Consider the following 57,671-nt stretch of genomic DNA (forward strand, 5'->3'; position numbering starts at 1 on the left):
TTGAATGGAGCGTCCCATCATCGTAAAATCGAACCGGACTCCGTCCAAATTCAATGGCAGTACCGGATCGATGACGAGATCTCCGCCTTCTTGACGTATTCCGAGGCAATTTGAAATGAGCTGATTCATGTAAATCCCCGGGCCACTGGAGTAAATTCTCCATCCGCCTTTGACTGGAACAGTTCCTTGCCGCAGCTCGTCGAACCGGCGGTGGGCATCATAGCGGGAGTTGAACTTACCGTCTGAGCTGCTGAAGTAAGCATTGCTTTGTCTCAGTTCGGCATTCGGCACGACATCCCGGAGCCCGATCGGATTAATCATCTGCAGTCCATTCCACGCCTCGTCCACCTTGCCAAGCTTGGCCATCGCCTCGACATAACGAATGTGGGCGTGAACATATTGCAAGCCGACTTCTCGGCCGAAGTTGGCCGCCTGCTCTGCACGCTTAAAATGGATGCTGACGCCGCCTTCATATTGGGCAGGCCGATTCATTAAGCGGACGCCGTCCGGACAGAACAATTCTCTCTTAATCAATTGATAATGGGCTTCTGCCTGTTCTTCGGTCAGCAACTCGCTAATCATGCTGCGCGTCATGGGAAGCAGCCGGTATTGAATGCCTGTTTTCTTATCCGATGGATGCAGCATCAGTTCCGCCTTGCCCGGTTCTTCCATATAGACGAACCCAGGAATGACGCCGGTCGGCAGCATGTAGCGGTTGAAATCCTCCCTTATACCTGATGCCAATTCCTGAAGTTCGGTCGCAGCAGCTTCGTCGTAATCCCCCAGAACTGCGGATAAATTATGAAACACTTGATAGGTCAGCGCCACAGTCCAGCTGCTTGCCATATATCGTTTGAGCTGCGTATTGGCAGGCTGCAGCGTATCGTCCCAGTCTCCATCCCCATACGATGACAAATACGTATCATGCAGAAAATGACGTTTCATATATTCAATTTCCTTTTTGGCGTGTTCCCACAAGGTTGCGGTGGTATCCGTAAATTCGAAGCCGTCTCGCTTCGTATACGGAACCGCTTCTTCCAGAATGCCGTAGTCCCTGGTTACGTGCAAATAATCGCTCAACACTTTCAGCGGCCATACGATAATGTCGCCATGGCTTTCTTCTTGTTGAATCCGATAATATTGATCGAACATGAACCATTGCGGCCAATTTCCGTCGTCCTCATATTGATGAGCGTATACCATCTTAAGAATATCACGCACTTGATCATATTTTTGCGTCGCCATGAAGTATTCTGTCGGTCCCTGACAGACATCGCGCGTCCCCCATGCAGCGCCTCCGTATTGTTCGAGACCATGTGGTACGGAGTAATGAACCAGCATATTGTGGGTATACCACCAAGCAAGTGTATTTACCTTGTCAAGCTCAGACTGCTTCGCCCCTTCACGATGGGACAAGCGGAAGCTGTTCATTATGGTCTCATAATAAGCGCGGTAACGTGGAATCTCGGATGCTGCGTCCAAGTCCCGGATCGGCAACTCTTCCCCCTGAAGCAATCCTTGCACCGTGAGCTTCCATTCACTGCTCTCACTCAATTGGAGCACCACAAGCGATGCCGCCCCCGGGTGGACATAATCGGCCAACGCAGCTTCGTCCTTCACCGTCACATCCGCTCCAATTACATTCATACGATAGCAGAGATGAGGCAGCGTAGAGGCGCTGTCTGATACAGTGTCCGCATGGAACGACAAGAAGGTTCCATCTTGTCGCATGTGATACGGCGCCTCATATTCATTGTTGTTCATCGTGATTTGGTTGGTAACGATGAACCGGTACGACCGGCCGCTGTCAGAACGGACATGAAGTTGCAATTCCGGCGTATCCAAAGCCGTAAAGTTCGTAATGATGATCGTATCATCGGTTGTCTTGTAGAACCAACGGGCGTAATTAAAGCCCATCTCGAACATGGACGGCATCGTCAACAGGCGGTATGTGCCGTTCATGTCGACATAGATGCGCTGTCCCGATGTTTTTATCACATTGAGCGCATTGCGGGCATTGGACAGCATTTTGTTGAACGAGGTGTTCCCTAGTACCAGTTGGGAGTTAAATATCCCGTACATATAGGAAGTAGATGTGAGAACTTGTTCGTTCAAGCGAGCATTGTGGCCCGTCATGACGATATGACCGTGCGGGCGTTCAACCCGCAGCTCTTTTTCCTTCAGCACGACATGCTCATGCGTTTCCGTGAAGAAAGAGAGCAATTCCTCTCCATCCCATTCTTCTTGATGGCGGTTCGGAAAATATCGCCCGATGTCTTTATTCGTCATCAATTCAGTATGCAATGGCGCTCCAATATGCGCGGCAAGGCTGGCCCTGTCGATATGCCGCCCCATCGCTGCCGGTTGCGCATCCGCTTGCTTCCATGCATGCAGCACTTCCGCTTCGAACTCCAACGATGTAACCGCGGCCTGATGATCCGGCTTGAACAAGCCATAAAATACGAACCGCGCCGAACCATTCAGGCGAATTCGCTCCGACTGCAGTGCAGTGTACGCGAATTCGTATTGGTACACTTCATTGCTCAGTACATCTCGAGTCAATGCTTCCGGTTCATTCGTGTCCTTATACGACAAGCCGAAAAATTGATATCCATCCGTGGAGTATGCGACCGCCTTGGTCAAAGCACCCTGCTGCAAATAAGGAAATGTCCCCTGCTGCGGTTGATTCTGCCGCGAGCAGACGACATAGCCCTTCTGTTCGTCTTCGAACACGGCATGATCGATATATTGGGATAGATATGCTTCATTGCTGCGGACAGCCCCCTTATCCGCCAGACCAAGATCTTGTCCGTAAATCAAATCTACTTCCACGTCATACCCGTTGAGGACAACATCCCAAAACCATATGTCATTCGGAGTCAATGTAAAGGTCACTTTATACTGAAGCTCCTCCACTTCGCCTTCCCACATCACTTTAGAATCTGAGTACCGTAACTGGCTGTCTGATCGCAGGCCCAGCAAAGGCACGACTTGAATTCCGCCGTCCCGGTGCAGACGCAAGTATAAGTTGTTCATTGAGCCGTCAATCGGGTTGGACACCACTTGGTTAATCATCGTAGTGCCATGGGTAATATCCCGGATATCACCGCTGTCCAGAAACGTGAATCTCAAATCACCCGTTTGAATCGGGACAAGATGATTCGGCGTCGTTGTCATGATTTCCACTCGCTTTCTTTACTTCATCAATGTAAATCGAAGCTCCTGTACATCCCGGCTGTTCGGACCAACATAGACGGCAAACTCAGAAAGGCTAATCTCGCCATATGAGAAGGACGTGTAGCTCAGACCGAACCCGAACGGCAGCAGCGGTTCATTCGGTATGTCCAAATATTGCGATACATAACGCACTTGGGCGTCAGGCCTCCCTGCGGACGACCGGTGTTGAAATAATTGTAATAAACCGGCACCTGGCCGACAGCATAAGGAAATGACCTCTTCTGCCCCTGTCAGGCCTAAGATGGAGCCTGTATTGTGCACCATGTTCTCCGTAATGCCCATGGATGCCATGGGACCGGTAATTCGGCCTTCGCTCTTTGCTCCTTCAAAAAACGGAGTTGCCAGCTGCAGCAGTTGAGCGATTTTCTCTTCCAGAGACATCTGCTTCATCAGTGAAATCAATTGCTGTTCTGTCAATTGAATAACCTCCATGTCATGGCCTGCTTCCATGCGACATTGATTTCAGATATGAATCAATAATAGTTCTATCATGCTTACAATCGTATTCGAAACGTTTCTATTACTATAAATCGAATTATAATGTTCTTCCATATTAGAGTCAACAGCAGTTAATCGGGTGCTTTATTCATACTCGAAACGTTTTTATTATAGAAAATATCTGCTTGAATACGATTACATGATGGTATATAATGTGTATCGAAACGTTTTTAAAACAATAATAACACCAAAATTTTCTTTTTTTTATTTTATTCGAAACGTTTCACATAGGATTGCTATTTCAATCCTGCTGTTATGTTTAAGCATGATAAGGGGTAAAGATTTTGAAAATACGGAGGTGTGGTGTTTTCTGTCGGTTGGATTTACACGCACTGCGCATGAAAAGGGTTGAGAAAAACCCACCATATTCAGAAGGAAGCCTTGGGAGGAGTAGTTAAGATGCGGAAAACATTAGCAACCGTATTGGCCACCACTTTAATCGTTATGGGAATTCTGACAGGCTGTTCATCATCTTCATCATCTAATGAAGCAACAAGCAGCGGCAAGAACGGACAAGAAGAAAAGGTTGAGATCAGTGTATGGGCCATGGGCAATCAAATGAAAGAGTTCGCTCAACAATTCGAGAAAGAGAACCCGAATATTAAGGTCAACGTGCAGACCATCCCTTGGGGCGCCGCTCATGACAAGCTCCTGACAGCCGTCGCTTCGAAGAAAGGTCCCGATGTTGTCCAGATGGGAACGACTTGGATTCCGGAATTCGCGACTGCCAAAGCCTTAATGGACTTAACTCCTTATCTTGATAAATACCCTGAGTTCGGCCCTGACAACTTCTATCCCGGCTCAGTGGAGACGGCGACATTCGAGGGAGCGTACGTAGGCGTTCCTTGGTATATCGATACCCGCTTCCTATATTACCGAACGGATCTGCTGAAAGAAGTCGGTTACGACCACGCCCCCGCTACATGGGAAGAGCTGCAGGATGCCGCACTTAAGCTGAAGCAGCGCGGGGATAACAAATACGGCATCCTTCTAGACCCGAAGGAATCATCACTCGGCTTTATGTTTGCGCGTCAAAACGGTTCCAAGCTGATTGACGATGCCGGCAAACCATTGTTCAACGAGCCTCAATTCGTCGAAACCGTTGATTACTTAAATAGCTTCTTCAAAAACGGCTCCGCGCCGTTAGATCTTGGCATCGACATGATTCAAACCTTTAAGGGAGAAGGCGTTACCCCTATGTTCATCAGCGGTCCTTGGATGGTGAAGATGGTCCAAGATCAAGCTCCTGAATTAGAAGGCAAATGGGCTACAGCGGTGCTGCCTAAGAAAGAGAACAATATCTCCACATTGGGCGGCTCGAACTTGTCGGTGTTCCAGTATACGAAACAGCCCGAAGCTGCCATGAAGTTCGTCGCATGGATGAGCCAGCCGGAAACCCAGCTCAAATGGATGGAGGTTGCATCGGAAATGCCTGCCGCGAAGAAAGCGTGGGAGACCGAGAAGCTGCAAAGCGACCCCAGCTACAAAGTCATTGGCGAGCAATTAAAATCGGCTAGACCGCTGCCGCTCATTAAGCAGTGGGAAGAGATTGCTCAGAATTACATGGGCAGCTTTGAAAAGGTTATCCGAGCCGGAGACGATGTGAAGCAAGAGATGGATACCTTCAATCAGAAGGCCGATCAAATTTTAAACAAATAATAGGGTCCAGCGCGCTAACTGGCCTGAAGCCAGTTAGCCGATATCCGTCCACTTGCGATGGGCGCAAGAGTAAAGGAAGTGATGAATCGGTATGAAAAGTTTCTTTAACAACAAGGCACCTTACTTCTTTATAACTCCAACGTTGATTCTGCTTGCCCTGTTCTCCCTGCTGCCCATCGCGGTAGCGTTGGTTATCAGCTTCACCAACATGGACTTGGCAGGTCTGGCAGACTATTCGAACATTAAGTTCGTCGGATTCGAGAACTATGTAAGCGTCATTTCAGATCCCGTCTTTATGCAGTCGATTTATAACACCTTATTTTATGTCATTATCGGCGTACCGCTTGTCATCGTATTCTCACTCGGTATCGCTCTATTGATTAATATTGGCACACACCGTATATTTAAGGCGTTCCGGGTCGTATATTACTTGCCATCCATCACCAACGTTGTCGCGGTTGCGGTGGTCTGGAGTTATCTGTACAATCCGAGCTTCGGTCTGTTCAATTACGTGCTTGAACTGCTCAATCTCCCTGCCATCCCTTGGCTGACTGAGCCGACTATAGCCAAGATCTCGCTTATTATGCTGGCTCTATGGAGAGCGATCGGCCTGAATATGATCATATTCATCGCTGCGCTGCAAGGCATTCCGAAGAGCTATTATGAAGCTGCACAGCTTGACGGCGCTAATACATGGCAGCAGATTACGAGCATAACGATTCCGATGCTGCGATTCGCCATCTTCTTCGTATCGATTACGACCATGATCGGCTGGCTGCAGTTTTTTGAAGAGCCGTTCGTGATGACACAGGGCGGGCCGCTTGACGGCACCACTTCGGTGGCTCTGTTCATTTACCGCAACGGCTTCCAATTGAGCAACTTTGGATATGCAGCGGCAGGATCCTTTGTCCTGTTTATCGCGATCATCGCGATCACGCTGTTCCAGTTCTCGCTGCAGCGCAAAGAATCGGATCTAACGTAAGCAGGAGGTGTACCGATGAATTCAACTACCGCATCGTCCGCTAAGGCGGGCAGCAATGTGACGCACAAGTGGTTCCAATGGATTGCAGGTACGCTGTTGACCATTGGCGGCATTATCTTTATGGTGCCGTTTATATGGATGGCTCTGTCTTCATTCAAGCTGGAGAAAGAGGTTCTGCAAATTCCGCCGACACTATGGCCGAACGAGTTTACATTAGACAACTTCAAGTACTTGTTTAACAACATGAACTTCGGCGTATATTTGAAGAACACGCTTATTATCGTGTTGTGCTCTTTCTGCGGCTTGTTCCTGAACGCGATGGCCGGATACGGCTTTGCCAAATACCGCTTTAAAGGCAGGGACCCGCTGTTCATACTCGTATTGGCCACGATGATGATTCCCGGTCAGGTGACGATGATTCCTGTCTATCTCATTCTGAACTCAATGGATTTAACGAATACGATGCTTGGGATTGTGCTTCCGGGGCTTGCCGGCGCATTCAGCATCTTCTTGTTCCGCCAATTCATGTCGACGATTCCGAGCGAGCTGCTTGAAGCGACCCGTATAGACGGCGCAAGCGAATTGCGCATCTTCCTGCAGATCGTGCTTCCGATCTCGAAGTCGATTATCGCCGTGCAAGCGATTTTGGCGTTTATCGGGGGCTGGAACAGCTTCCTATGGCCGCTCATCATCGCGAATGACGAGAGCCTCTACACGCTGTCCGTCGGCCTCTCCTTGTTGAAAGGGCAACACGGGGGAAACTACGCGCTTCAAATGGCTGGCGCTACCTTTATGGTGGTGCCGGTCATGGCAATTTTTATTTACTTCCAGAAGCATATTATTGATAATTTTACGATATCGGGGATTAAATGATGAGTCTGTAGTTCTAAACGATTAGTAGTCCACAACAGGGAAGTAGCCTAATGTCAGGTGCTTCCCTGTTCTCATTTTTGGGCATAGGGTCAACCCATCTCCGCATATTCCTAATGGAAACGAGAGCTGCTGAGTCTGAAGCCAACAGCATCGAACGGGCATCCGCATCCCAAAGGAGGGAGAACATTGTTTAAACGCATCAATCGGCTGGTTATTGATCTGCCCGCGCCGAAGCATGGCGATCCCAATGCCGCTGCCGCGGTGCAGGAGCTGCTAGGCGGTCGGTTCGGGGAAATGTCCACGTTGAACAACTACATGTTCCAGTCGTTTAATTTTCGGCAAAAAAAAAAGCTGAAGCCGTTCTATGATATCGTCGCCAGCATTACCGCCGAAGAATTCGGTCACGTGGAGCTTGTCACGAACACGATTAATCTGGTGCTCGAGGGAACGACCCGTCCAAGCGCTCCGGATACGACACCGCTTGCTCCGGGCAAAAATGCGCGCAACACGTATCACTTTATCGCCACGGCGCAGACCGCCGTCGTCGGTGACTCCATGGGCAGGCCGTGGGCCGGAGACTATGTCTTTAACAGCGGCAACCTTGTATTAGATTTGCTGCACAACTTCTTCTTGGAATGCGGTGCGCGCACTCACAAAATGCGTGTCTACGAAATGACGGATCACCCGACCGCGCGGGAAATGATAGGCTACCTTCTTGTGCGCGGGGGCGCACATATTCTTGCTTATGCCAAGGCGCTGGAAATCGCGACTGGAGTAGACATGACGAAGCTGATCCCGATTCCGGATCTGGACAACCGCGCATTTGACACAACACGCAAATTCGAAGATATGGGGCTGGGTCGCAAGCTGTATACTTGGAGCGACAACGATTACCGCGATATCGGGCTGATTTGGCGCGGACAGCACCCGATCGACGGCGGACCGCTTGAAGTCATAGAAGGCACACCTGCCGGTGCGCCGATTCCCGATTTCGACGACTTGCCTGAGGAATTCGCGCCGGGCATCTCACAGGAAGACTTTATGGCGATTGTGCGCCGGCTGCAGAAGTCAGCCGGTATGTAGAACACCGTTACCGTTATTCCTCGTACAATTTCGCGATGTTGTTCACCCTGACGATGTTGTTCACCTTGTTGCCGTATAGCCACATAGCCGCTCATCGCGCCCGTGATTACGGGCGTTTTTTGTATATATCTCAATGCCAATGTAAATCTCCCGCTCGCACCGCAGCAATTCCGGCACGTGAATGCGCTATGCCGGTGTGACATGTGTGCGTGTTTTCGGCCATCCGGCCTTATTTCTTACAATTTACCCCTTCCATTTCACCTTTTTTTAATGAGTTCGTTTGATCTTATTTTAAGAGAATGGCCTCCTCTTCACCATGGCGGATCTTTTCATGCGTTGGTGTTTTTTTAAGGTGAAATCAATTAAAAATCTTGTTTATTCATTGTGAGATTTATCACCTCAAGCCTATTTACATACCCTATATGTTGTAGTATATTTACATATGCACAACAACATATAGAATATTGATAGGTTCTAACGTTCAACACCCCCTCGTGGATTGAACCGGAGCTTAATAGGGAAGACGATGCAATTCTGTCGCGGTCCCGCCACTGTAAAAAGTGCCGAAGGGTGCCTTTTTGGCCCTTGGCTACTGCCCAGATGTCAGCCCAAGCTATACGATACATACGGCATGCTGCCGTTCCTAATCCTATTCCGGTAAAGGGACGGTTTTTTCATGAACGCGGAACAAAAACAATATAGACTGATGGATGTTCGAGGAGGAAGAACACGGATGAATACGACCCCAACTCATACGGTTCAGACCGTTTTGAAACCCAACAATCGCTCGCTAGCTTTCGATCCGGAGCGAATTATGCGCTACGGCGAGCGAATTATGAGCCCTTATCCCCATCTGAACCGTGAACGCTGGCATCGCGGAGTGCTCTCCAAGCTGCGCCACAGCACGGTTCAAGCTGCCGAGATTACGCAAACATGCATCATGACGGCTCTGGAAATGGTCACGAAGGAAGAAGCCGAATGGAAGTTCGTTGCGGCGCGTTCATTGATGACGAAGCTGTATAAAGAAGCCGCTTTGCTCCGCAATTACAAGGCCTATCCAGACAAGCCTTACGGAGATTTCTACAAGCTCGTCAAGCAATTGGCGGACATCGGCATTTACCGTCAGGAACTGCTCGAAGCATACACGGCAGAACAAATACGCGATCTCGGCCAGGCCATCACGCCTTCCTGCGACGAGTTGTTCGATTATATCGGCCTCTTAACCTTGGCAGAACGCTACTTGGCGACGGATTTCGAAGGCCGCACGATGGAGCTCCCGCAGGAGCGCTATATGATTATCGCCATGTACCTGATGCATCAGGAGCCAACGGAACGCCGCATGGAATTGACGAAGGAAGCGTATTGGGCAATGAGCAACCTGTACATGACGGCGGCGACACCGACGATGGCGAACGCGGGTAAGAAGGTTGCCGGGCAATTGTCGAGCTGCTTCATTGATACGGTGGATGACTCGCTCGAGGGCATCTTCGACTCCAATACAGACGTAGCCCGCTTAAGCAAGATGGGCGGCGGCATCGGCGTCTATCTCGGTAAAGTTCGGGCGCGAGGATCTGATATACGCGGTCACAAAAATACGAGCTCAGGCGTCATTCCGTGGATCCGCCAGTTGAACAATACAGCTGTAAGCGTAGACCAGCTCGGCACGCGCAAAGGCGCGATTGCGGTCTACTTGGACGTGTACCATAAAGACATTCTGTCCTTCCTTGATTTGAAGCTGAACAACGGCGACGAACGCATGCGCGCACACGATATTTTCCACGGCATCAGCCTACCCGACCTGTTCATGGAAGCGGTGGAGCAGCGCGAGGATTGGCATCTGTTCTGCCCGCATGAGGTGAAGAAGACGATGGGCTGGAAGGATAAGAACGGACGCTCCTTAGGCTTGGAAGACTTCTACGACGAAGCGCCAGGCCAAGGCTCCTTCCGAGAGAAGTATGCGGAGGCGGTGGCGAACCCGAATCTGTCCCGCATTACGCTGCCGGCCATCGACATTATGAAGCGAGTCTTGAAATCCCAGCTTGAGACGGGCACGCCGTACATGTTCTACAAGGATTCGGCGAACCGCGCCAACCCGAACAAGGGACACGGCACTATTTTCTGTTCGAATCTCTGTACAGAAATTATGCAGAACATGTCACCGACAGTCATCGAGCAGGAAGAGCTCGTCACGAACGACGGACAGACACGCATCATCATTAGCAAAATTCCAGGCGACTTCGTCGTCTGCAACTTGAACTCGATTCACTTGGCGCGCGCTGTTCGCGCAGACGTGCTCGATCGGCTCGTTCCGATTCAAGTACGCATGCTCGATAACGTAATTGACATCAACAATATCGAAGTGCTGCAAGCACAGTACACGAACCGCCGCTACCGCGCCATCGGACTAGGCACGTTCGGTCTGCATCACCTGCTAGCGTTGGAAGGCATCGCGTGGGAAAGCGAAGACGCCGTGAAATACAACGATTATTTATATGAACGCATTAGTTATTTAGCAATCCAAGCAAGCATGCAGCTCGCACAAGAAAAAGGCGCTTATCCGCTCTTTGCAGGATCGGAGTGGGAGAACGGACGTTACTTCACAGACCGTGAATATACGACAGGCACCCGCCCAGGTCCAAAAGTGACGACCGAACAATGGCGTGAGTTGGCCGAGCAGGTCAAAACGAATGGCATGCGCAACGCTTGGCTGATGGCTGTCGCACCGAACGGTTCGACGTCTATTATCGCAGGCTCTACAGCCAGCATCGATCCGGTATACGAGCTCTTGAGCTATGAAGAGAAGACGACCTATAAGATCGCGAATCCGGCACCAGACCTCTCGGAGAAGACAATCTGGTACTATAAGACGGCATTCCGTCTCGATCAACACTGGTCGATCGATATGGCCTCTGCACGCCAGCGCCACATTGACCAAGGACAGAGCTTCAACCTGTATGTGCGCCCAGACATTAAGGCGGTCGACTTCCTCGCACTGCATCTGCACGCTTGGAAAGCAGGCCTGAAGTCCACCTATTACGTGCGCAGCCAAGCCTTGACCGTGGAAGAGTGCGAATCCTGCAGCTCGTAAGCTACGTGTGCGCATCATGGATCGGTACAGCATCCACCTTAAGAGGTTATTAATTAAGTTCCCTTTTAAACACGAGCTTTAACAGAAAAGGAGAGTCATGATGACACTACTCGATCGCGAGCTCAGCCGTCAGCTCATTTTCAATACGGAAGCACCGAACAAATCGACGCGCATTATTATGGGAGAATGCTCCGGCGTGTTGAACTGGGACGACATTCGCATGCCGCATATGTATAAATTGTATAAAGTGCTTTTGCTCAACCACTGGATCGCGGATGAAATTCCGATGTCCAAGGATGCGCAGCAATACCCGCTGCTCGAGCCTGAAGAGCGGAATGCGTTCAAGATTAATATCTCGCTCCTGGCGGTGCTCGATTCCATGCAGACGATGTTCGTCGGAGATGTGAAGAAATACTTCACCGATTCCTCCCTGGAGGCCATCGCAGCCATCATTGCGCAGCAGGAGGTCGTTCATAACCAATCTTATTCTTACGTGCTCTCTTCCTTGGTATCTGACCAGGAACAGAAGGAGATCTTCGAATATTGGAAGCATGACCGCGTGCTGCTTGAGCGCAACCGGTTCATCGCCGACATATATCAAACATTCCGCGACGACCCGACGCCTCAGACGTTCTTCAAAGCGCTCGTCGCAGACTTGATTCTGGAAGGAATCTTCTTCTACAGCACATTCGCCTTCTTCTATAACCTGGCGCGCGATCAGAAGATGATGGCGACAAGCCAAATGATCTCCTACATTCAGCGGGACGAGAACCAGCACTGCTACTTCTTCGGCGAAGTGTTCAAGCAACTGCTGCGTGACTTCCCAGAGCTGAACACGGAAGCGAACACGAAGTTCGTCTACGAGACGATCGACCGGGCCGTGCAGTTGGAGACGAACTGGGCGCACTACACGCTGCAAAATGTGCGCGGCATCGACTTGCGCGAGCTGAGCGATTACATCAAGCACATCGCCAATCGCCGCTTGAGCCTCATAGGCATGGACAAAGCGTACGACGGCGTGGACGTGAACTGCATGCCGTGGATTAAACCATTCTCCGACGAGGCGCTGAATGCGACGAAGACCGACTTCTTCGAGGCGAAGTCCCGCAATTACGGCAAGGTCGGCGACGATAACGGATTCGATGAGCTATAATACAAATAGATAGAGCACGAGCAACCAAGCTGTCCCTCACATCAATGTGGCCGGGACAGCTTTTTTATTAGAGGCTGTTCAAAAAGCCCCCTTTTGAACATGCGCATTATCTTTCTAATTGGCCTTTTTATATGCGCCGCTGCATCTCTTTACATAACTTTTATATACATTTAACAAAGCGTGCATTGTTCCCCGTGCTCGGCACCAACGTGTTCGACGAACCAGGCAAGCCGCTGCTGCAGCCGTATGTCATCAAGCAAATCGAAGGTAAAAGATTCGCCTTTCTCGGCCTCATTACCGAAGATACGCCTATCGTCACCCATCCAGACAATGTGAAGGGGCTCACCTTTACCAATCCGGTGGAGGTTGCGAAGGAGTGGGTGCCGAAGCTGCAGAAGCAAGCGGATCATGTCATTATCGTCTCCTATTCCGGGTTGACGGAAGACCGTGACATCGCGAAGCAAGTGCAGGGCGTCGACTTGATTATCGGGGGCATTCCCATACACGCATTGCAGAGCCGGAGCTCGTGAACGGCACCTATATTGTGCAGGACTGGGAGTATAGCAAATCGCTTGGCCGGGTCGACTTGTTCTACCATGACGGCGCGCTTGTCCACTTCTCAGGCGGATTGCTCGAATATGACGAGAAGACTGCACCGGATGCAGGCATCGCCAAGATGGTCGATGATTTGAAGAAAGAAACCGATGGACTCTTGAATGAAAAAATCGCGACGGCAGCGGTTGCGCTTGAAGGGGACCGCACCAAAATCCGTGCGGAAGAAACGAATCTGGGCAATCTGATCACGGATGCAATGCTGGAGCGGACACGCAGCATGCCGGGCTTCGAAGCAGATGTGGCGCTGACGAATTCCCCGGCGTCACTCTCTATGAACTTGTCGAGCAGTTCATCAAGTCGAAGAAAGAACTGACGGCAAAGGTCGAGCAACGCATTCGTCAATGAACGCCCCTAACCATTATATAGCTAACTTCCTCAACCCACCCCTCCTGTGCTTACGACAGGACACGCATGGCCTCAATTTCCTCCCGGCCAACGTGTCTTGTTTTCGTTTTAAGGAAATTCGTATCCCAATTACCACAAATAGCAAAGAAATTCGCTATTCGGCTGCACTCCAGTTTTCCTATAATAATATTGATAGGTAATCATTGGAAAACAATGCTGCAAGGAGGAGTATATTATGGCACAACAAAAGTCCGAATGGGAAGCTGATCTCGTCATCATCGGCGGAGGCATGGGGGGCTGCGCCGCGGCATTGGCCGCCTGTCGATTGGGAAAGACGGTGCTGCTCACGGAAGAGACCGCCCGCATCGGCGGACAATTGACAAGCCAGCTCGTTCCACCAGACGAACATCCGTGGATTGAGCAGTTCGGCTGCACGGAGACGTATCGGCAGTTCCGCAATGCTATACGCCGCTACTATCGCGAGCATCTGCCGCTCACCGCGAAGGCGCGCTCGAATCGGCACTTGAACCCCGGGAACGGCAACGTGAGCCGCCTGTGTCACGATCCGCGCATTGCGCTGCACGTGCTGGAATCGATGCTGTTCCCTTATGTGCATAGCGGCCGGCTCACCATCCACACCAGCTGCCGCGCGGTTGGCGCCGAGGTCGAAGGCGACCGCATTCGTGCCGTCACCGTACAGGATGCGGAAGGGAACGCATATACTTGCACGGCGCCCTATTTTCTCGATGCGACCGAATGCGGCGATTTGCTCGCCTTATCCGGTACGGAATATGTCACTGGAGCGGAATCGCAGCGTGACACGGGCGAACCGCATGCCGTTCCGGGGGCCGCTGAGCCGCAAAATATGCAGGGCATCACTTATTGTTTCGCCGTCGATTACGAAGAAGGCGAAAACCATACGATTGCGAAGCCGGATCGCTACGATTTCTGGCGCCAATACAAGCCATCCTTTTGGCCAGATCGCCTGCTGAGCTGGACCGGTGTCAAGCCGTCTACCCTAGAGCCGGTGAAATACTCTCTCTTTCGCGAACAAGGGTCGTTCCCGCTGTTTCATTACCGGCAAATCACCGATCCTTCGCTGTATGATCAGGCTGCCGACTCCATTCCCCAAGCCGTGACGGTCGTCAATTGGCCGCAGAACGATTACTGGCTCGGCTCCATTATCGATGTTAGCGAAGCTGAAAAAGAACAGCATCTGAACGATGCGAAGCAGCTCAGCCTGTCGCTGCTGTACTGGATGCAGACTGAGGCGCCGCGGCATGACGGAGGCTGCGGTTATCCGGGCCTGCGACTCCGCAAGGATGTCGCGGGGACAGCGGACGGGATGGCGATGTACCCCTACGTCCGGGAATCGAGACGGATTCAAGCCGAATTCACCGTCTTGGAGCAGCACATCTCAACCGATTTCCGCCCAGGACAGCCGGCGGAAACGTTCCCGGATTCGGTCGGCATCGGCTGCTACCGCATCGATCTTCACCCTTCGACAGGCGGGAATAATTACATAGATATTTCCTCCCTGCCGTTTCAGATTCCACTTGGGAGCCTCTTGCCCGTCCGCATGGACAATCTCATACCGGCCTGCAAAAATATCGGCACCACGCACATCACTAACGGCTGCTACCGCTTGCATCCAGCCGAATGGAACATTGGCGAATCGACCGGCGTTCTTGCGGCATATGCCTTGAACAAGGGCATTGCGCCACGCGCGGTGCGAAGCCAGCAGCAGCATCTCGAAGCGTACCAGCGCCTTCTGCAGCAGTTAGGTATCGAATTGCAGTGGCCGTCCATCCGTCCCGTCTAAGCAGCCTGCTTTTGTCTCCCCGCTTGCGTCGTTGGTGTTAAGCGGGGGGCCTTCCTTTCGTATTTCCGCAAAAATAAAACGGGGATACCCCGCCTGTTTAGGATATCCCCGTCGCTTTATTTGTTCAGTTCCGCATCCATCTGCTCCAACAAAACGATACTCTGCTCTTCCAACGCTTTGACCGACTGTAAAATCGTGATGGCACGCCCGGCCTGCTCCGGTTCGTTCGGTTCTCCCCCAGCAGGGAACGGAAACATCTGCTGCAGCTCCTGCAGCTGCTCGGCCATGCTCGCATATAGCCCAGCCGCTTCCTTGCCTAGGTTGCGGAAGCGATCATCTGCTGCGGCATCGCCGCCCTGCCACATGTCATTCAACTCATTCAGGAACTGTGCCGCGTAATGTCGGGCGTTCTGAACGACGGCGATGTTATATGAATTGCCGTTCGGTTCGACCGTTCCACCGCGGAAGGCTTCCACCCAGATATCATAAGCGGCCAAGCCATGTACGCTATACTGAGGCTGCTCTTCCCTGCCATGATAGTGATCCAGAATCAATTGCAGCGCACCCTTTAGTTGGCCGCGTTCATCCGTTGCATATGGCTCATCAATAGCCAGCACGAATAAATCCTCGAGAATCCCCCGCCCCAAATGATCATAAGGAATATGTTCCTCTTTGCCGCACTCCACAGCCGTAAGCTTTCGCGCTCCATCATCATAGCCATAAATGAGGCCGAACTCAGGTACGAGTAAATCCCACGACAGCACGGGCAGCCCCCGATCAATGGAATCGTGAATCAGATTGAGCGCTTCGGGAAGCGCCTCGTGCAGCTTACGCTTCGCTTTCGCCTCCGGCGTGAGCATGGACGCATCCACCAGATTGGTGTTCGGCCCAAGCTTCAAGGGCATAGCGTCGACGATACGGGCTCTGAACCCGAGATTGCGCAAGCCTTTTGATAAAACATCCCTGAAATCGTAAATAGTCGGGCCGGCAATGTTGACGTCGCCTGGGCAAATGTTGATGCGGAACGCATATCCGCTCAATCCCATAATCCTCGTCAGCGACTCCTCCTTGTCCGTATAGGACAGCAGGCCGTGCAAGGCCGAAGCGGCGGACGTCCATGTGAATGTTTCGGCTAGCGTGCCGGAATTAGGCAGCAGCTTTGTTTTCATGCACCCCATATCCTTCCTGTTCATGACATAGTGGTCAACAGACACGCGGATTTTTTCTTGAACGACTTTTTTTCGGGAACGAGATAAGATTTGATATACATTGGCAGTTGACAGGCGGAACAGCTTGGCAATTTCCTGAGGAGACAAATGATCGAAGAAATGAGACTCGAATATTTGCCGTTCCTTCCGGTTCAAGCACCGCAGCATGCCGCCAATCGTCTCAAGCAGTTCCTTGCGCACGATCCTCTCTTCGGGGGTGGCTTCCTGCGCGTTCCCTTCTACTCCCGAACGGGCAAGCCGGAGCATAATATAATCGAGATTGTGCCACTGTTCCTCTTCCAACTCCGCTTCCACATCCCGCATCAAGCCGGTGAACGTCCTCTCTTGGGCGATTGGCTTGCTCCTCAGCTTCGTGTACGCCTGATTGCGCACAATCCGATGGATCCAAGGCAGAAACCGTGCGGCATCCACCAGCGAACCGAGATGCAGAAAAGCCCGGATGAGCGCATCCTGCACAATATCCTCGGCCAGAAATGGTTCCTGCGTGATAGATCGGGCGTAGCCGTATACTTTGGCCCGATGCCTGCGCACCAATTCGCCATACGCTTCCCGATCGCCCTGCTTCGCGCGCTGCACCAGCATGCTGTCGTCCAGCTCATCCAGCTCAGGAGACCACTCATCCCCTACATCTTGTTTCCACTCCGTAACCGCCACGTCGTTCATTCAAACACCTCGTTATATTGATGACCTACTGCATTGACTCCAGAAAGGAATGATCTCTGACATTTTAACAAAAAAGGATTTGAAATGCCCTCCATCGTCCATTCGACACGATACATGTTGGCGAACCTGCCTGGTAGACGTAGACGACATTCTAGGACGATATTCTCTATACTACTTTACCTTTAGCTCCATTCTCCCTTTCAGTCAGAGGACTTACTCTACACTGAGTCTCCTCACCAATCCTTACGCTCCGCTTCTGAACCGATGGAAGAGTGTGACTAAGCTCAAAGGGATGAAGCAACTGCTTCAGGCACGTGCGGTGCCAATATCATTTCCCACCTGAACCACTGGGAGAGTGGAGCTAAACGCGATTGTATGGGATTTGTCAGCTTCAGGAAGAGTTGCAGCACGCGTCGGAGATGGAGCCGTGATTGGCATTTCTATCGACATGTGGCACAAGAGCGACAAATGCGAGAAACAGATAAAAGAGACTGCAACCGCCCAATGGATACCTGGCGGTGCAATCTCTGTTAATGGAACGCATTCTTTTGTTTTAGCGCTTGGCATACCACTCGTTAGCGGCCTTCACCATCTCCTCGCCGCCCTGAGCGCGCCATTCGGTGAGAAACTGATCGTAATTGTCGAGCGGCTCCGTCCCGCTGATGAAGTTGATGAATGTGTCCTCCTGATACTTGTTCAGCCGCTGCAGGTTTTTCGAGATGTCTGGAATCGGCGGAGCCGCGCTCATCGGATCGATGACGAGCAATCCTTCGGCGTTCTTTTGGAATGTGGTGAAATAGCTTTCCACGACTGGATTTTTCTTCAGGCGCGCCTGCCAGTAAATCGGATAGCTCTTCTCATCCACTCCCGTCAGGAACGAGCTCGCGTTGCTGCGCTCATCGGCGAACTTCGGCATAATCGGCGTATAGACGCCGTCCTCGAGCTTGTGATGTGCGCCTTCCTCACCGATGGCGATGCCCTTGAAGATGTCTTTGTCAAACTTCATGTCGAGCCATTTGACGACTTCTTCCTTATGATTCGCGAACTTCGGCACTGCGATGAAGTAGTTAATCGTATTTCCAGCAGAGCCTACTCGTGCCACGCCCGCCTTATCCTTCAATACAGGTACGATCCCCAGCTTTGCATCCGGGAAGTTCTTCGCCAAGGCGTTCACGAGGTTCGGCGCTACCCACCAGCCCGGACTGTACATGGCCGCCTTGCCGCTGGCTACCTTTTCAATCGATTTATCTGCCGTGTTAATGCCCCACTCCGAGTCGATGAGCCCCTCTTTATACAGCGTGCTCATGAAGGCAAGGTATTCCCTCATCTCTGGCGCTTCGACGGAATGAATGATCTTGCCGTCCCGTTCCAGCCATGCCGTCGTTAAGCCAAAGACGCTTGCGATGTCCGGATGCACAGGTACTTTACCGCCCGTCAACGGGATTACATTCTTTTTCTCCTTAAAAGCTCTCAGTACGGTGACGAATTCGTCGAGATTCGTCGGCGCCTTCATGTTCATTTCATCGAGCCAATCCTGGCGCACGACAAGCGCGTACGATGCCGTGCCGCTGCCGCCTCCCGTTTCAGGGATGGCATACGTTTTTCCTTCATAGCGCGCGCCTTCCCAAGACTCGGAGCCGATGACCTGCTTCATGTTTGCCCCGTACTGTTCAATTAAGTCATCGAGCGGCTCGAGTGCCCCAGACGACACAAGCTGATAATATTGCGCCGGAGCAAGCTTCAACACATCGTACGGCTCCTTGTTCGCCATAAGCAGGTTCAACTTCTCATCGGCATTCTCCGCCGGCAGCATTTCATACTTAACCGTATAATCGGTCTTCTCCTTCAAATACTGCGCCACCGCGTCTCCGTTCGGCTCGAACCGTTCGAACGGCATCAGTTGCCGCAGTTGCTTCCCGTCCCCTTCTCCACCGTCTGCGCCTGCGCCTGACTTGGAGCCGTTGCAGCCGATAAGCGACAGCACCGCGATCACCGCCACGATTGATAACCAGATCTGATTACGCCGCATGAACATTCCTCCGCTCTTTTCTTTTGTTCTCCTGTCGCAATCCTTCACACCGTTAACCTTTAATGGAACCAATTAACACCCCTTTCACGAAATACTTCTGCAGAAACGGGTAAACGAGCAAGATTGGCAAGGTCGCCACGAGAATCGAAGCGGCTTGAATCGCCTGCGGTGTCGTGTTCATGACGGCATCGATGTTCGGCACATGCCCTCCGTCCTGATAGGTGATGTTGGAGTGAATAAGCAGCTCCTTCAAATACAGTTGAAGCGGTTTCAATTCAGGCGAGTTGATGTAAATCATGGAGGCGAAATAATCATTCCAGAAGCCGACCGCATAGAAGAGCGCAATCGTCGCAAACACAGGCAGTGATAACGGCACGGTAATGCGAAGCAGAATCGTCAGGTTGGATGCGCCGTCCATTTTGGCTGACTCCTCCAGCTCATCGGGAAGCGACTCGAAATAGTTTTTGATGATTAACATATTGAACACGCTAATCATACTCGGCAAAAAGAGCACCCATAGCGTATCGATTAGTTCAAGCCGGTGCATGAGCAAATAAGCGGGAATGAGTCCACCGCTGAACAGCATCGTGAACACGTACATCAAAATGAAGAACTTGCGCCCGCGCAAGCGCGGCTTGGACAAGGGATAGGCGGCAATAGCCGTCATAATTAATCCGATAGCGGTGCCCGCCGCCGTTATCGTAACGGATACCATGAAGGCGTTCATGAATTTGGCATCACTCAATACATACAGATAAGTGCCGAACTGAATGTCGACCGGAAACAAGGACACGCGTCCCGACAACACCGCCTCTTCGCTGCTAAGCGATTTGGCGAGCAAATTGAGGAACGGAAACAGCGTCGTCCATGACACGAGGGCAAAAAAGATATAGTTCAGCGCGTGGAAGACACGCTCTCCGGCCGATATGCGGATCGTTGACGGCTTCGTTGTCGTCTTCTTTAGTTCCGTTGTCATGCCGTGCCTCCTTTCTTCAATAGTGGCGCCTCGCTATTTGTCTGTCCTTCCCTCTGTTGCTCGGGCGCGTTGATTCATCCACGCTGCGCACTCGACTACGCTGACATGCCGGGCGCGTCACGCTCTCTACCAGACGCCGCGATTGAGCGTGCGCCGGCTAATATAATTGCCGCTCATGATGAGGATGAAGCCGACCACCGATTCGAACAAGCCCACAGCAGCCGAGAAGCTGTAATTCTGTTCCCCGAGACCGGTGCGGTACACGTAAGTTCCGATGACGTCCGATACGTTATAGACGACCGGGTTATACATGACGAGTATTTGCTCCGTACCGGCTTCCAGCATGTGGCCAAGCCGCAGGATGAACATGAGCAGAATAACGGGAACGAGCCCCGGCAGCGTAATGTGCCAAATCTGTCTGAACTTGTTCGCGCCGTCCATCTTCGCCGCCTCGTACAGCTGCGGATCGATGGAGCTCAAGGCTGCCAAATAGACGATTGTGCCCCAGCCCGCCTCCTTCCAACCGGCCGTACCGACGAGCAGCCAGCGAAAGACGCTGTTATCGAGAAAGAATTTAATCGGCTCTCCACCGAACCATTCAATGATCCGGTTGACGAGACCTCCATTAATGGACAGCAGATCTATGAACAAGCCGCTGACGATGACCCAAGACAGAAAGTGGGGCATGTAAATAATCGTCTGCACCGGGCGTTTGAACCACATTTTCGTCAGCTCGTTCATCAGAATGGCCAGCAGGATCGGGAGCGGAAATAGAAGCACGATTTTCAGCACCGAAATGATGAGCGTATTCCAAAATACCTGCGCGAACTTCGGAGATTGGAACAGCCGCGCAAAATGCTCCAATCCGACCCACGGGCTGTCCGCAATGCCGCTGAAGATGTTGAAATCCTGGAAGGCAATGACGACGCCATACATTGGGGTGTACTTGAACAAGAGAAGAAAGGCGACGCCCGGTATGAGCGCGATGTATAAGTCCCAGTCCTTGCGCACGTCGCTCCACAGCTTGCGCCAGTAATGACGCGTCGGTGAGCGCGGAGCATTGTCCATCTCTTTCGTATCCATCTCCCCCATCCTTTCTTTGACTCCGCATGCCTCAATCTTGCATTCACCCTCGAAGAGCATATGCTTCGAGTTCTTGCAACCTTCTCAGTGCTGAAAGCGTTCTTTTTGAACTCGCATTTATAGCGTACGGGAAGGCAGCCTTCAGGAATACGGGAGAGTCATGACTTCTTCTGGTAAATTGATAGCAATGCGGCAATTGCTGTGCTGCCCCCACGCCTTCATCATCCTCGCTTCCATTCACTAGGCGTGACTCCCCAATATTTACGGAACACCTTCGTAAAATAGCTGACGTCACGGAAGCCCGCTGCGTGGGCGGCATCATACACCCGATCCCCTTGGAAAAGCACATCCTTGGCGCGCTCCATACGGCGCTCCAGCAAGTAGGCGGAGAACGGACGGTCCATCTCTTGCTTGAACAGCCTGCTCAAGTATGAAGCGTTCATGAAGAGCCGATCCGCCACTGCCTGCAGCGTTAGCTCGGTATGAAGCTCCCGCTCAATCAGTTCCTTCACTTCTGCGACGAGCCGATTGCCGCTGCGCCGCCTGACCATGCTCGCCTGCATGCCGATTCGCCGCACCGCACTCCGCATCCAGTCACCCCATTCCTGCTTCGTGCGCAGTTCCGCGGCGTGGTGGAACCACTTCGCATCCTCCTGCATGACCTCGTGCATCGACCATCCCTGCTTGCGTATCCAAGTGACGATCCAGGATTGCAGGAACATCATCTGCTCCTTGAGTGTCTCTGCCTGCTCCACCGCGCACACAGCGCTGATCCAAGCCTCTGCAATATCGGACGCAAGCGGCTCGTCGCCCGTACTCCACGCGATATCAAGCTCGCGCTCCCACGGCTCGCTCTGGAGGACTGCGGCTGCATTATCGGGCGGCCGAATAAGTCCGTCTTCCCGAAACGGAATGACGATATCCCCCCCATGCACGAGCCGCTGGCTCAGGGCGAACAGCGCTTCCTTATACAAACGGGGTACTTCCGCAAGCCGGCCGTGCGCAGAGCAGATGCCTGCGCTTGCCGTCAGCTTGAGCGACGTCTTGATGTGCTCCAGCATTTTGCCGGCTATCGCATGAATGCCGAGCATCGCGTCGCCGTCCACTGCAACGCTATCGCCGCCGGCGTGCCGGAACAGAATGCCAATCGGCTTATCGACGTCACGGCACAGCAGAGCGGATCCGGCCCCCATTGCCCTGAGCGTCTCTTCGGCCACTTGGCCAACGGCGAATTGCAAGAGCGCTGCATCTTCGCCGAAGGCTTGCATCCGCTCGGGCGGAAATGGATCGGGCTCGATGACCATGACGGCATAGCGCTCCTCCTGCACAAGGTCGATACCAAGCTCTGCCAACCGCTGGCGGAAGGCGGCCGCGGAGAGGCTCGCTTCCATGCCCAAGCGCAGCGTGCGCTGCTGCAACACAGGCAGATGATCATGCCACTGCTGCCGCAGCGAGGCGTAATCGTGCTTGCGCTGAATCTCTTGGCGGCGCTCCGCGACCGCCTCCGAGACGGCCTGCACAATCGCCTCCTGTCCCGCCGGCTTCAGCAAATATTGCTTGACGCCCAAGGCTAGCGCCTCCTGCGCGTAAGGAAAATGATCGTGTCCGCTCAAGATGACCGTCTTCACCTCGGCGTTCCATTCCATCGCTTGACGTGCCAGAGTTAGGCCGTCTCCATCCGGCAGTTGGATGTCCACGAGCAAAATATCCGGCCGCTTCACCTGGAGCCAACGTCTTCCTTCCTCCACGGTCGCGGCCGACGTGACTCCCGTTATTCCCGCTTGCTCCCACGGCATCATGTCCGTTAAGCTGTGGCGAAGGCGGGGTTCATCCTCCACGATTAATAAATTCATTCCACTGTTTCCTCCTTTGAACCTTATTAAGCAGAATTCATCTCGATTGAGTTGGCCATCTGCCTGTCTTCTTATTAATGGAATCGATTGCGATGATTACGACATTTCATGCCATTGCGGCCTTGGGCTCGTACGGCTCGGACAAGGGCAGAATGAGCGTTACGGTTGTGCCCTTCCCCAAGGCGCTATCGATACGGATTTCGGCATGCGGGCCATAATTCAAGCGCATGCGCGCCACGACGTTTCTCAGCCCGTAGCCCGCATCTGCATCGCCTTCTGGCTGCATGCCATGCTGCACGGGCTGCTGCAGCACGGCCGACAGTTGCCGCTGAAGCCGTTCCCGCACCACTTCGCTCATACCTGCGCCCGAATCGGACACGGCGATGATGAGCGCTTGCTGCGGTCCTGCATCCTCAAGCCGCACTGTGATGCGCAGCAGCTCCTCTTGCGCTGACTTCTCCACGCCATGGATGAGCGCGTTCTCGACGATCGGCTGCACGAGCAGCTTGACGATAGGCAGCGGCTCGGCCCGCGGATCGACGTCATATTCGACCCGGAACTGATCCATGAACCGCAGCTGCTGAATACGGACATACGCGTGCAAATGCTCCAGGCTTTCCTTTACAGTGAGCGCATCCTTGCCTTTGCTCAGGCTCAATCGGAAAAAGCGCGACAAATGCAGCACCATTTCCGAAATGTCCTCCGCATCCGAATGCTTCGCCATCCAATAGATGGAGTCTAGCGTGTTGTACAAAAAATGAGGGTGGATTTGCGACTGAAGCAGCTTCAGCTCTGTGTTGGTCAGCCTAAGACTCTGTTCATAGTGGTCTTGAATGAGATGCTGCTGCTGCGAGGCCATGTGGTTGAATAGATGCGTCACCATGCCGAACTCATCTTGCCGGTCCGATACCAGACGCACGTCCAGGTTGCCGCTTGTCATGGCCCGCATGCCGCGAGCGAGCTTCCGCATGGGGGCGGCGATGCTTTTGTAAATGCTAAATGCCATAACTAGAGCGAGCACGACGCTCAAGACGATCATGAAGACCGCATAATGCTCCAATTGATAGGATTGGGCAAATATTTCATCCTTCGGTTGAGCCAACGTCAAGGACCAGCCGTAATAAGGCGATTCGGTGCGAATGAGCACTTGGTTGTGCTTCTCGGCGTAAGAGGCATAGCTGTCGTACGATTCCGGCCGCTGGGCTGTTCCCGTCACCCATTTTCCATCGGCCGTATATAGATGAATCTCCGCCTGCGCAGAAGGCAGAAGAGAGCGGATATATTGCTGTATGCGCGGAGTATTGAGACTAATAATGAGCGCATGCCGTTCCCGGTTCGGATTATAGATGTCCATGGAACGCACCACTGCCAGACTATCCGCGCCGAATACTTGGCCGAACGGCTTGCCTCCGCCAATACGCTCATCGGGCAGCATGTACACAATCCCGGTGCCCATCCCATTCAGCGTCTGCCGCAGCCATATGCGTTCATCCGCGCGAGCGACAGGCAGCACGCCATGCGCCGTCGATATGACCGAGTTCGAATGATCATGATACACGGCAATCTGCGAGAACATCGGATGTATGGACAGGAAATCGGACAGTTGGCGGCGCATGCGAACGAACGCCATCACATCTTTTGCTTCCACAGTGCGTCTGGATTGAGCCAGCGTAGCGTTCATTTCTGGGTCCGTCGACAGCATGGCGGACAGTTCCTCTACGTTCTGCAGCACGAGTTCGATGTTGTCCATCAGGGCATGCATCGCGCTTTCCGTTCGCGCCGTCGTCTCAGACAACAACAGCTGCTGCGAGCGCTCATTCGAGAACCAACCCGTCAGCAGCAGCGGAATGAGAATGAGCACGAAATAGACGGTCAGGCGCCACTGAATGCGCTGGCGGAACCGGTTAAAAAGAGCCTGAAGCATGGCCACTACTCCCCTCTGGTTCGCTGTGGAATGCTGCCGAACCCACCCGGTTCCTGCTGTATTGGAACCACGCATTCGCTTCGCGGGTCATCTCTTCCCCGCCTTCGGCCAACCACTCGGCTGCATACCGTTCGAAATCATCCAGTGGCCGGTTCCCGAGCACAATATCAATTAACATATCGTTTTTCTTCAACAGGAGCGGCGCATACCGAGTCATCGCCGGAGTCGGAAGCGATTGAAAGGCGCTCGGCCGCACATAGGTGGCCATATACCGAAGGTTGTCGTACAAGTGATAGCGCATACCGAGCGCATCGAGCCGACTCTGCGTATAGCCTTCATCGGGAATGTCGGACAGATTCGCATATAGTCCGCGGTAATGATCCCGATTGTGCACCTCCATGTTCGTCACCCGATCTCCATCCTTCCACTCCCACACTTCACCTTCAAATCCGTACTTTAACGTGTCGCGCCCCTCTCCAGAAATAAAGCTCAAGAGCTGCAGCACTTCGACTGCATGCGGGCTTGATGTCGGAATAGCTTGATAAGAACGCACCGTCGGCAACGCATAAATGCCAGTTCCTCCAGGACCCTGCGGATACGGAATTGATATCCATTCCGCACTTGGATGACGCGCCGCGCTTCTCTCCAGCACACCGCGGGTATCATACCATGTGCCCGCGAACAGTCCGAGGCGCCCTTCCATCACTTGCCGTTCCAAGCCCCGCTGCGTCTGGATTGGAAAGAGCGGATCGACAAGTCCTTCCTCCACGAGCCCGCGTAAAAAGGCGAGGGCGTCCTTCATTTCCGGCAGCATATTCGAATACACCAGCTTGCCCTCCCGCTCCACCCATTGGTTCAGCTGAACTCCAAATGCGCCGAACCACGGAGAGGAGCGTCCGAATTCTTCGATAAAGCTAGTGCCGTACGTATCCCGCACTCCGTTGCCATCCGGATCGAGCGCGACAAAGGCCCGCATCATTTCCACCATATCCTCGAGCGTCTCCGGCGGCTTAAGTCCGAAGCGGTCCAACCAGTCTTTGCGGACGTACATCATCTCCAAGCCTTCCGCTTCATTCAGACTCGGAATGGCATACACCTGCCCGTTAAAAGACACTTGCTCCCATACCTCAGGCGGGATCCGCTCCTTCAGCTGTGGGGCATAGCGCGCAATCAAATGATCGAGGGGCGCCAGCATCTGCTTGCGCGCATAATGCGACACCCAATTGGGTTCGGAAATGCTAATGAGATCAGGCGTATGGCTCGACATCATCATTACGCCGACACGATCCTCGTATCGGTGCGACGGAGGAATGATGACTTCCACATTAAGTCCGGTCTTCGCTTCTATGTACGACAAATATGGGTTGTCATTCTCCGTCAACGGCTCGGGGAAGGTTATGCCGAGACTGTTCAACACGACCGTGACCGGTGGATTGGACACGTCCCGCTCCATATTTTTTTGTTCCAAGCTCGCCGAATGACAGCTGACTAGCGACAATAATAGCGAGCATCCCATTCCTATAGCTATGACAGGCTTACATTTGGACAAATCAAACCACCGCATCCCTCTCGAAAACGCCCTCAAAACAAGCCCCGCTGCCGTTATTTCAGATTTATGCCCTTGCATGCACACATCTCTCCCTTCGCCGGCAAGGGTGCTGCACCATGCCGTCAAATATAGAAAAAGGGCCTATCAGTATGTATGTCCTGACAGACCCTTGCCCTAGCTTATTCTACTCTTCTGCCGACAATCGCTTCAAGTCGCTGACATGCTTGTCCAGTCTCGCGTATCCGTCGACCAACGCCTTAATATCACTGTGCTGGTGCTCCATATTGGCCAACGCCTCTTCGACGGAAGCCATATGCTGCTCCGTGCTGTCCGTAACGGTGACTACGCCTTGCGCCATGCTCGCGTATTGCCGCTGCAGCTCCTGCACTGCTTCGCGCATCACTTCGGATTGGCGGTTCACCATATCCGTGTTCTCCGTCATGCTGTGCATGATGCGCTCGACCTCGCCTGTCGCCTCAACGCTTGACGTCACAGCGGATTGACCACGCTGCACCTGTCCGGCTGCTTCATTGATCTGCGCACCAATCGCTCCGAGAATGCGCGTAATATCCTCCGTCGCGCCACGCGTATGGTCTGCCAGCTTGCGGACTTCTCCAGACACGACGGCGAAGCCCTTCCCGTGTTCGCCCGCACGGGCCGCTTCAATCGCCGCATTCAAGGATAGCAGATTCGTCTGCGCGGATATATCGCTAATCGTACTTACGATATCGCGTACCTGTTCCGTCTGAGCGTTCAAATCGTTCATCAGCTCCACCGTCTTCCGCACCACTCGTTCCACACGGTCGATTTCACTGACTAACATGTCAATTTGCCCGCTGCCATGCTCTACCAACTGGCGTGTAGCCGAGGCCACCTGCTCCAGTTGATTCGTTCCGTCCGCAACATGGCCCACGGCGCGATCCACGAATTGCACCGAACTGCCGATGCCGTGCAGATTATCCGTCTGCCGCTCGATAGTCGACGAGATCTGGGCGAATGTGCCTGTCACCTCGCGAGAGATGGCTCCAGTCGATTCCGCGCGCCCCTTCTGCTCTTGGCTGAATTCATCCAACATCGTAATCGAAGATTGAATCTGCTCAAGCAGCCCTTCGGCCCGCTCCTTCGCCTTCAGCGCCTCTGTACCGCGAACGAGCACTTGACGCTGCAGCCTTTCGCTAAAGACGGCTGATGCGCTGAGCGCAATCGTCACAAAGAGGAGATACATTAATAAATATAGCAACGGCTCGCCCTCAAACAACTGTTTACTCAGAACCGGATCAGACACGGCGTAGACCGTCATCGCCATGCTAATAACTCCGGTAAATACGATAGGACGGTAATTCTGATATAACGTCATCAATCCAATAACGACATAGAACAATAAATACGTGCTAAATATCGGATTCGGATCCGACTTCATCAACATCAATACGAGGGAGCATAAAAATACCGGAATCAGGTACATGATGTACTGTGTCCCGATGCGCTTATAGGTCAAAAAGGTAGCCAAGCCGCAAGCGGCAGCCCCGATACCTATCAGCATATATAGCATGGCTCCTGTAATCCCCGCTGCGACATCCGCAACAATGCCGATGCAGAGCATGACCCATATAATTTTGACAAACAATCGGTTGCGCTGGTCAAGTATTGAATGTTCATTCACGCCATCTACCAACTTTCTATCGTTCGAGTTTAATATATTAATAATATGAAATAGTAATGCCATTAAAGTTCACATCAACCAGATTGACAGCTCATCGAAATATACCATGGATAGGATTCAGGGTCGTGCCAAATGTCGCCGACATGAATGAGTGTCGGAACGACATCATCTCCTTTATAATACGTCTTCTTGCCTACTTGCCTCATTGGGACGTGAAATGAGATGCGAAGAGCCCGGGCAAATACCGGTTCCATCAAGCAAGCGCAATGAACAATGTTATACTGTCGAGAATAGTGGACAATGGATGATAAGAGACGTGAAACATTTGGACCTCGATATTCGCGCAGCAAAGCAACCTTATCGACTTCAGCCACAGAGCAAGGATCGGCAGTAATCTCGGCTTGCTCCCGAAAAGGGGCGATTTCGTTCAAAGGACTTCCGTCAAAGTGGTACGGCTTTAACTCAAATGTGCCGACAGGAACATTTGCTTCATTAAAGACCAGAACTTGTGCCAACGTATGGGCCGAAGGCTCTATTTCATATCCCTCTTCCTTCCAGACTGTTGTCCAAATGGATTGAAAGACGTTGCGATCCGCTTCATGAATTACCACTTTGTGCATTTTTCCAGTGACTCCTTTATGTAAATGATGATGTAGTTATCGGTCACGGATATGGATTTGTTAATGAACAAATATTGAAAATATAGTGTTTTTTCAGGAAAAAAGCATCCTTTCACATTGTAAATAAGCTTGTTCTTCATGCCAACCAAAGTTGCTAAAATTCATACTAATGACCTATATGTGTAATTGTTCATATATAATTTATATACCTTTTTACAGCTGCAGATGTTCTATAACACGATCCACTTTGTAACTTTACATTTGTCAAAAATGTAAACCTCAATTATACTTGTACTAACGCTACACGGTACGTATTACAATGTTTGCTAATCAACCACTAATCGGAGCGATGAACAAATGGCACAATCAAAGATTACCCAACAGCATATCGCCGATGCGCTGAGCTTGTCCCGCAACACCGTCTCCAAGGCGCTCAACAACGATCCGGGTATGCCCGAGGATACGAAACGCCGCGTCATTCAAAAAGCGCTCGAGCTCGGCTATACAAAATTTCATCAAGACCTGCCTTCGGCGGAATCTGCGCCGGCCAAAAATCGGCTTGTTTCCTTACTGACTCATTCTGATTATATGGGCAACCATTACTGGTCGACCTTCCTGAGGGGCTTGAACGGGACGTTGAAGGATGCCGGCTATACGCTGGCTATGACCATCGTCGATATGGAAGAGGAAAGGGAACTGCGGCTGCCTGCATTTTTCTCGCAGCAGAAGCCGGCAGGCGTCATTATGATCGGGCCCTTCTTGCGCGAATATTACGAAGTGATTGAATCGGCCGGCATTCCATCTATATTTATCGATACGCATGCCGAATTTAACTTAGGGCTGCTGCGCAGCGATATTATGTTGGTGGATAACACTCATAGCGTATATACGCTAACGCGAGAATTGATTGCTCAGGGACATCGCCAGATCGGGTTCGTGGGCGATATCGGTTCGTGCCTAAGCTATCAAGAACGCTGGACTGGCTTCCAGCAAGCGCTGCGTGAAGCCGACCTGCGTGTGAACGAATCGTGCTGCATCATTAACACGATGCCACGGCACTATTATAATGAGGCCGAGCTTCAAGAAGCGTTCGCAGCCATGAAGCACAAGCCGACGGCCTTCGTCTGCGTCAATGACGCCATCGCGCTTGAAATGATGCAAGTAATCCGAAATGCAGGCTTGCGCATCCCGGATAATGTTGCCTTAACCGGCTTCGACAATATTACCGAAGCGATGCTCGTGCAGCCTTCCTTAACGACGGTGCATGTGCCGAAGGAAGAGCTTGGCATGCGCGCAGGCGAGCAAATCGTATGGCGCATGAGCAATATCGGCCGTCCGAAGGAACTCGTTCGCCTCGCTGTCGACATTATCTGGCGCGATTCGGTTAAGCAGCCTGTTTAAGTTGACATTTGCACAATAAATGTCACATATTTCAGGCATTTTGCACACAATATTGGATGTAAAATGCCCAAAACCAACTTGACATTATGCATGCTCTGTTTTACTCTTTAGGTATACGGTAACGCTCCTACAAGAGGGGATCACCGGTTGATTATGTACACAAGTGAGTGTTCAAATACCAGAAGATCATCGTGATCAAAAGGGAACTTTTTGAACAACCTCTACAAGCAACACGTTGCGGCACAGGTCTATTGACGATGTAACATGACAACAATAACTAACAAGGCTCTCAACCTTAGTCTCAAGGTCTCAACGATGTCATTGTACTTATGCTGCACAGGTTCAACATGAAAATTAACGCAAAGCGAGGTTTGCATCATGAGCCAAATTAAAATCATCGGTCCAGACATTCCGAACATGCCATGGGAAGAACGTCCAGAAGGCCATCGCGACGTCTTGTGGCGCTACAGCCAAAATCCTGTTATTCCACGGGACTTGCTGCCGAACTCGAACAGTATCTTCAACAGTGCTGTCGTTCCATTTGAAGGCGGATTCGCCGGCGTATTCCGCTGTGACGACCGCAATCGCTACATGCGTTTGCATGCTGGCTTCAGTAAAGACGGCTTGAACTGGGACATCAACCCAGAGCCTCTCACGTTTGAATGCGACGATCCTGAGATCGGCAACTTCATCGAGGGCTACGACCCGCGCGTATGCTGGATTGAAGACCGTTTTATCGTTACTTGGTGCAACATTTACCACGGACCGACGATCGGTGTAGCGTACACGCATGACTTCAAAACATTCCACCAATTAGAGAATGCATTCTTGCCTTATAACCGGAACGGCGTTATGTTCCCGCGCAAGATTAACGGCAACTACGCAATGGTGAGCCGTCCGTCCGATACGGGCCATACTCCATTCGGCGATATCTTCTACAGCGAGAGCCCGGATCTGGAATTCTGGGGACGTCATCGTCACGTAATGGCACCGCTTGGCGGCTGGCAGAGCAAGAAAGTCGGCGCAGGTCCGATTCCGATCGAGACAAGCGAAGGCTGGTTGATGATTTACCATGGCGTATTGAATTCCTGCAACGGCTTCGTATACGCATTCGGTGCTGCGATTCTCGACCTGGATCAACCATGGAAAGTGAAATACCGCAGCGAACCGTACTTGCTGCAACCGTCCACACTGTATGAGTGCGTAGGCGACGTGCCTAACGTAGCGTTCCCTTGCGCATCACTTGTCGACGCTGCAACAGGCCGCATCGCGATTTACTACGGCGCTGCCGATACAGTAACGGCGATGGCATTCGGTTATGTCGATGAAATCATCGACTTCGTGAAGAACAACTCCCGCGTGGAGTAAGCCCTAATGCAACCACAAAGAATGCAAGTCAAGGACCTTACGGTACACTCGCTTTCTTTGTAACCCCTATAACCTATGGCAATACGAAAATCCCCTTAAGACTAGACCGTTGGTTACGGTCTGCTTAGGGGGATTTTTGCTTCACATCAACTGCATATTCTGCTAGCATTGCTCATACTGCTTATACCATCGCTTTTTGCAATTGCCGGAGATATCGCCACCGAATGATAAGAAAGTATACGATTTGCACGGCGAAAAAGCTGGCGAGCACGGTTAACGTGCTTTTTCCGACCGAAAAATGGACCAATTGCTGCAGTGCTGCAAAGGCAACTCCGCTATGAATGACAGCAACTACGATCGGCAAGAAGAACATAATGAGAAGCTGGCGCGTCACCACTTGATGCAGTTCTTTCCGGGTCAAACCGATTTTAGACAGCAATTCCACCTGCTGTTGATCCCGTTCCCTATCTGTATAGAGACGGAAGTACAAGAAGCTTGCGGCAAAAGTGAAAAACACGACTCCGATCAATACGCTGATGAGCAATAACAAGCCATTGGCCTGCTTGGCCATAACCCATTGAGGATACAACGCAACAAAGGAGAATGCCCCTTCTTCGTAATTATTCTTATTCTCAGGGTAGAAAAATGTCATTAATTTATCCGTCACGGCTCCCGCCTTCTCCCAATGGTCCACGACAAAGCCATGTACCGTATAAGAAGCTCCCCCTTCCCGGTCGTTATCCGGCAGCTTGTCATACATGGAGTCCAACACGACAACGAGCTGAATAATTCCATAATCTTGCGGAAGCACCTGGTGTGCGGCCGCCTTGATGAGTCGGAATGCCATTTTCGTCTTTCCTTCGGCTAATTGAACCTCATCAACCGCACCCTGATTGCTATATATTCTTTCCTGATACACGGAAGTAGGAACGACGAAAGCCTCGTTGTCCTGTGTTAACGTCTCTGTCTCATAGCCGAGCGCTGCAGCCATATTGTTATAGTCGGACAACTTCATGAATGTCAAATCGTTCCCGGCATATTTCAAAGCAGCGGATGCTTCCCGGTATGAAACATTCGCCTCATCAAGCCGCTTCTTAATCTCCGCAGCATGCTCAGCTTCCCACTCATTTCCCTTGTAAGAGTAATAGGTGAAAGCATACGGATTCGTCATTTCCGCCAAGCCTTGATGTCCGATCGCAGTACACGTGCCGATAGCTGTAAAAGCGACCGCGGAAATAACCGCGACAATAAAAAACAGCTTCGCATTGTCCTTCAACCGGTACGCAAGCTCCGAGATCGTAAGCAGATTCGTCTTCTTAAAGTACATCCGTTCTTTTCGCTTCAACGCGCGCATCACATATACGCTCAATTGGGTGAACAAGAAATACGTTCCTACGACAACGAGTACGACACCTGTCATGAGCACAATCAGTGAATAACTCAATCCCGTGGCAAAGGAAAACACAGTCATGTACCCTGCTCCAATGAGCAGGATGGCTAAGAGCGACAACCAAACCGATGCTTGCGGATCCGGCTTGGGCTTCTCTGATCCTTTTAGCAAGTCAATCAACCGATTGACTCTCACCATTCTGGATGTAACTAGGGAGATGAGAACAAAGAGAACCAGAAAGGCTGCTAACGTAGTAACGACCGCTTGAACGGGAACATAGAACGAAAGACCATTATCTATCGCCAATAATTTTGAAATCATAGCTAGAATGAACTTGGAAAATAGAAGCCCGATCGCAATCCCAGTCACACTGGCAGCACAGCCTATCAGCATATTCTCGATGAACACCAGGTTGCGGAATTGCCGATGAGACATCCCGTGCATCATCAGAATGCCGAATTCTTTGTTTCGGGTCTTGAGAAACGAACCGACAGAATACAAGATAAAGAAAAATGAGAAAATAACAAGTAAAACTTGCGATACGCGCAGTCCCATCGTCCCTAGCAGGCTCATCGTCACGCTCGATGACGCAAGCTCGCTATCCAAATCCGGGTGAAACAAGAGCAAGGCATAGGTGAAAAACATCAAAACAGAAAACGCGCTGCTCCAAAAATGCGCCGCATACATTCGTTTATTGCGAACGATATTATGATAGGCCAACTGTGAAAAGGTCATCTCGATTTCCTCCTAGCACAGATAGAACATCCATAATATTGCGCATGAAAATATGCTGATTGTCACTGCGTGAAATTTCATGATGAAGCCGGCCGTCTTTGATAAACACGACGCGATCGCAATAGCTCGCCGCCATCGCATCATGAGTAACAAGCATCATCGTCGTTCCGTCCTCCTTATTGAGCTTGGACATCGTCTCCATCACGTCGCGGGATGCTTTGGAGTCCAAGTTGCCGGTCGGCTCATCGGCCAGCAGCAGCTTAGGACGGTGAATGATGGCGCGTGCAATCGCTGCGCGCTGGGCCTGTCCTCCGGATATTTCATAGGTCCGCTTATGCAATATCGTGGTAATCCCTAATTTTTCCGCTATAGCTTCTACTTTGCGATTCAATTCTTCTACGCTGACTCCATCCAACGTTAAGGGAAGCACAATATTTTCCTTCACCGTCAATGTACCTAGCAAATTAAAGGCCTGAAAGACAAATCCCAGTTCACGACGGCGGAATATGGCCAGCTTTTCCGATGACAAATGGAATGGATTACTTCCATGAATCAACACTTCGCCCGACGTCGGAGCATCGATTGTCGCGATCATATTCATCAGAGTCGTCTTCCCGCTTCCAGACGGTCCCATAATACCGACAAATTCCCCTTCCGCTATCGAGACATTAATATGGGATAGCGCTTCGTAACTTATTTTCCCTGCATATGTTTTGCTTATATCTTTTATTTCTACCATCGACATCTTTATCAATCTCCCACGTTTTCTTATAGTTGAAAATTATGCTTTGAACCGCTCAAAACCGTAATCGAGCAGTTCTTGCGAATCCGACCATACGCTGTCTGCGTTCGAATGAAGCACGACCGCGATAATCCGGTGTCCCTCCCGCTCGGCGGAAGAGACGAGGCAGTATCCCGCTTCATCCGTGAATCCGGTCTTTATTCCTGTCGCGCCCTCGTAGTAGTAGCCGCTGTCTTGCTGCAGAAGCCGATTCCGGTTCGTCAACGTCTTCATCACTGCACTCGGAGCAGAAGAAACGAGCTTCACTTCTGCCGCGACTTGGCCGACAATGCTGCGGAACAGCTCGTTCTTCATTGCTTCCTTCGCTATTACTGCCAAATCATAAGCGGAGCTATAATGATTCGCATTATGCAGTCCGTGCGGATTCGCAAAGTGGGTGTTGCGCAGCCCCAGTTCTTCCGCCCGCTTATTCATCAGGTCCACAAAGACGGTCATAGCCTCCTCTTCGCTTAATGAGGCATCTTGCCGTGACTGCCTCCCCAACTGAACGGCGATCGTGCGCGCCGCATCATTGCCTGAGGGCAGCATCATCGCTTCAACGAGCTGCTTCCACGTGAGCCGTTGCCCGAAGCTTAATCCAGCCACGCTTTCCCCAGGCTCGGTCCATAGCACTTCCTTCCCGACGGTCACCACCGTATTCATATCCGCCATTTCGAGCGCCAACAGCGCTGTCATCATTTTCGTCGTGCTGGCCGGAGCCTTCCGCTCTTGATCGTTCTTATAAAACAAAATTTCCCCCGTATCTTGATCCATTACAACTGCAGACTTAGCTGACAGCTCCTCCATGGCAAATGCCCGATTGCTGGAAGATACCTCTATATGTTCCACGACCTTATTCACGAGATGCTTGATACGGTTAGAAGAAGGATGAATAACCATCCAAATGCCCAAGGCCAAGATTCCGCCTATAAACAACCAATTCTTTATCTTGAACTTCAATGCTATCACCCTCGAATATCATTATAATCTCGAATTTCGTTTCGATAATCGTAATGATAAAGGAGAGGCTTTAATAATGTTCTAAGCAAAGATGAAGAAAGCTTAAAAAAAAATGAAGAAAAGATGAAGTTGTAACGATGAGCAGCGAATGTAGAAGGAAATAACAATTCATTTACGATTTTGTGAAAAAAAGTGCAATTCCATCTTAATGTCCAGCCGAACTGGACTTTAGCAGGGGGTGTTTCGCATGAAGAGATTTATAATGGAAGTATAGCTATGAAAGTTGAAACATGATGAAGGAGGTACACCCATGAAACGTAACATCATTGCTTCTGTTCTCATCTTAGGAGGAAGCCTCTTATTAGGTACTACCGTCTACCAAGGCGTCGCTCAACTCGCGGGAAGCGATTCCGGATTATCCCGTGACCGCGGGGGGAACGATAACGATACACATATGATGGAGCGCGCGAATATGAATGAACACATGAATCGAATGGAGCGCCCAGGGATGTCGATGCACACGGACCGCATGGAGCGTGCGAATATGCCGATGCGCACGGAAAGATCGGACATGATGGAGCAATCCGGAAACCATTGCCACAACATATAGATGAAGGATGAACCGAAGGACGTGACTTCCACGCCTTCGGTTCTCGTCTGTTCAGCCAGTGCCGGACGGCGAAGCGATGCAGGGAAGTTCGATAGTGAACCGGGTGCTCTCCATATCGCTGGCAGCCGTAATCGTGCCGCCATGCAGCTCCACAATCGTTTTTGAGATCGCGAGTCCCAGACCGGAGCCGCCCGTTTCCTCCGAACGCGACTTCTCTACCCGGTAGAACCGATCGAAGATATAGGGCAGATCCTGCTCTGGAATCGGTTCCCCACAGCTGTTCACGGTGATGGCAACCCGGTTCCCGCTCCGCCGCAGGCCTATTTCCACTAGGGTGCCTGGTTGAGCATAGCTCATGGCGTTCGTCAATAGGTTGTCGAATACTCGCACCAGCTTGTCCGGATCCGCTTCCACCCAATATTGATCCGCCTGACTGTTCATGCGGATGGAAAGTCCCGCCTGCTCCATCGGATATCGGTAATGCACGCACAGCTGTCCCGCCATTTCCGCCACATTCAGCGGCTTCATCCGCAACGCCATCCCCCCGTTCATTCGGGTATACTCGAATAGATCGTTAATCATGACGTTCAGCCGCTGCGCTTTTTCATACGCAATGTTCGTATAATGCCTCAGCTCCACTTCATCCCGATATCGATCCTGTTCCACCAACCCGAGATACCCGATTATCGAGGTGAGCGGCGTGCGCAAGTCGTGCGATACGCTGGTTACGAGCTCATTTTTGGTGCGCTCCGCTTGGCGTTCTTCCTCCATAGACTGTTTAAGCCGTCGTGTCATCATATTGATATTGTCAGCTAGGCGGCCTAACTCGTCATTTGATACAATATCGCACTGCGCATCCAGATTGCCGTCCGCAATATGCTGCACGGTCTCCGTTATCTTCTCGACATTTTTAATGAGCCGGCGGTTCAGCAAGAAATAAATGAGGATAAACAGCGCCAGTCCTGCGATAACAAGTGACGGCACCACTCCTAAATTACTGGCGGTGAACCTGATCAAGCTGTTAATAAGCGGAATGCGCATTTCAGTATATACCAGAGATGCCATACCAACGAGCAATGCCAGACTCCCCAGTGTCAGTACGATGCTGAGGGCAAACGTAAACAACAGCTTCCACCGGATGCTTTTATACCATGGCTTGTTCAATCTTGTATCCTACTCCCCATACGGTCTGAATGAACTTGCCGCCGCTCGACTCCAGCTTGTCCCGCAGCTTGCTAATGTGAACCGCCACCGTATTGTGCGATCCGTTAAAGCCTTCCTTCCAGACGCGCTCATACAATTCCTCTGCGCTGAACACCCGTCCGGGGTGCCCGGCCATCAAATACAAAATATCAAACTCCATGCTCGTCAGATGAACGACCTGTCCGTCTACCTTCACCAAATGCGTCTCCTTACTAATTTCTAGCCCATGAATACGGATGATGCCTTGAGGTGCCGTATTCACCTGCAGCTGAGCATTCAATTGGTACGCACGCCGCAGCAAAGACTTCACGCGCGCGACCAGCTCCAACGGATTAAATGGCTTTACCATGTAATCGTCGGCGCCGGTCATGAGCCCCATAATTTTGTCCATATCTTCTGCCTTCGCACTCAACATCAGCACCGGAGTAGCCTGCTTCTCACGAATCTTCATGCATACAGCAAGCCCGTCCAGCTTGGGCATCATCACGTCCAGTATGACTAAATCCACCCGCTGGTGTTCGATCACATTCAATGCCTCAAGACCATCGTACGCTTTTATGGACTGGTATCCTTCATTTTTCAAATAAATTTCAATCAATTCAGCAATTTCCTTGTCGTCATCGACAATTAAGATGTCCGTCACGTTCCGTTCCTCCTTGCCGTTTCCCTCGCGGCAATCATCTGGCAATAGAATACCTTGATTTCCCCCGAGGTTCAACTCGCATGACCAAGATCCCGCAATAGGAGCGACTATCTTGTCATTTTCTCCGTTCTGTCCCCTACTAATTAAACGAAAAACTACATAAAGGATCGGAAAAAATCTAAAAACCGTCTTCCCTCCGTCACATCGCGCTTCATTATCGCATACGTCCGTGCCGTCGGCAGCTTCAGCTCTGGACAGTCCACCTGCAAGAGACGCCCCTCCATCCGCTCTCTCCGCACCGTAATTTCGGGCAAGAACGAGATGCCGAGGCCTTCTTCAATAAAACGCTTCGTCACATGCACTTGCGTGACAAGCATCGTTCTTAGGTACGGGTACCTCATCTGCAACTCCTGCATAATCGGTTCCCAATACTCCGGATGATTATAGGTAAGCAACATATGTCTCGCGAGCAGTTCCTCCAGGTCCAGCGGGGCGGCGACCTCGTTATCATAACCATCATGCGGCGCCACGAGTATAACCCGATCCTCGCCCAGCACTTCGCACGATAAGCTATCATCGTTAGCCCACATACGTGACAAGCCGAGATCGACTTGATTTTGCAGAACGGCGTCCGCAATATGCTTAGATTCAAGCACCTGCACCTGAATCTCCACATCCGGGTTCGTGTCGACGTACTGGCTCAGCACATGCGGGATGAGATATGCAGCAACCAGCGGCGAGACCGCCAAATTCAAGCTGCGTGAGAACCCCTGCTTGAAGCGGAGCAAATCCTGTAGCCCCTCCTTGTGCACGTCGAGCAGATGCTTCGCATGCGGCAAAAAGCGGCGCCCTGCTTCCGTAAGCTGCACCCGCCTCCCTACCCTTGTAAAGAGCTGGCAGCCCAAGTATTGCTCCAGCTGCTTCATCTGTATCGTGACCGTCGGTTGGGAAATGTACAGATCTTCCGCAGTCCGCCGGAAATTTTCATGGGCCGCCGCATGCACGAACGTATGAATCCATTTTAAATCCATTGCGAGCCCTCCTGATTATGATTTGTTATCAAATCAATAGAAACGTTTCAATATCTTTAATCAATTTCATTGTATATAATAAATCATAATTTGTGGAGGAGGAAGATGATGGTTGACAAAGGGTTAAAGGGTGTAATTGCTGCCGAGACCGAGTTAAGCTTTATCGATGGAGATCAAGGTATTCTGTTGTACCGGGGATACGAGGCGAAGCAACTGGCCGTTCGTTATTCATTCGAAGAAGTTGCTTATTTGTTGTGGTACGGCTCTCTGCCTACACCGGCTGAGCTGACGGCTTTTAAGGCAAAATGGGTGCGCTATCGACAGCTTCCTGAACCCGTCATCCATTGTCTCAAGCAGATTCCTTCCGATATGGATTTGATGAGTCAACTGCGGACAGCCGTCTCCGCTCTGGGCATGAAGCCGTTCGAGGGAACACCGCAGGCGGATCATGCCATTGCATTAACGGCAATGATGCCTGCTCTTATCGCGAATCTGTATCGAGCTCAGAACGGACAGCCGCTCATGACGAGCATACCAACCAATGATTCGTTAAATCATACGGCCCATTACTTATATTTGCTGACAGGCGAGCTTCCGTCGGACGTTCACGTTAACGCGCTCGAGGCGTATATGATTTTGACGATGGAGCACGGATTGAACGCCTCGACCTTCACGGCGCGCGTCATTGCATCCACCGAGTCGGATATCGTCTCAGCCTTGACCGGTGCTATCGGCGCCATGAAAGGCCCGCTGCACGGCGGAGCGCCGTCCGCGGTTACCGACATGCTGGAAGCGATAGGCACCCCCGAACGGGTGGAGCCGTATCTGCGGGAGCAGCTGGAACAGCGCCGCCGCTTAATGGGATTCGGGCATCGCATCTACCGGACGAGAGATCCGCGCGCCGAGGCGCTGAAGCAGCGCATTGCGCTGATGGAGTCTCACGATCCGTGGCTGAATCTGGCCCTTCTGGTGGAGGATACCGCCGTCCGGCTGCTGGCTGAATACAAGCCGGGGCGGGGGCTCTACACGAACGTCGAGTTCTACGCAGCCGCCATCATGCGGGCCATCGGAATGCCAAGCGATCTATTTACGCCGACATTTACCGCCAGCCGCACAGTGGGATGGACCGCTCATATTTTGGAGCAAGCCAGCGACAACGTCATTTACCGACCGGAGGCCAAATATGTCGGACCGAGACATTCATCGGTGAACGTCTCCTAACGATGCAGGCACGGCGCTTCTGCGACAATGAGCTTACCGTTCATCGCCGCTTGGAAGCGCCGCGCCTCTTTTACCGTTCATGAGAGTGCTCCCAATCCATCGCATGCGGGCTTCACGCCACCACGCCAGACGATTATGCGAGTCCGTACTCTTTGCACATTTCGCGTGTCATCCATTAAATCTACATCTGAATCTGTCCATTTCCCGTTCATGCCAGCTCCCCCTAATATATGCGATGTTTTGAAATGATTGTACAAGAAATGCCTGTACAGCTCCGAGACAGCGCGAGTCACCCGTATATTTATAATTGGTGACTTACGTAAGTCCACAGCACATGATGTGAAATCGATTAAGTCGATGGATGCTCAATGGATAGTCGATGGATAATACTACATCGTTCCCCCTCTTGCTTCACTCTCCCATTTAATCAGAAACACCTTTAAAAAAGTTAAAAAAACTATTGCAGTTACTACGAATATGTGCACGTTCTGTATGACCTCGTGATTACATTTTTTGCGAGCAGGACTGTCAATGGACTGTAATTTGATAAATGTGGCACTTCACCGCAGCGGCCACTGAGTCCTCGCACACGCCCGGCTACCAGAATCTCTGCCACTATCAATCCTTGTACGCGTTTGCCTATCTGAGTTTCGGCAGATAACCTTCTGATGTCGCGATTACTGCGATCCCTGAGCATGCGGGAGAGTGGACGCAAGGAGCAGATGACGAACTTGGCGGCAGCATGGTTATCAATAATCTGTGTGAGCCACGAACGGCTTGCAGCCAACCGTTAATGAGCGTCTCGCGCAACGTCTCAAGCCGGACTGCCGACTGCTCATGATTGAGCGAGGTCTCTGGTCCGCCATTAAAGATGGAATTGAACGTCGATTTCTTTGCTGGAAGAGAAGTACGTAAATATCGTGAAATCCATAGGTTTCATCCGAGGCCGCCGCAAAGAAATGCGCAGGCCTACGCACAGCCCTCTCATGAGTGAACTGTAAGCCAAGCCTATAAGGAAAATACAACCAACGCAATGGGGAAAATTATGTTCTCTTGTAAATTCGTCCCCCCTTTTCCTTACGCCACAACCACACCGACACATAAATAGATATGAAAAAGCGAACGATTTCCTATTTTAAATAGGATTCCGAATTAGAACACAATTGAGATGCCAGAATAACAATATATATGGTTTTTTTATCCACAAGCCCTTTTCCGGACAAAAACAATCGTCCTCTCGACGGGGACAATCTTAAACGACTCCAATCCGCTCTGCTGTAAGGGTAGTATCACGTCAACTATTTCCTTCATACGGTTCACATTCGTTCCTTGTCCTCTTGACAAGGACGAAGAAAGCGCTTCATATTGACATATTTTTTCTATAAAAAGGTTTTATACCCATAAAAGAATAATTCGATGTAAGAAAATTTATCACCCCGTGTAAAATAATCTTTTAACTTTTTTATGAATTTTGATAGGTTATGTATTTCAAAATACGCACGTTGACAGTATAATGTTTGAAAAGTGTTCCTATATAGCTTGAGAGGATGGGTGATGAGCCTTGGAAATTTTACAACGTGAACAATCAGAAGTGCTAAACCCGTACGAAATCGTACAGAAGCAAATTGACGCTGCGGCCGCAAAATTACAATTGCCTAAACATGTAACAGAATTGTTAAAAAAGCCCAAGCGCGTTTTGTCAGTGAGCTTTCCTGTTCGGATGGACGATGGTACGGTACGCATTTTTGACGGATACCGTTCGCAGCATAACGATGCGATTGGCCCGACAAAAGGCGGCATTCGATTCCATCCTGACGTTACGTTAGACGAAGTTAAAGCACTCTCGATGTGGATGACGTTCAAATGCGGTGTCGTGGGATTGCCATACGGCGGCGGTAAAGGCGGCGTCATTTGCGACCCGCGCCAAATGAGCAAGGGTGAGCTCGAACGCGTCAGCCGCGCTTTCATGGAATCTATCGCGGACATCGTAGGACCTGAGCGTGATATCCCGGCTCCAGACGTATACACCACTCCGCAAATCATGGGCTGGATGATGGATACTTACAGCCGGTTGCGCGGTCATTATTCTCCTGGTGTCATCACAGGCAAGCCGATTATTATCGGCGGATCGCAAGGACGGAATGCCGCGACCGCTCAAGGCTGTGTCTACGCCATTCAATCAGCGCTGGAAGATATCAGCCTGCCGATGGAGAAAGCAACCGTAGCGGTTCAAGGCTTCGGCAACGCTGGACGCATTGCGGCACGCCTGTTGACCGACCTCGGAGCAACCGTAGTTGCGGTGAGCGACTCCCGCGGCGGAATCTATGATGCGAACGGCCTCGACTTGAACCGCGTCGAACAATTGAAAGATGAAGCGACAATCCTGGACTACGGCGTCCAATATCATATCAGCAATGAGCAATTGCTGGAGCTGGGTGTAGATATTCTTATTCCGGCAGCGCTTGAAAATGTCATTACGAAAGAGAATGCACCTCGCGTACAAGCGCGCATTATCGCTGAGGCGGCGAACGGTCCGACTACGCCGGAAGCAGATGCCATTCTCAACGAGAAAGGCTGCATCGTTATTCCGGATATTTTGGCCAATGCAGGCGGCGTGACCGTATCCTACTTCGAATGGGTGCAGAACTTGATGAACTACTACTGGAGCGAAGAGGAAGTCCTCGAGAAGCTGCAGGTCAATATGGTGAAATCATACGATGCAGTTCGTAATATGGCGAAAGAGTATGAAACTGACTTGCGTACGGCAGCGTATATGATCTCACTTCAGCGCGTTACCGAAGCTATGCGAGCTCGTGGCTGGGTATAATGGTGTAGAGGCTGTAATTTTGCCACAGCTTCAAAATAAATGAAGAGGCGCCTGCCCTTATGGGAGGCGCTTTTCCTATTGCGATTCATGTCGAAGATGAGTTACCTCTGCTGGAAGGATCAACATTTCATTTGGTCAGAAGCAGATCCTATTTTATAATGGAAATGATAAGAAATGATATCATGTTCAAAGGAAACTCTGTTATGACCAAACCTAAAAAGAAATCCCGATTTTTATCCTTTCAAACTACACGGGACATCCTGCAAGTATGGACGCATGCGCACCGCCCTTTTCTACTGTTCGAACTGGTATACAAGCTGATGACTATCGGACTGTTTATTCCTTTACTTTCGGTTATTTTTAACAAAGTATTGGATATTGGCGGCTTCGACGCTGCGGCCAATCATGATCTGCTCCGCTTCGTCTTCAGCCGCTATGGACTGCTCAGTCTGATCCTCATGGCGCCAGTGGCGATGATGCTCATTTATACCGAATTTGCAGTGCTCATCTACATTGCCTATTACGGCATGCAAGGAAAAAGAGCACGTATTCGCGCCGTACTGCTGAAGGCATTGTCACGCCTGCCTAGCTTATGGCGAATCGGAGTCTTCGGGCTATCGCTTTACTTGCTGCTCTTAGTCCCGCTGCTTGATGTTGGCTTCGGTCCGTCCTTGCTGCCAAATGTCACAATCCCGAACTTTATTACTGGAGAACTGTTGAAGACCGGGCTCGGTACCATCATGTTCTTTCTGTTTTTTCTAATTGTTCTCGTATTGAACTGCCTTTGCATTTATGCGCTGCCCATTCTCGTATTGGAAAATACGAACCGATTTTGGTACGCAGTTCGGAAGAGCGGCCGTTTATTTTGGAAGAGCAAATGGTCGATTGTAAAAGCAGTGTTGGAGTGGGCGCTCGTATTTGTACTTGCCGTCATTGTCTTGCTCGTCATCTTAATCGCGTTACTGTGGCTGCTCCCTGAAGGCACGGGCATTCCGGCAGCCGCCGTTCTGGCACTTGGCGTCATAATAAGTATCGGTGTATATGCGCTCACTTTGGTGATGTCCCCGCTATTCATTACACTTATTACCCGCTTGTACGTCAAATACGCGGGCAAGGATGCCGTCGCTATCGAGACGGATGGATTCAATGCTGCCGTGTGGGAAAACAGGGAAACGCGCCGCAACTTTATTCAGCGCCACCGTCCGAAGCTGGCGACATTTGGATTGCTCGTATTGATCGCCGTCGGCTGGGGAGTATCGGCGCTGCTTACCGACGTTGAAGGGGCTAAGGATGAATTTATTATCATGGCTCACCGCGGGGATGTCTTGTCTGGGGTCGAAAATACGCTCGGCGCATTTGAGGGTGCCATTGAGGCCGGAGCCGATTATATCGAGCTGGACATTCTGCAGACGAAGGACCACAAGCTTGCCGTCATTCATGACGAAAATCTTAAGCGGCTCTCAGGGAAAAACGTCAATGTGTTTGACCTGACTTTGGATGAATTGAAGAAAATTCAGTTACGCCAAGATGGATTCGAAGGTTATGTTTCCTCACTGGATGAGGTCTTGGAATTTACGAAGGGACGCATTCGGTTAAATATCGAATTGAAGACGCACGGGCACGAGCGCAATTATGTTCCCATCTTTATCGATACGGTGCGCCGCCATAAGGCGGAGAAAGACATCGTGGTGCAAAGTCTCGAATACGATCTAATTCAGCACGTGAAGGCAGCGGCTCCCGATTTGACGGTGGGTTACGTTATCTATGCAACTTTTGCACAGCTTGGCCGCTTTGAGGCGGACTTCTTCGTTGTGGAGGAAGCTTTTGTAAGACCGCGATTAGTGGCTTCCGCCAAGCTAGCCGGCAAACCGCTGTATGTGTGGACCGTGAATGACCCCGAACGGGTAGAGCATTTCTATACGCTCGGCGTGGACGGCATCATCACGGATATCTCCGCGGAAGCGAGAGACACGATTGAACTGCTGAACGAGCCTGCTGCCAAGATAGAGAACGAACCTTAACGCAATACACCATATAACGAACAAAGCGGCGTCCCGGTTGCTTTGCGCTCATGCGCAAAGGCGGGACGCCGCTTCATTTCATTAAGCATTCAGCTTCTCTCTAACCGATTCAAGCTTCTGTACAACCGAAGACGCTTTGTCCCGGCGGTCGTCGATCTTAACGACGGTTGATACGCGCTTCGCCCCCGCTTGAAACGGACTCTCATGCAGGGCTTGTATGGCCGCAAACAATCGGTCGAGCGGACCTTCAATAATCGTCCCCATTGCAGTCAACTCGTACGTTATTCCCTCCACTTGGTCAATCGCACGCTGCATATCAGCGACATAGCGGCTCAGGCTCGTGGAACCCGTGCCAACCGGAATTACGGTAATCTCGGCTATCGCCATCATCCTCAACTCCTTTTTCTATGAGTATACATCCATCCGAAAGCATTGCTTGCATGATTTCCAACTGTCCGAAAAGTTGCTTTTGTCCTCATCATACCTCAACGTTCGTCTAACCTCAATTCCCCCTTCATTACACTGTCACTGACTTTGTGCGTACAATCACAAGTCGGATAGGTTATCCATGCTACTGTAGCATTACAGGTATGAGAATAGTTCTCATTCTTGTAATGTGCTGAACCTGTGTAATCCCTAATCCATTAGAGGTGCTTCTACCATGAACAAAACACTGGATTTAACGAAATCCGTTTACGACCTATGTACATCAGACCCTGACGTCATACGCATCATGCAGTCACTAGGGTTTGATCAGATGGCGAACCCCATTATTTTGAACACCGCCGGACGGGCCATGACCATTCCGAAAGGCGCAAAGGCCCGGGGAAAGGATCTGAACCACATTATCGGGACGTTCGAACGCGAAGGCTACCACGTTATCGGAAAGGAGCGGTCTCATCATGAGTGAAATGATTAATAATCGCGAGCAAGACAGCGCAGCATCCAACCACCATCGCCAGCAGTTGTTGAAGGAGATCATAAAGGAACTACATGATGGCAAAAGCGTAGAGGAAGTCAAAGCCCGGTTCGAAAAAGCAGTAGGCGACGTCACGGTGGCAGAAATCTCGGCAATGGAGCATGCTCTCATGACCGAGGAGGGCATTCCGGTCAAGGAGGTGCAACGCCTCTGTTCGGTTCACACGGCCATATTCAAGGGATCGATTCAAGAAATTCACCGTTCTGCGCAGCCAGAAGAACATCCCGGTCATCCGGTGCACACATTCAAGCTGGAGAATCTTGAATTGGAGCAGCTCGTTCAATTCAAGCTGTCCCTTCATACCGAGCGCTTCGCGCAGGACGGCAGTGAGCGGAACAGATTAAGGCTGCTGGAGGACCTGAATCTGCTGATGGATGTAGATAAACATTACAGCCGCAAAGAGAACCTGCTATTTCCGTATCTTGAGAAATACGGCATTAACGGTCCGACACAAGTAATGTGGGGCGTTGACGATCGGATACGCGCCGCACTGAAGACGGTGAAGCAGGCGATTAGCGACTATCCGCAGGACGGCAGCATGGACAGGGGAACCATCGCAGCACAATTGCAGGATGTCATTCACGAAGTGAGCGAAATGATATTTAAAGAAGAAAACATATTATTCCCTATGGCACTGCAAACGTTAACCGAAGATGAGTGGCTGCGCATCGCCGCTGAAAGCGGGGATATCGGGTATTGCCTCGCCGAACCCGCCGGCGTATGGAAGCCTGAACGCGCGCCAGCCGCAGCAGAAGATACGGCCATAAGCAAAGGGTTCATCCGCTTGGACACCGGCGTGCTTTCCTTGGCCCAACTGGAACTGCTGCTGAATCATCTGCCCGTCGATATTACATTCATTGATGAACATGATGTCGTCCGCTACTATTCTCACGGCAAAGAGCGCATCTTTACCCGCACCAAGTCCGTCATTGGCCGCACCGTACAGAACTGCCATCCGCCGCAAAGCGTGCATGTCGTGAATCAGCTATTGGTCGATTTCAAATCTGGAGCGAAAGATGTGGAAGATTTCTGGATTCGATTGAAAGACAAGTACGTGCTCATCCGTTATTTTGCTGTACGCGATGCGGACGGCCGTTATATGGGAACACTTGAATTTACGCAGAACATTGCGCCCATCCAAGCTATTGAAGGTGAAAAGCGCATTTATTCCGCAGTCCCGCAATAAATAAAAAGGAGGACGTCCCTTCGTCATCAATCCTGACTACCGGGACATCCTCTTTCTTATCGTTCACCAGCTTAAGCATCTCGCGCACGGTTGGTTAGGTCGTCCGTCTCTGTTTCCGGCCAGTCCATCTGAGGCGGCACCAGCGCATTGACCACCTGACTCGCAGCCGTCCAATTCCTTTGAGCACACCGCCATCAACTGTTCCGCCCAGGTTAATGTTAGGGGTCATCGACACCATTGCGCCCGAATCATTCCATACTTCGGACGTTTAGGAACGCTTTGAACGCTTCGAGCACTACAGAAGCCCGACGATACGATCCTGCCCGTCAAGCTTAATCCGCTCCGCCGCAGGGGCCTTCGGCATGCCCGGCATGGTCATCACTTGACCCGTATGCACGACAGCGAAGCCCGCCCCCCTCGACCAACGAATATCCTGAACTTCGATCGCAAATCCTTCTGGCGCACCGAGCAAGCTCGGCCGATCCGTGAACGAATACGGCGTCTTCGCCATGCAGACAGGCACATTCCCTGCTCCGCGGCGCGCGAGCTCCTGAAGGGCCCGCTTCGCTGCCGGGCGGTATTTCACCTCAGCCCCGCGGTAGATGCGTGTTACGATTGTGGCAATTTTGTCTTCGATCGTCATGTTGTCCGGATAGAGAAGACGGAAGTTCTCCTTCGCCTCCGATTGATCCGCCAGCTCTGCCACCCGCTCCGCAAGCGCCCGGCAGCCTTCGCCGCCCTTATCCCACGCTTCCGAAATGACGGCTTCCGTACCCGCATCCCGGCATAAGGACATCACCGCCTCCAGCTCCGCTTCCGTGTCCGTAGCGAACCGGTTCACAGCCACCAGCACCGGCGCGCCGAACTGGCGCATATTCTCAATATGCCGCTTCACGTTGCAGAATCCGGCACGCACCGCCTCGACCTGCTCATGCGCAAGCTCCTGCTTCGGAACGCCGCCGTTGAACTTCATCGCCCGGACCGTCGCAACAATTACAATCACCGACGGGAAAAGGCCCGTCTGGCGGCATTTGATGTCCATGAATTTCTCAGCGCCAAGATCGGCTCCGAATCCCGCTTCGGTCACCACGTAATCCGCCAGCTTCAGCGCGTATCTCGTCGCGCGCACGCTGCTGCAGCCATGTGCAATATTGGCAAATGGACCGCCATGCACAAGCACCGGATCGCCCTCAATAGTCTGCACGAGATTCGGATGAATGGCGTCCTTCAAGAGCGCGCACATGGCATCGACCGCCTGCAAATCGGAGGCGGATACCGGCTCGCCGCTATCGTTATACGCAATCACTATTTTACCCAGCCGTTCTCGCAGATCGTTCATATCTTCCGCAAGGCACAGAATCGCCATCACTTCCGAAGCGGTTGAAATCATAAATCCATCCTCGCGCACCACTCCGTTGCCCTCGCCGATGCCGATGACAATGTTGCGCAAAGCGCGGTCATTCATATCCACAGCACGCTTCCACATAATGCGCGACGGGTTGATACACAGAGCATTGCCTTGATGAAGATGATTATCCAGCAATGCCGCAAGCAAATTATGCGCCGAGGTAATCGCATGAATATCGCCGGTAAAGTGAAGATTGATATCCTCTGCCGGAACAATCTGCGCACTGCCGCTTCCGGTCGCGCCACCCTTCATGCCCATGCAAGGCCCAAGAGACGGCTCCCGCAGAGCGGCTGCCGCTCGCCGCCCGATACGATTCAGGCCTTGCGTCAGCCCGATCGTGGTCAATGTTTTCCCTTCCCCGGCCGGCGTCGGATTCATGGCCGTTACCAGAATTAGCTTGCCATCCGGACGGAGGGCGATATCGTCCCACACTTCACGTCCTAGCTTGGCCTTGTACTTGCCGTAAAGCTCAAGCTGTTCCTGCGCAATTCCTAGCTGTGCTGCCACGTCAACGATTGGTTTCATGATGCCTCCCGTAGGTTTCATTGGTAATATAGGTGACTCTATCTGCCTATTATTATACATGGTTGCGGTCACGAAGCTATACGTTCCCACACACGAAAAAAAGCCATGCCCAGGCTGTGGACCTTCGACATAACGACAAAGTGCCAGCTAACGGTACATGGCTTTCGGTTATAGTTATTCGTTGTCTCCGATGCGAATTGCAACGCCCCCGCCAATATGGATCGAGCCCTCGAAGGATTCAATGTGCAGGCTCCCATCCTCATTCGTATAAATACTTCCTTCCGGCGATTCAATCCGGAAGCCTCCATCTGAATCCGACTCAATGATGCCGTGCTCAGATTCAACACGGAAGTTATCCTGCGAGTCTGCCACAGGAGGCACGAATTCATTCGTTTCCGTTTGCGCAAACCATATCTCTTGCACTTGCTTGATCCCCATAATTAAACCTGCTGCAATAAGCAGGAGTGCACAGGTAACGGTCAGATAGCCAAACCGCTTCATGAACAAGCTCCCCTTCTGCATTTTAAATCATATGCACATATAAACGTAATTTCTTCTAACTCGACACATTCCAGTATAAGACAATCAATAAAACCGGCACTTCGGACTTAAGTCTAGTCTTATCTACATCTGTAGAGTGAAATGTGTGCTAGGAGGAGGACCAGTCATATTGACACGATGCATGAAAAATCTTACATTACGATTATGAAAAGAAATAGTAGATATAGAGTTCGAAAAACGTCCAATCGAGAAGTCGTTTTGCAGATCGCCTCACAGCTTTTTTTGACAGCTGGTTATCAACAGACGAGCATTGAAGATATCGTAACCGCAAGCCGAGTATCGAAGGCTAACATTTATTATCATTTTAAAAATAAGGAGGATATCCTGTTATCTGTTCTAGACCAGCTCATAAGCCACTATCATGAAGGCATCACCTCCATCATGTCCCAACATCATGTTCCGGTTATTGCTCGAATCGAATTCATTCTCCGCATGTTATCATACGAATCATTGCAACGAAATTGCCAAGCGGGTTGCCCTTTTCTCACCTTGCATGCCCAGACCTCAAGAGAATGCGAACCTGTGCGGGATAAAATCCGACATTTCGTCCACCAGCAAACACTCACCATAGAACAGCTTCTTATAGAAGGCAAGAGCAAGAACGAGCTTCACACTGCTCTTCCTGTCAAGCAGACCGCAGCGCTTATTATATCGCTGTGGGAAGGCGGACTGTTTCTGGCTCACGCCAGCGGAGACAGAGACTTCCTGCAGCATGCATTTGTCTCCTTGGAATGGATGCTCCGCGACCACCAACAATAGCTTCTCCCTCAAGATGGAATGGCAGCTTAACACGAAGCGTGGTAACCTTTTCTTAAGGACTTGTCTGATAGGAAAGCGTTATAAGTGGCACTGCTGCTGCAAAGAAAAGCGCACGGAATGGATCAAGCTGCGCATTAAGGGGGGATAAAGCTTGATTTTAACTATCGAGGAACGGGATTCCATTCTATCCGAACTGAATGAACAACAGCGTGATTTTCTGTCAAAACAATTGGTTCGCTCTCGGCGAACGGTGTTTGCCAATGCGATGGCCAAGGAAAAGGGCTTCCATATTCCAGAGAACGCTGATCCTGAAGACATTGAAGCTTTACTAGACGAATGGGTGTACACGGGGTATATTGACGCAGGATCAGTCTCTCCCGAGCTTCGTTGTGAATGTGGCCGCTCCCTTCGTTACCAGCACCAGGTCGAGCACAAAAAGACCGGTGAAGTCAAGAAATTCGGCATTGAACATTTAAAAGAACACCTTGGCATCGATGCTTCGATGGTATCCGCTATCAAGAAAGGGTTCGATGCGATTGACTATGAATTGGACGAAATGCTCATCAAAAGGAAGAGCGACTGGCAGCCCAATCCGGAGATGCTGGACATAGAGGGCTTGCCAGAAGATGTGATGTCCCATTTGAAGCTAGGTCTGCCTTTATTAGACCGGCAGGTGAAACGCCTGCGACTACAGCCTCCAGCCCGTAAAGTATGGATCGATAATTACACCCCTCCTGTGCAGGAACCATCCTCCAATGAGGATATGTTGTTGGACCTGTTCACATGGCAGCAAGAACCGATGGCACCGAAGCCGTCAGCTGCATCATCTGGATTGCCGGCGTCGCTTCATGCTCCGATCCATGCATATATCGCGGGCGGTGTGCGGAGTGCAAGAGTGATATGCGAGTTGCTCATACGGGAACAGCACGCTGATGAAGAACGGTTTTTGACGGGAAAGCCTAAAATATTCATCGAGGTGTGCAGGTTCATCGAACAGAGCTATCCGAATGCATCCGTTCAAGCATTGGACAAAGAGGATAGAAGCTACTCCATTCCTGAATAATCCTTGATGGCAAGCGAAGACACGGCAGTTCGGCAGGGATCTTGACAGGCTGCTCCCACTAAGGGAACAGCCTGTACGGATTGCCGTTTATTCGCGTCTTACCCATTTGATATTCCTGCTGTGCTCAGATTGTGATGCATGTGCTGAAGGAAGCGCCTCAGCAGCACTTTTTCTTCCTCACGGAAGCCTGCAAAGCACTGCTCCTCAATCTGATGCACCACCTGCTCGACATGGCCGATAACGGCTGTTCCCTGTGGCAGCAAATACACGCGTGATACGCGCATGTCTACGCTATCCGCTCGCCGTTCAATGAGTCCGGACTTCTCCATCCGGTTCAGCATGACCGTAATGGTCGCCGGCTTCACCTTCATCTTATCGACAAGTTCCTTCTGACTGCGGCCATCCTGCTCGTGCAGCAGGAGAAGCAGCGGCATTTGCCCCGGATGGATCCCGGCATCTTGGACCATCCTCATCATTTGGTAGTTATATGCCCGCACAACCTGAGACAGGAGCACCTCGATAGAATCCAAATAAGTATCTTCCAAATGAGTCACCCCTTGTTTCGTCGGCGTTATCCTTGAATGAGGAGCATTCTAGCATAGTTGACGATCGAGTTCAATTCATGAGGTCCATGTGGCCCTCATCAATGAGTAAGCCGAGCTGGCGCGCCTTTTCTACTGCTTCGATCCGTTTGGATACATCCAGCTTGCCGTAAATGTTCAGCACATGCGTCTTTACAGTCGCTAACGAAATACATAACACTTCACCGATCTGCTTGTTCGACGCACCGCCCGCCATCACCTGCAGCACTTCCAGCTCTCGATCGCTCAGCAGCTTGCGCTCTTCACGCGGTGGCTGCATATAAGAGATCAGCTCCAGCAGAAATGCTCTCTCCGCCGCATTCAAGTCGTTGCCTAACGTATCCAGCAGCTTGCGAACATGGGGGAATGCAGCTGTCAGCACAAACGGGTAAAAATAGTGATTGGCGTAGCTGTAATGCACAGCTTCCCTCATCAGGTACAGCCTTTCCCGCTCGCGTGCCTGTTGACTGTTCCGCTCCGCCGGAGCTTCGTCCAGCAGCTCGAGCTTTAACAGTAAGGCCTCAGTCAACAGCACCTTCACCTTATGCTTGCGCGTTCGTTCTAACACATCGTCTGTCAATTGCAATGCTTGTTCCCATCGCTCTTGGTCAGCAAGCAGCCGGGCATAGACGAGCTTATCTTCATAACGCATATAGCTGCCTTCACTCGCGCGTTCATTCATATAGGAAAGAAAACGATCCACCAGTTGGGCATCGACAGCTCCGACTAGGCGCTGGAACTTCAAAAGCGAAGCGATCGTGGATGGCTGCTGATAATAATCGTAAGCGCACAGCTCCGCCAACCGTTCGGATGCCTCCCGCTTCTCGCCCCGCAGCAAATGAAGCTCAATCACGTTGATTAAGTAGCCCCGTTCCATAGACACATACGAACGCTCTGACTGCTTCCGCGCTTCGTTCAGCATCTGTTCCGCTTCGTTCAGGCGCATCGTCTTCAGGTAGATGCCCGCGACCCCGATATAACTGTTCATGCTAATCACCGATAAATAAGGGGCGCTCTGCAATAAGGCAAATAGAGACGAATATACTTGCTCGCACTCCCTTAATTCGCCGAGCAATTCCTTCAACTGTCCCTTGAGGATAAGAGCAAAATAACGAATATATGGATTACTCGTCTGCACCTCCGACCGCAGCACACGTTCAAGACCATTCAGCGCTTCCGCATATTGGTCCCTCATCATAAACATAATGGCGCCTGTAATATCGATGATTGTACGCGTACCTTCGCTTATCTCCGCCAGATCGAAGCTCTCCATAAGCGATGCGGAGGTCAGCCCTTCCTCCACCGCTTCATCCTCCAAGAAGAAGCGGTAAATGAACGTAAGGCGATCCAGCATGTCGCTGCGCCCGTTCTCCCGCATCTGATGCATCATCTGCGCGCATAACTCGAACTCCATATTGCAGAAATGCAAAAACAGCCGTTGAAACAATAAATCAAAGCTATCGGTCAACGCCGGAACCGGAATTTGACGCAAATAAGCCCAGCCGCGGACATTCGCTCCCCACTGCTTCAATAGCCGCATCGCCCCTTCATAGTCGGCGATACACAACCGATGCTTGATGCTCTCCTCCACGTCATCCCATTGCTCGAATATGTCGGCTGCCCGCATATGCAGCTCCCGCTGCCTCGGTTCTTCCCATTCGGAGAACTTCGTCTGCAAATAGGTGCCGAACAAGTGGTGGTAGCGGTATATTCCCTCCTGCTCATCAATCGTGATAATGAATAAGTGATGATCAAGCAGCTTGCTGAGAAGAGTACGCGCCTCAGACTTATGCAGCACAAGCCTGCATATAGACTCATTGAAGTAACCAAGGATGGAGGTAGCGATCAGGAACTCCCTCTCTTCCTCCGATAATGAATTCAATATTTCATTGGACCAGTACTCGAGCATGTACGGATTCAGCTCTGGCAACTCGGCGGAGGGCACATTTCGCTTCCGATGCAGAGCCAGCGTCATGAGCTGCATGCCGCCAACCCAGCCTTCCGCGCGCTCGATCAGCCGGCGCTCGATATCGGGAGCGAGCCGCACGCCAAGCGTATGCTTAAGGAAGTCCGCCGACTCTTCCGGCGTAAACCGCAGCTCTTCTTCGCGAATATCCATATACTTCCCTGACATCATCCACTCTCCGAAGTAGAGCGGGGGCGTCGTCCGGGTAAGCAAGATTAATCGAACCGAATCAGGCGTATGCTTCATGAAGAATGACAGCGTATCCGTAATATCCGGTTCGTGAATGACATGAAAATCGTCCAAAATCAAGGTTAAATCCGTTACTGCTTGAAGCCTATTTACAATGATAACCAACATATTGTGAAGATCATGCTGCTGCGGCATCGCTTCCAGTCGTTCCGACAGCATTTCCCACTCCTCGCCCAAGTCTGCCCGCATCGCTTCCAGCATGTAATACCAGAATGTATACACATCGTTGTGTTCCGGCTCCAGCGAGATCCAGCGCACATGTTGCTGCGGATGCTCCGCCAGGAACGATGTTACGAGCGTCGTCTTGCCGCTTCCGGCGGCACCCTGAATGACGACGGCTTTGCATTCGGCCATCTGCTGCAGCTTATACGTCAACCTGCTTCGCATCACGTAATTGGCGCGGGGCGCGGGCGGCTTCAATCGGGTCGCTATCAGCTTCACACGTTCCACTCCTAACTCTGGCTTGGCAATCTGGGATCACTCTGGCTCCCATTCAGCGCTACTGTCTTCTATCATACGGTGCTTGGCATGAACAGAGAAGCTTTTTTATCCATTAACCTCTTGTTCAAATCCTTTTTGAGCACGCGTTAATAGTGCCCTGCCCGATATCGGCGCGCACAGACGGCCCAGCCCGCGATCATGAACGCAGCAACCCATGCGAGCACGTATAACAGCGGACCGATCCATTGGCTGATCGCAAGTCCTTGTTCCAGCTTCCCCACCACGCTCATCCACTGTGTCTGCGGAAGCCACTGTGTGATGTACTTCCACCATGTCTGCTCATTCGTCACCGCATATACCGTGCCGGACAGCAGGCAGGTGAGCACAGTGAGCGCTCCGCCGGTCATGACCGCATTGTCGCTGCTTCGGCACGCTGCCATCACGAACAAAGCGAAGCCCACAGCAAGCAGGACAGGGACGATAAGCAGCACGGCTATGGCGGGCAGGGAATAACCTAGCTCCAAGCCAAATCCGAGCCGTGCGGCACATATAATGACAACCGTCGGCACATAGAGCATGAGGAAGGCAACGAGACATTGCGCGCCAAGGTAAGCCTTCAAGCCAGCCGGAGACAAAGCCGTCCGTCGCAGCGTCCCGCTCTCGCGATCCTCGCCGAATAGCGTAAGAAACATGACGCCTTGCAGCAGCAGGATCATGAGCAGAAAGCCCATCATCGTCGTCCCAATGCCGCGTTGCGGCTCATCCGGTATCGTACCACCAGCCAAGACCTCCCGGATCTCGGCTTCCAGCTTCTCCCCCTTGATCGTCAACACCTCGAATGCGCCATCAACTTGCACCGTGATAATGCCGTCATATTTCTGACGGACGAGCGAGGATACAGGCGGCGCGTCGTTCACACTCTCCACTTGAAACCGCTCCAGGCCCGACAGACGGTCAAGCGCCCCGACGACAGCCAGCTTCACCTTCATCCCGCCGTAGTTGGCCAGCAGAACGGCCCCTGCGATCGCTAATACAATCATGACGTACGTGACAAGCAAATAGGCTTTGCGGCTAGCCATTCTCTGCATATTCAACCGCATTAAGCATCCGAATGCATTCATACCATCTCCTCCGTTCGAAACGTCCATTTGCAGCCCAGCAGGAGCAGTGCAGTTCCGATCAACAACCCGCTGACCAGCGGTATGAAGCTCCACAGGCTTCCGTCATACACGATGCGGAACAGCCCATCCACCACCCATTTGACCGGCGAGAAGTACGATAACGTTTCCGCCGTCCTGCCCAAGCTGTCCCAGGAGAAGAAGAGTCCTCCCATCAAGGCAAGCACATTATTAACGACGTTTAATATTTTGTTCGCTAATTCTTCACTCTTCCACAAGCAGCAGAACCAGACGCCAAATGCAGCCGAAAATAAGTGAAAAAGCGCCAGCGCGACGAATACGTAAACCGCATCTTTTCCTCCGAAATAAACACCAAATAAGACAACGAGCAGCACCGCAAGCATCCCCATGCATAGGGTGGTAAATACAAAGGTCGCTAATATTTTGGATAAATACACCCACGATGTTCGAATCGGGGAATACAGCACTCGCATATTACTTGCTCTCAGCTTCCGTTCCATAAAGCTGTTGGATGCAGTCATAGATACATTCAGCGCATGAAAGACTAGCAACGTAATACCGTAATAATCGTACGAAGTGACCGTATCGCCATATTGTCCGCGCGTCAGATAACCGAGGATGAGAATGAGCAGCAGCGGGAACAACGTATTGGTGAGCAGCATCACAGGGCTGGTGAGCAAATTCATAAAGTCCCGCTTCCACAACACGCCGAACCCGCGGGTCGATTGAACAAATTGAGCCATCGTTCTCCCTCCTAATCCCGCAGCTTGCGACCGGTGAGCTGTAGAAATACGGCCTCCAGGCTTGCCGCCAAGCTTGTGAAGTGCTTTACTTTAATGCCATGGTTGACGAAAAAGGCCATTAATTTGTCCGTGTTCTCGATCCCTTTAACCGTAGCGATACGCAGCAGATTGTCATGCTTCTCCACTTGCTTCACGCCATCGACGCGAAACAGCCGTTCTTCGGACAGCTCGCTTGCGTCTTCCAGCTCGACCTCAATCCACTTTTCGTCCCCCAGCAGTTCCTTCAGTTCTTCCTTCGTACCGGTGGCGATGACCTCTCCTTGATCGATTATAAGAATACGAGTCGAGATTTCCTCTACTTCCTCCATGTAGTGGGTCGTATAGAGAATGGTGCTGCCCTGATCCCTCAGCTCCCGAATCGACTCCAGAATATGATTGCGCGAATGTGGATCGATGCCTACGGTCGGTTCATCCATAATCAATATTTCCGGACGGTGGGCAATGGCGCATGCCATATTGAGCCGCCGCTTCATTCCTCCCGAAAAGGTGCGCGGCTTATCGCCACGCCGGTCATACAGTCCAACGAACTGGAGGGCTTCCGCAACCCGCTCCCGCAGCATGTCGCCCCTCAGCCCATACAACGAAGCGAAGAACGTGACATTGCCCTCTGCCGTGACGTCCTCATAGATCGCTAAATCCTGCGGCACGATACCTAGCTTGCGTTTATAATGGGACAGTTGCTCCTCTACTCTCGTTCCACGGAACGAAATACGGCCTTCATTGTAGCTCAGCACCGTGGACAAAATGTGAATAGCCGTGCTCTTGCCCGCTCCGTTCGGTCCAAGGAAACATAAGATTTCGCCTTCATGCACTTGAAAAGAAAGGTCCTTCAACGCATGATGCTCGCCATATAACTTGGATACATGATTCATTTCC

Annotated in this window: 41 protein-coding genes and 2 pseudogenes (2 of these 43 cut by a window edge); 18 read left to right on the plus strand and 25 right to left on the minus strand. The window is 51.4% G+C overall.

What is annotated here, in order from left to right; translation table 11 throughout:
- Positions 1-3,177: the 5' portion of a GH36-type glycosyl hydrolase domain-containing protein gene (locus tag M3650_RS11685; protein ID WP_251574867.1), read on the minus strand. Its footprint begins 171 nt before the window's first position; only the first 3,177 of its 3,348 coding nucleotides appear in the window; it begins with the start codon at positions 3,175-3,177; the stop codon falls past the left edge of the window.
- Positions 3,178-3,264: 87 nt separating this feature from the next.
- Positions 3,265-3,452: pseudogene (locus M3650_RS33130) on the minus strand (hypothetical protein); the annotation flags it as partial.
- 682 nt (positions 3,453-4,134) lie between these two features.
- Here M3650_RS33130 and M3650_RS11700 point away from each other — a divergent pair.
- The 8 genes and pseudogenes from M3650_RS11700 to M3650_RS11735 all read left to right on the plus strand — a co-directional run bounded on the left by M3650_RS11700 (position 4,135) and on the right by M3650_RS11735 (position 15,355).
- A complete protein-coding gene (locus M3650_RS11700; protein ID WP_251574869.1) occupies positions 4,135-5,394 on the plus strand; it encodes a sugar ABC transporter substrate-binding protein in 1,260 nt (419 codons plus the stop codon).
- A gap of 91 nt (positions 5,395-5,485) precedes the next feature.
- Positions 5,486-6,376, plus strand: coding sequence for a carbohydrate ABC transporter permease (locus M3650_RS11705; RefSeq protein WP_019419307.1), 891 nt, complete (start codon positions 5,486-5,488; stop codon positions 6,374-6,376).
- A 15-nt stretch (positions 6,377-6,391) separates the two neighbouring features.
- A complete protein-coding gene (locus M3650_RS11710; protein ID WP_251574873.1) occupies positions 6,392-7,249 on the plus strand; it encodes a carbohydrate ABC transporter permease in 858 nt (285 codons plus the stop codon).
- Between the two features lie 186 nt (positions 7,250-7,435).
- Positions 7,436-8,332, plus strand: a complete 897-nt coding sequence (locus tag M3650_RS11715) for a manganese catalase family protein (protein ID WP_251574874.1) — start codon at positions 7,436-7,438, stop codon at positions 8,330-8,332.
- A gap of 733 nt (positions 8,333-9,065) precedes the next feature.
- On the plus strand, positions 9,066-11,420 hold the full coding sequence (locus M3650_RS11720; protein ID WP_251574881.1) for a ribonucleoside-diphosphate reductase subunit alpha: 2,355 nt from the start codon (positions 9,066-9,068) through the stop codon (positions 11,418-11,420).
- Between the two features lie 100 nt (positions 11,421-11,520).
- Positions 11,521-12,573 (plus strand): ribonucleotide-diphosphate reductase subunit beta, encoded by a 1,053-nt coding sequence (locus M3650_RS11725; RefSeq protein ID WP_251574883.1) that lies wholly within the window; start codon positions 11,521-11,523, stop codon positions 12,571-12,573.
- 182 nt (positions 12,574-12,755) lie between these two features.
- Positions 12,756-13,444 (plus strand): annotated as a pseudogene (locus tag M3650_RS11730) (bifunctional metallophosphatase/5'-nucleotidase); the annotation flags it as partial.
- Between the two features lie 324 nt (positions 13,445-13,768).
- Positions 13,769-15,355: an FAD-dependent oxidoreductase gene (locus M3650_RS11735; protein ID WP_251574889.1), complete on the plus strand. Its 1,587-nt coding sequence runs from the start codon at positions 13,769-13,771 to the stop codon at positions 15,353-15,355.
- A 116-nt stretch (positions 15,356-15,471) separates the two neighbouring features.
- Here M3650_RS11735 and M3650_RS11740 read toward each other — a convergent pair whose 3' ends face one another.
- The 9 genes from M3650_RS11740 to M3650_RS11780 form a co-directional block, all read right to left on the minus strand.
- Positions 15,472-17,247, minus strand: coding sequence for an RNA polymerase sigma factor (locus M3650_RS11740; RefSeq protein WP_251574890.1), 1,776 nt, complete (start codon positions 17,245-17,247; stop codon positions 15,472-15,474).
- Between the two features lie 553 nt (positions 17,248-17,800).
- Positions 17,801-19,276, minus strand: a complete 1,476-nt coding sequence (locus tag M3650_RS11745) for an extracellular solute-binding protein (RefSeq protein ID WP_251574893.1) — start codon at positions 19,274-19,276, stop codon at positions 17,801-17,803.
- A 52-nt stretch (positions 19,277-19,328) separates the two neighbouring features.
- Positions 19,329-20,252 carry a carbohydrate ABC transporter permease gene (locus tag M3650_RS11750; protein WP_251574895.1) on the minus strand — a complete coding sequence of 308 codons (924 nt, stop codon included), beginning with the start codon at positions 20,250-20,252 and terminating at the stop codon, positions 19,329-19,331.
- A gap of 126 nt (positions 20,253-20,378) precedes the next feature.
- Complete coding sequence (locus M3650_RS11755) at positions 20,379-21,335, minus strand: ABC transporter permease (protein WP_251574897.1); 957 nt, start codon at positions 21,333-21,335, stop codon at positions 20,379-20,381.
- 221 nt (positions 21,336-21,556) lie between these two features.
- Positions 21,557-23,188, minus strand: a complete 1,632-nt coding sequence (locus M3650_RS11760) for a response regulator (protein WP_251574900.1) — start codon at positions 23,186-23,188, stop codon at positions 21,557-21,559.
- Between the two features lie 106 nt (positions 23,189-23,294).
- Complete coding sequence (locus M3650_RS11765) at positions 23,295-25,112, minus strand: cache domain-containing sensor histidine kinase (RefSeq protein ID WP_251574902.1); 1,818 nt, start codon at positions 25,110-25,112, stop codon at positions 23,295-23,297.
- On the minus strand, positions 25,093-26,661 hold the full coding sequence (locus M3650_RS11770; RefSeq protein ID WP_251574904.1) for an extracellular solute-binding protein: 1,569 nt from the start codon (positions 26,659-26,661) through the stop codon (positions 25,093-25,095). Before M3650_RS11770 ends, M3650_RS11765 begins: the two co-directional genes overlap by 20 nt.
- A 184-nt stretch (positions 26,662-26,845) precedes the next feature.
- On the minus strand, positions 26,846-28,324 hold the full coding sequence (locus M3650_RS11775) for a methyl-accepting chemotaxis protein (protein WP_251574906.1): 1,479 nt from the start codon (positions 28,322-28,324) through the stop codon (positions 26,846-26,848).
- A 74-nt stretch (positions 28,325-28,398) separates the two neighbouring features.
- The gene (locus tag M3650_RS11780; protein WP_251574907.1) at positions 28,399-28,944 is read right to left on the minus strand and encodes a hypothetical protein; all 546 of its coding nucleotides are present in this window, start codon (positions 28,942-28,944) and stop codon (positions 28,399-28,401) included.
- A gap of 357 nt (positions 28,945-29,301) precedes the next feature.
- Here M3650_RS11780 and M3650_RS11785 point away from each other — a divergent pair, with 357 nt between their 5' ends.
- On the plus strand, positions 29,302-30,345 hold the full coding sequence (locus M3650_RS11785; RefSeq protein ID WP_251574908.1) for a LacI family DNA-binding transcriptional regulator: 1,044 nt from the start codon (positions 29,302-29,304) through the stop codon (positions 30,343-30,345).
- A gap of 378 nt (positions 30,346-30,723) precedes the next feature.
- On the plus strand, positions 30,724-31,713 hold the full coding sequence (locus M3650_RS11790; protein WP_019420855.1) for a glycoside hydrolase family 130 protein: 990 nt from the start codon (positions 30,724-30,726) through the stop codon (positions 31,711-31,713).
- 181 nt (positions 31,714-31,894) lie between these two features.
- Here the strand turns inward: M3650_RS11790 and M3650_RS11795 are convergent, their stop codons facing one another.
- The 3 genes from M3650_RS11795 to M3650_RS11805 are packed head-to-tail and all read right to left on the minus strand — an operon-like array spanning position 31,895 to position 35,579.
- Positions 31,895-33,838: an ABC transporter permease gene (locus M3650_RS11795; protein ID WP_251574909.1), complete on the minus strand. Its 1,944-nt coding sequence runs from the start codon at positions 33,836-33,838 to the stop codon at positions 31,895-31,897.
- Positions 33,810-34,583, minus strand: coding sequence for an ABC transporter ATP-binding protein (locus M3650_RS11800; RefSeq protein WP_019420853.1), 774 nt, complete (start codon positions 34,581-34,583; stop codon positions 33,810-33,812). The genes M3650_RS11795 and M3650_RS11800 overlap by 29 nt, the downstream gene beginning before the upstream one ends.
- Positions 34,584-34,619: 36 nt before the next feature.
- The gene (locus M3650_RS11805; protein ID WP_251574911.1) at positions 34,620-35,579 is read right to left on the minus strand and encodes a D-alanyl-D-alanine carboxypeptidase family protein; all 960 of its coding nucleotides are present in this window, start codon (positions 35,577-35,579) and stop codon (positions 34,620-34,622) included.
- Positions 35,580-35,889: 310 nt separating this feature from the next.
- Here M3650_RS11805 and M3650_RS11810 point away from each other — a divergent pair, with 310 nt between their 5' ends.
- Entirely contained in the window at positions 35,890-36,189 is a 300-nt protein-coding gene (locus tag M3650_RS11810; protein WP_251574912.1) for a hypothetical protein, read from the plus strand.
- 51 nt (positions 36,190-36,240) lie between these two features.
- Here M3650_RS11810 and M3650_RS11815 read toward each other — a convergent pair whose 3' ends face one another.
- The 3 genes from M3650_RS11815 to M3650_RS11825 all read right to left on the minus strand — a co-directional run bounded on the left by M3650_RS11815 (position 36,241) and on the right by M3650_RS11825 (position 39,066).
- On the minus strand, positions 36,241-37,353 hold the full coding sequence (locus M3650_RS11815) for a sensor histidine kinase (RefSeq protein ID WP_251574916.1): 1,113 nt from the start codon (positions 37,351-37,353) through the stop codon (positions 36,241-36,243).
- On the minus strand, positions 37,334-38,035 hold the full coding sequence (locus tag M3650_RS11820) for a response regulator transcription factor (protein WP_251574918.1): 702 nt from the start codon (positions 38,033-38,035) through the stop codon (positions 37,334-37,336). The genes M3650_RS11815 and M3650_RS11820 overlap by 20 nt, the downstream gene beginning before the upstream one ends.
- A 155-nt stretch (positions 38,036-38,190) precedes the next feature.
- Positions 38,191-39,066, minus strand: coding sequence for a LysR family transcriptional regulator (locus tag M3650_RS11825; protein WP_019420848.1), 876 nt, complete (start codon positions 39,064-39,066; stop codon positions 38,191-38,193).
- A 108-nt stretch (positions 39,067-39,174) separates the two neighbouring features.
- Here M3650_RS11825 and M3650_RS11830 point away from each other — a divergent pair, with 108 nt between their 5' ends.
- The 3 genes from M3650_RS11830 (at position 39,175) to M3650_RS11840 (ending at position 45,135) form a co-directional block, all read left to right on the plus strand.
- On the plus strand, positions 39,175-40,287 hold the full coding sequence (locus tag M3650_RS11830) for a citrate synthase/methylcitrate synthase (protein WP_251574919.1): 1,113 nt from the start codon (positions 39,175-39,177) through the stop codon (positions 40,285-40,287).
- Positions 40,288-41,848: 1,561 nt separating this feature from the next.
- The gene (locus M3650_RS11835) at positions 41,849-43,114 is read left to right on the plus strand and encodes a Glu/Leu/Phe/Val family dehydrogenase (RefSeq protein ID WP_267933873.1); all 1,266 of its coding nucleotides are present in this window, start codon (positions 41,849-41,851) and stop codon (positions 43,112-43,114) included.
- A 203-nt stretch (positions 43,115-43,317) separates the two neighbouring features.
- A complete protein-coding gene (locus tag M3650_RS11840) occupies positions 43,318-45,135 on the plus strand; it encodes a glycerophosphodiester phosphodiesterase (protein WP_251574927.1) in 1,818 nt (605 codons plus the stop codon).
- Positions 45,136-45,216: 81 nt separating this feature from the next.
- On the opposite strand, the gene M3650_RS11845 is transcribed toward M3650_RS11840, so the two are convergent.
- Positions 45,217-45,522 (minus strand): MTH1187 family thiamine-binding protein, encoded by a 306-nt coding sequence (locus tag M3650_RS11845; RefSeq protein WP_019420840.1) that lies wholly within the window; start codon positions 45,520-45,522, stop codon positions 45,217-45,219.
- A gap of 274 nt (positions 45,523-45,796) precedes the next feature.
- Between M3650_RS11845 and M3650_RS11850 the strand changes: the two genes are divergently transcribed.
- Both M3650_RS11850 and M3650_RS11855 read left to right on the plus strand, forming a co-directional pair.
- A complete protein-coding gene (locus tag M3650_RS11850; protein ID WP_251574928.1) occupies positions 45,797-46,045 on the plus strand; it encodes a DUF1858 domain-containing protein in 249 nt (82 codons plus the stop codon).
- On the plus strand, positions 46,038-47,300 hold the full coding sequence (locus M3650_RS11855; RefSeq protein WP_251574931.1) for a DUF438 domain-containing protein: 1,263 nt from the start codon (positions 46,038-46,040) through the stop codon (positions 47,298-47,300). Before M3650_RS11850 ends, M3650_RS11855 begins: the two co-directional genes overlap by 8 nt.
- 295 nt (positions 47,301-47,595) lie before the next feature.
- On the opposite strand, the gene M3650_RS11860 is transcribed toward M3650_RS11855, so the two are convergent.
- Together M3650_RS11860 and M3650_RS11865 are read right to left on the minus strand one after the other, a co-directional pair.
- On the minus strand, positions 47,596-49,233 hold the full coding sequence (locus M3650_RS11860) for a formate--tetrahydrofolate ligase (protein WP_251574934.1): 1,638 nt from the start codon (positions 49,231-49,233) through the stop codon (positions 47,596-47,598).
- A 174-nt stretch (positions 49,234-49,407) separates the two neighbouring features.
- Positions 49,408-49,734 carry a hypothetical protein gene (locus M3650_RS11865; RefSeq protein WP_251574939.1) on the minus strand — a complete coding sequence of 109 codons (327 nt, stop codon included), beginning with the start codon at positions 49,732-49,734 and terminating at the stop codon, positions 49,408-49,410.
- 204 nt (positions 49,735-49,938) lie between these two features.
- Here M3650_RS11865 and M3650_RS11870 point away from each other — a divergent pair, with 204 nt between their 5' ends.
- A complete protein-coding gene (locus M3650_RS11870) occupies positions 49,939-50,553 on the plus strand; it encodes a TetR/AcrR family transcriptional regulator (RefSeq protein WP_285848420.1) in 615 nt (204 codons plus the stop codon).
- 151 nt (positions 50,554-50,704) lie between these two features.
- Complete coding sequence (locus M3650_RS11875; protein WP_251574942.1) at positions 50,705-51,616, plus strand: DUF3895 domain-containing protein; 912 nt, start codon at positions 50,705-50,707, stop codon at positions 51,614-51,616.
- A 98-nt stretch (positions 51,617-51,714) separates the two neighbouring features.
- On the opposite strand, the gene M3650_RS11880 is transcribed toward M3650_RS11875, so the two are convergent.
- From M3650_RS11880 to M3650_RS11900, 5 genes are all read right to left on the minus strand, one after another.
- Positions 51,715-52,161, minus strand: coding sequence for a MarR family winged helix-turn-helix transcriptional regulator (locus tag M3650_RS11880; protein ID WP_019420833.1), 447 nt, complete (start codon positions 52,159-52,161; stop codon positions 51,715-51,717).
- Positions 52,162-52,231: 70 nt separating this feature from the next.
- Positions 52,232-54,853, minus strand: a complete 2,622-nt coding sequence (locus M3650_RS11885) for a winged helix-turn-helix domain-containing protein (RefSeq protein ID WP_251574944.1) — start codon at positions 54,851-54,853, stop codon at positions 52,232-52,234.
- A gap of 146 nt (positions 54,854-54,999) precedes the next feature.
- On the minus strand, positions 55,000-55,974 hold the full coding sequence (locus M3650_RS11890; RefSeq protein WP_251574947.1) for an ABC transporter permease: 975 nt from the start codon (positions 55,972-55,974) through the stop codon (positions 55,000-55,002).
- Positions 55,971-56,735, minus strand: coding sequence for an ABC transporter permease (locus M3650_RS11895; protein WP_251574950.1), 765 nt, complete (start codon positions 56,733-56,735; stop codon positions 55,971-55,973). The genes M3650_RS11890 and M3650_RS11895 overlap by 4 nt, the downstream gene beginning before the upstream one ends.
- 11 nt (positions 56,736-56,746) lie before the next feature.
- Positions 56,747-57,671, minus strand: the 3' portion of a protein-coding gene (locus tag M3650_RS11900; protein ID WP_251574951.1) for an ABC transporter ATP-binding protein. Its footprint extends 14 nt past the window's final position; 925 of the gene's 939 nt are visible here — the last part of the coding sequence; the start codon falls outside the window, past its right edge — the gene reads right to left on this strand; its stop codon occupies positions 56,747-56,749.

Origin of the sequence: Paenibacillus sp. MER TA 81-3, from assembly GCF_023713585.1 — a bacterium.
GTDB classification, from domain to species: Bacteria; Bacillota; Bacilli; order Paenibacillales; family Paenibacillaceae; genus Paenibacillus_B; species Paenibacillus_B profundus.

Excerpts from the sequence above, each read along its gene's own strand:
- M3650_RS11795 (WP_251574909.1), bottom strand. The coding sequence starts at position 33,838 with ATGACCTTTTCACAGTTGGCCTATCATAATATCGTTCGCAATAAACGA.
- M3650_RS11705 (WP_019419307.1), top strand. The coding sequence starts at position 5,486 with ATGAAAAGTTTCTTTAACAACAAGGCACCTTACTTCTTTATAACTCCA.
- M3650_RS11780 (WP_251574907.1), bottom strand. The coding sequence starts at position 28,944 with ATGCACAAAGTGGTAATTCATGAAGCGGATCGCAACGTCTTTCAATCC.
- M3650_RS11790 (WP_019420855.1), top strand. The coding sequence starts at position 30,724 with ATGAGCCAAATTAAAATCATCGGTCCAGACATTCCGAACATGCCATGG.
- M3650_RS11785 (WP_251574908.1), top strand. The coding sequence starts at position 29,302 with ATGGCACAATCAAAGATTACCCAACAGCATATCGCCGATGCGCTGAGC.
- M3650_RS11725 (WP_251574883.1), top strand. The coding sequence starts at position 11,521 with ATGACACTACTCGATCGCGAGCTCAGCCGTCAGCTCATTTTCAATACG.
- M3650_RS11755 (WP_251574897.1), bottom strand. The coding sequence starts at position 21,335 with ATGGATACGAAAGAGATGGACAATGCTCCGCGCTCACCGACGCGTCAT.
- M3650_RS11850 (WP_251574928.1), top strand. The coding sequence starts at position 45,797 with ATGAACAAAACACTGGATTTAACGAAATCCGTTTACGACCTATGTACA.
- M3650_RS11830 (WP_251574919.1), top strand. The coding sequence starts at position 39,175 with ATGGTTGACAAAGGGTTAAAGGGTGTAATTGCTGCCGAGACCGAGTTA.
- M3650_RS11890 (WP_251574947.1), bottom strand. The coding sequence starts at position 55,974 with ATGAATGCATTCGGATGCTTAATGCGGTTGAATATGCAGAGAATGGCT.
- M3650_RS11800 (WP_019420853.1), bottom strand. The coding sequence starts at position 34,583 with ATGTCGATGGTAGAAATAAAAGATATAAGCAAAACATATGCAGGGAAA.
- M3650_RS11855 (WP_251574931.1), top strand. The coding sequence starts at position 46,038 with ATGAGTGAAATGATTAATAATCGCGAGCAAGACAGCGCAGCATCCAAC.
- M3650_RS11735 (WP_251574889.1), top strand. The coding sequence starts at position 13,769 with ATGGCACAACAAAAGTCCGAATGGGAAGCTGATCTCGTCATCATCGGC.
- M3650_RS11840 (WP_251574927.1), top strand. The coding sequence starts at position 43,318 with ATGACCAAACCTAAAAAGAAATCCCGATTTTTATCCTTTCAAACTACA.
- M3650_RS11870 (WP_285848420.1), top strand. The coding sequence starts at position 49,939 with ATGAAAAGAAATAGTAGATATAGAGTTCGAAAAACGTCCAATCGAGAA.
- M3650_RS11825 (WP_019420848.1), bottom strand. The coding sequence starts at position 39,066 with ATGGATTTAAAATGGATTCATACGTTCGTGCATGCGGCGGCCCATGAA.
- M3650_RS11700 (WP_251574869.1), top strand. The coding sequence starts at position 4,135 with ATGCGGAAAACATTAGCAACCGTATTGGCCACCACTTTAATCGTTATG.
- M3650_RS11760 (WP_251574900.1), bottom strand. The coding sequence starts at position 23,188 with ATGAATTTATTAATCGTGGAGGATGAACCCCGCCTTCGCCACAGCTTA.
- M3650_RS11740 (WP_251574890.1), bottom strand. The coding sequence starts at position 17,247 with ATGAACGACGTGGCGGTTACGGAGTGGAAACAAGATGTAGGGGATGAG.
- M3650_RS11895 (WP_251574950.1), bottom strand. The coding sequence starts at position 56,735 with ATGGCTCAATTTGTTCAATCGACCCGCGGGTTCGGCGTGTTGTGGAAG.
- M3650_RS11865 (WP_251574939.1), bottom strand. The coding sequence starts at position 49,734 with ATGAAGCGGTTTGGCTATCTGACCGTTACCTGTGCACTCCTGCTTATT.
- M3650_RS11860 (WP_251574934.1), bottom strand. The coding sequence starts at position 49,233 with ATGAAACCAATCGTTGACGTGGCAGCACAGCTAGGAATTGCGCAGGAA.
- M3650_RS11765 (WP_251574902.1), bottom strand. The coding sequence starts at position 25,112 with ATGCTTCAGGCTCTTTTTAACCGGTTCCGCCAGCGCATTCAGTGGCGC.
- M3650_RS11745 (WP_251574893.1), bottom strand. The coding sequence starts at position 19,276 with ATGCGGCGTAATCAGATCTGGTTATCAATCGTGGCGGTGATCGCGGTG.
- M3650_RS11720 (WP_251574881.1), top strand. The coding sequence starts at position 9,066 with ATGAATACGACCCCAACTCATACGGTTCAGACCGTTTTGAAACCCAAC.
- M3650_RS11810 (WP_251574912.1), top strand. The coding sequence starts at position 35,890 with ATGAAACGTAACATCATTGCTTCTGTTCTCATCTTAGGAGGAAGCCTC.
- M3650_RS11750 (WP_251574895.1), bottom strand. The coding sequence starts at position 20,252 with ATGACAACGGAACTAAAGAAGACGACAACGAAGCCGTCAACGATCCGC.
- M3650_RS11845 (WP_019420840.1), bottom strand. The coding sequence starts at position 45,522 with ATGGCGATAGCCGAGATTACCGTAATTCCGGTTGGCACGGGTTCCACG.
- M3650_RS11710 (WP_251574873.1), top strand. The coding sequence starts at position 6,392 with ATGAATTCAACTACCGCATCGTCCGCTAAGGCGGGCAGCAATGTGACG.